The organism is Psychroserpens damuponensis (genome assembly GCF_000826655.1).
Lineage (GTDB): Bacteria > Bacteroidota > Bacteroidia > Flavobacteriales > Flavobacteriaceae > Psychroserpens > Psychroserpens damuponensis.
This window is the reverse complement of sequence record NZ_JXJO01000001.1, coordinates 115344-173014: the sequence shown is the minus strand read 5'-3', so window position 1 is coordinate 173014 and position 57671 is coordinate 115344. Positions and strand designations below refer to the sequence as shown.

Sequence of the window (57671 nt, the reverse complement as noted above, 5' to 3'; positions counted from 1 at the left end):
TATTCAGATATTGCAATTGGAACCTCTAAACTCTTTGGGTTTAATTTAAAACAGAATTTTGCAACGCCATACTTTTCTCGTGATATCGCTGAGTTTTGGAGGCGTTGGCACATTTCACTTTCTACTTGGTTTCGAGATTATGTATACATTCCTTTAGGTGGCTCCAGAGGTTCGAAAGGCAATCAAATTAGAAATGTATTTGTTATCTTCATAGTGAGTGGGTTTTGGCATGGTGCTAATTGGACTTTCGTCGTTTGGGGAGCTTTAAATGCTATTTATTTTCTTCCCTTATTATTACGAAATAAAAATAGAAGTCATACCAATGTAGTAGCAGAAAATCGTAAGTTACCAAGTGTGAAAGAAGTGTTCCAAATGATTACTACATTTGGTTTAATCATTTTTGCTTGGGTGTTTTTTAGATCAGAAAATGTAGAAAAAGCATGGTTGTATCTCAAAAGGATTTTTGAATTTTCAATCCATTGGAATGAACAACTGAAATTTAAACGTTTTGTGTTTGAAATAATACCTTTAATAGGAGTACTTGTTCTTATCGAATGGTTTTCAAGACAAGAAGAACACCCTTTAAAAAATGTAAAATATCCTACATTTTTCACGTTTTTCATTATCATGTTAATTGTTGTTTTTGGTAGTTTTTCAAATATTCATGAGTTTATTTATTTCCAGTTTTAATTATGAAAGCATTTTTTAAAAACATAGTTATTACTTTAGTTACATTTTATATCCTTTTGTTTGTTTTGGATGTAATTTATACTACCATATATAATCATCCTATAAAAGCTAGATCTAAAGTGACTTGGTTGAGAAGTTTAGAACCAAATCAAGAACTTGATTACGCGTTGTTTGGCTCTTCTCGTGTGTTTTTTCATTTAAACCCAGTACAAATTAAAAAGGAAACAGGTTTAAATGGTATTAATTTATCCTATCCTGCAGCTGATAATTTTGAAATAAAATTGATGGTTAAGGAGTTTTTTAAGAAACACAGAGCGAAAAAAATATTCGTTCAGGTGGATGATAGATATAATGTTGAAAACTTCAATAAATTGGCTATAAACCCTTGGATACCATTTATAAAAGAAGACTCTATCTATAATGATATAAAAGCTGTAGACTCTGCAGCTGTTTACAAACGATACCTTCCGTTTTATAGATATATGTTGTCTGATTCAAGATTAGGATTTCGAGAAATTGTATTAAGTTTTTTTAAACCTAATATGTTTGAGGCCACTAATGGCTTTGCTCCTATGGTTGGTCAAATAAATGAAAACAGTAAACCAATGGCTTTACATATAATTGATAAAAAAAATCAGCATTTAGAAACTATTATTGATATATGTAAAAAAGAAAAGGTTGAATTATTTTTTTTTACAGCACCTTATTTCAATACCCAACTTAATACTGAGGTGCTTAAGAAACAATTGCCTAATTATCACGATTTTTATAGTAGTATAAGTGATATAAACTGTTTCAGTGATCATTTGCATTTAAATGAAAAAGGCGCAAAACAGTTTACGACTTTATTTAGTGACACTTACTTTAAGAATTAAAAGTATTGTAAATTTGAAAATGAAACTCTACTATCCACCTCACCATAATAATCCATCTTACAGAGGTCAAGTATTTCCATTATTGAAACCGTTTATAAAAAAGGAAGGTTTTACAGATACTGAACGGATAAAAATATATGGCGTAAGTGACGAAGATTTTATTATAGTCAATTCGATGGATGCATGTGAGGTCGTTATTTTGCCTATGTCTTGGTATTATTATAAGCTTACTAATAAAATGGGTTTAGCTTTTAAGTGTATTGAAGAAGCTAATGTGTTAGGTAAAATGGTGTGGTCTATTAATAATGGCGATTTTGGAGTGAAATTACCTAGTTTTAAAAATCTTATCGTTTTTAGACAAGGTGGTTATGTGAGTAATGACCAAGTTGGTCATATTGGCTATCCATCATTTATTAATGATTATTTAATTGAAAATAAGTTAATTGATACGTATTTGAATACCAACTTCAATAAACAACCTATTGTAGGGTTTTGTGGGCAAGCTCAACTTTCTAATTGGAGTGCAACAAAAGAAATGGCAAAACAAATAGTTAGAAATTTAAGAAGTCTTATAGGATTAAGTTTTCTAGAACCACAGAAAATCATTTCAGCTAGTTATTTAAGAGCCTCTATATTGAAACAATTAGAAATAAACCCAGCTATTGATAGTCATTTTATCAAGCGTAAAAAGTATCGTGCAGGTGTTACTCAAAACAAAGAGGAGCATAGTACTACAGCCGATTTTTATAATAACATCTTAGAGTCTCAATATGTGTTATGCATTCGTGGAGCAGGTAATTTTTCAGTACGTTTTTATGAAACATTAATGATGGGGCGTATTCCTTTGTATATAGATACTGATGGCTATTTACCATTGATAGATAATGTTAAATGGAAAGAACATGTGGTTTGGGTAGATTATAAAGACCGACATAGAGCTGCTGAAATCTTATTAGATTTTCACCAAAAATTAGATCAAGATAGTTTAGGAGCTTTATTGAAAAAAAACCGTAAGTTGTGGGAGGAGAAATTAACGTTATCGGGCTTTTTTAATGTGCATAAGGAAATAACTGAAAAATGACGTTAGTTTAAAAAATAAAAAAGTATAATCTTTATACATTCAAATACTGTTGAATTATTCGAGCAAATATTATAAATGCCTTTTGAATTTCTAAAATATTTACAACCTACACATTATTTTCGCTTATTGTTGAAATCGAGGAAGAGTGTTTTTCCTGATGCAGCAGGTCTACCTGAAAGTGTGCTGGAGCAACTTGTTAAGGATACAGATTACGAATCTGAAGTTGCATGCAATTATGATTTATCATGGCAAGCTATAAAAGCCGGGTATGTAGGAGATGCAAATACTTATACGCATTTTGAATCGGTATCAATACGCGATAACTATCATTTTATTAGAAAACAATTTCATCCAGTTTGGGTGTTTTATGTTTTGTTCATACGCTTGTTCACTTTCTATAATCCAATTACTGAAATTCGAGCTTGGATTGGAACATCCCAAATAGGTAGAGAAAGAGGAAAAATAAAGCCTTTATTATATCCAGCTTGGCAAGCTTATGAGTCTAATTTAGTAGCAGAAGAACCATTAGTGAGTGTGGTAATTCCGACCTTAAACAGGTATGATTTTTTAAAGGATGTTTTAAAAGACTTCGAAAAACAAGAGTACTCAAATTTTGAAATTATTGTTGTAGATCAATCAGAACCCTTTCAACCTTCTTTTTATAATAATTTTGATTTAAACATCAATGTCATTCATCAAGAAGTAAAAGCTTTGTGGTTGGCTAGAAATACAGCTATTAAAGCGTCAAAAGGAAAGTTCATAGCTTTGTCTGAAGACGATGTTCGTATTAAACCCGATTGGATTTCAACTCATTTAAAGTGTTTAGACTTTTTTAAGGCCCAAGTGTCAGCAGGAGTTTTTTATCCTGAAGGACAGCAAATGCCAAAAGAACGTTCTTTCTTTTCTCTAGCCTCTCAGTTTGCTACAGGAAATGCCATGCTTTATAAAAATGTGTTTAACTCAGTAGGATTATTTGATAGGCAGTTTGAAAAGCAGCGCATGGGAGATGGTGAATTTGGCTTACGGATTTATTTGGAAGGAATACCTAGTATTTCTAATCCTTTTGCTTCTTGTATTGATGTGAAAGCAGGTAGTGGTGGTCTTAGGGAAATGGGAAGTTGGGATGCCTTTCGGACTAAAAAATGGTTTTCACCAAGACCTATACCTTCTGTTTTGTATTTCTATAGAAGTTATTTCGGAAAAAAGGCTACTATTTCCGCCTTATTTAGAACAATACCTTTGTCTATAATGCCTTATCAGTTTAAAAAGAATAAACCGTTGATGATAGTAGGTGTTTTTGTGTCTTTATTACTTTTACCTTTAGTGATTTTTCAAGTTTTTAAGAGTTGGAAATTAGCTAGTAATAAGTTAAAAGAAGGAGCAATTATTGAAGAATTAATCTCATAAATTTATAAAGGAAACTTTTTTAATTCGAATTTTGATTATAATATTTAAATGAATAATAAGAACATTCTAATAGTAACATCTGAATTCCCTCCGCAGCCTGGAGGAATAGGTAATCACGCTTATTATTTAGGATTATATTTATCTAAAAATAATTATAAAGTCACTGTGATTGCTGATCAACGAGATTTTGCAAATGAATCAGAAATAAGTTTTGATGCGTCCTTAACGTTTGAAGTAAAAAGAATCTCATTGAAAAGAGTAAGGCCAATCATGTATTTAAATCGTATTGTAGAAACAATAAAAAGTATTAAGAAGGCTGATTATGTAATAACTACAGGGAAATTTTCACTTTGGAATGTAGCTTTTTGTTCGCTTTTTTATAAACGAAATAAGATGGCTGTAATACATGGAACAGAAGTGAACTTTAAATCTGCTGGCTTAAAAAAAACTATTAATATGTCATTAAAACGGTTTGATAGTATTGTTGCGGTATCTAATTATACTAAACAATTGGTGAGTCATTTAAATAAGGAAATTACCGTAATTCCTAATGGAATAGAATTGAGTCACTGGCAAATGGATAGCTTAACAAAAGCAACATTAAAAGGTAATCCTGTACTAACAACCGTTGGAAGAGTGAGTACCAGAAAAGGGCAATTAGAAGTTATAAAGTTATTACCTGCACTTATAAAAGAGTATCCAGAATTGCATTATCATTGTGTTGGGATTCCAACAGAAGCAGATATGTTTTTAAAACAGGCTAAAAACCTAAAAGTTGATACTCATGTAACTTTTCATGGTGCACTAAGTTCTAAAAAATTAAAAGAAATGCTTTTAGCAACAGATGTATTTGTAATGTTGAGTACTGAAAGTAGTACTGGAGATATTGAGGGTTTTGGGATTGCTATTTTAGAAGCTAATGCTCTAGGGATACCAAGTATCGGATCTAAAAATTGTGGTATTGAAGATGCTATTTTAAATGATAAATCAGGATTTTTAGTATCTAGAGAAAGTATATCAGAATTTGAACATGCATTGAAATCTATTTTGGAAGTCCCTAATTTATATAAAGAGGAAGCTGTTTCATGGGCTAGCTTACATTCATGGGATAAAATCGTTAAATGCTATATAGACGTTATTGAAGCTTAAGATATGAAACTAGCTATTATTTCACATACAGAACATTATAAAACAGCAGATGGTTCTCTTGTAGGTTGGGGACCAACCATAACAGAGCTAAACCATTTATTAGATATATTTGATACCATTTACCATGTAGCTATGTATCACGAAACTGTAGCGCCTGCTAGTGCCTTACCTTATATTTCTGATCGTATTGTTTTTGTGCCTTTGCCTGCTTTAGGAGGAACAACACTTGGAGCCAAACTTCAGCTCATTTGGAAGTCTCCAAAAGTTTTACATATTGTAAATGCAACTTTAAAGAAAGTCGATTGGTTTCAGTTTAGAGGCCCAACAGGCATTGGAGTATATGTGATTCCTTTTTTGGTTTTTTGCGTTAAAACACCTGGTTGGTTTAAATATGCAGGTAACTGGAATCAAGAAAATCCACCCTTAGGTTATCGGTTACAACGTTGGATGTTAAAAAAACAGTCACGAAAAGTAACAATTAATGGAAGTTGGGAAAAGCAACCTAAACATTGTTTGACTTTTGAAAATCCTTGTTTAACAGATCAAGAATTAATCGAAGGGGAAACATTGGGGAAACTAAAGTCTATTAAAAATAAATTAACATGTTGTTTTGTTGGACGCTTAGAGAAGCCTAAAGGAGTGGAGCGAATTATTCAAGCCATTGCAGGCTTATCTGCTGAAGAAAAAGCCTTTATCAAAGAGGTGCACTTGGTAGGAGATGGTCCAGATTTGCCTTATTTTAAATCTCTTACTGAAAATTTAGAAGTAGATATTGTTTTTCATAGAAGCTTGTCTCGAGAACAAGTTTTTAAAATATATAAAGCAAGTCAGGTGTTTTTAATGCCTACAACTGCATCTGAAGGTTTCCCAAAGGTAATTGCTGAAGCGATGAATTTTGGTTGTATTCCTATTGTATCTAATATTTCATCTATCGGGCAATATATTGAACATATGAAAACCGGTATTTGCTTGGAAGAGGTAACTGCAAAAAAATTAAAATCAGCAATTATAGAGTTAAAGAAAGTAGATCCGAATCATTTTTATACAATGTTGATTAATCAGCGTTTAGAAGTTGAAAAATTCAGTTTTAATAACTATAACAATCGTATTAAAACTGAAATTACATTATAAAGCATAACCTTTGAAAAAAATATTATATCACAAGTTGGTTGGAATCGGTTAATGTCGATTTGTTAATTTGAAATCAATTGTAAAAAATATATGAGTGATTTTTTTTTATATCTTATAGCTATTAAAAAAAAAATGATAATTTTAAAGCCAATTAATTCATTGTATTTCACTTAATGTTTCTAAAAAAAATACGCTGGACTTTAAAGCGTCATCCTTTTTTGTATCTGACTCGGTTTCGGTTGTTGTCAAAGAATTCTGATGAACACGCAATCTCTTCGATTTCTTATAATGATTGGAATTTAAAGGAAGAGGTTCCTAAGTGCTTTTATGACATAAATGCTGAAATTTTTCAAAAAGGAAAACTAAATTCAGATTTAGATACAGCAAAGAAACTCTCATCATGGCTATGTAAACATACTAAGGTTGGTCCTGGATTGAGTGAGCCTTCAGCTAAAGCCTTAGATACTATGTTATACGGTAATGGGGGAGTATGCAGTGACATGGCGCAGATTTATAATAATTTTTGCCTCATTAATGATTTACAAGTTCGTGAATGGGGCACTACTAGTGCGCCATATAGGAGAGATAATGGAGGGCACTCCTTTAACGAAGTGTATATAAGAGAATTGGATAAATGGGTATTAATTGACCCGTCTTGGGGAATGTTGTTTTATAATGAACTTAATCATCCTTTATCTGTAATTGAGCTTTATGAATTATCTCGAACAAAGCGAAAAGTAAACTTTCGCTCTTTTATAGAAGGTAAGGTTATTGAATTTGAACAAGTGACGAAAAATTATTTAAACAAAGATATTACTCCTTTTTTAATTTGTGAATATCGTAATAAAACTTATGATTGGTATTTAAAAGTAGCTGGACCTTATGTCCCTATATTTATTATTCATTTCTTTGTATATCTTTCTGGTAGAAGTTATAGCTATAAATTCCCTATAGACGATTATAAAAAAATATTTTCATAAGTATCCTTTTGGATTATTTCTATGAACTAGCAATTTTCGAGTAACTTAAAATTTAATAAAAACCATTGAAAACCAATATTACCTACATAACTGCCATAGGTCTACATGCAGCGATCGGGATGTTGATTTATTTCAGTGAAACTTTAGCTAAACTTTATTTTTTTTGTGCCATATTTTATTTTCTCTACCAAATTGTAATGTCTGCAAATTCTCAAAAAACTTTTGAAGTATTAAAGGCTTGCGCCTATTTTGTAGGTTTAGAGGTTTTTATGAGAACTACTAAGGGGTCAGTTTCTTATGAAGCCTCTAAGTATTTAGTGATTCTTTTTATGATAATTGGTATGTTTTATAAAGGGATTTCGGGAAAAGGCTATCCTTACTTTGTATACCTGATGTTTTTAATTCCTTCAATATTCGTAGCGTCAACGACATTGAGTTTTGATGCTAATTTTAGAACAAATATAGCTTTTGTATTAAGTGGACCTGCTTGTCTAGGTTTTGCTGCACTTTTTTGTTATGATAGGAAGGTAACTAAAAATCAATTAGATACTATATTATTATTTATTCTCTTTCCATTGATAACACATGTGACATATAATATTTTCTATACGCCAGATATAAAGGAGATTATAACAAATACAGCCTCAAATACAGAGGCCTCTGGTGGATTTGGAGCTAATCAAGTTGCTACTGTTTTTGGTTTAGGGATGTTTATTTTAGCTGTTCGTTTTTTTATGAAATCTCCTAATTTAGGCTTGAAAATTTTTAATATTTTACTTTTTGGAATCATGACCTTTAGAACTCTAGTGACATTAAGTCGAGGTGGAGTTTTTGCCGCTGTTATTGGGTTATTAGCATTTTTAGTTATTTACTATGGTTATGTAAACAGACGGAAAAGAAACGAACTGATTAAATTATTATTCTTATTTTTTATAGGTATTTTTTCTATTTGGCTTTACACTTCAACTCAAACAGGAGGTATGTTAGATAAACGTTATTCTAATGAAGATTCGTTAGGTCGAGAGAAAGGAGATATATCAACAGGTCGGAGTGATTTGTTTATTAATGAAATTGGAGGTTTTATGTCTAGTCCTATTTTGGGTATAGGCTCTAGTCGAGCTAAAGATCAACGTATTGAAAAAACTGGCCAAGGCGTTATTTCTCATAACGAAGTGAGTCGTACGTTGGCAGAACATGGTATGTTTGGGGTGATCATATTATTAATTTTAATTTTTAAACCATTATATTTTCGCTCCCAAAATAAGAATAATATATTCTTCTATGCTTTTTTGTGTCTTTGGTTTGCGACTATTAATCATTCGGGTATGCGTATCGCTATGCCAGCTTTTATATATGCTTTAGCCTTATTAAACGTCAGAAATGAAAAAAATCCTATACATAGGAAACAACTTAAGTAATAATAAGTCTAACGTATCAGGAATCCAAACGTTAGGACCATTATTAGAAAATGAAGGTTACTTCATTTATTACGCGTCTTCTAAAACCAATAAAGCGCTGAGATTATTTGATATGATTAGCTCAATTATTAAATATTCTGAAAAAATTGATTCTGTTTTAATAGATACTTATAGTACTCAAAACTTTTACTACGCTTGGATAATTAGTATAATTTCAAGGCGCTATAAAATACCATATGTTCCAATCTTACATGGAGGAAATCTGCCTGCCAGATTAGAAAAACATCCAAAAATGAGTAACATGGTTTTTAAAAATTCTAAATTTAATGTATCACCATCTATTTACCTCAAAGACGCATTCAACCAAAATGGTTATAATAATGTCAAGTATATTCCTAACACACTTAATATAGAAAACTATAAATGCATTGAAAAGGATTTTGTATGTCCAAGATTGTTATGGGTAAGGTCTTTTTCTAAAATTTATAATCCACAACTAGCAATTAAGGTTTTAGAACGATTAAAAGTAACGTATCCTAATGCTGAATTATGTATGGTTGGACCAGATAGTGATGGGACTTTTATTGATGTTAAAAAATTAGCCAACAAATTAAACTTAAATGTGAAATTTACAGGGAAATTAAAAAAAACAGAATGGATTGAGTTATCAAAAGCGTATAATGTGTTTATAAATACCACTAATTTTGATAATACACCTGTTAGTGTCATTGAAGCAATGGCTTTAGGGTTACCAGTTGTGTCTACAAATGTTGGAGGTATGCCCTTTCTAATACAGAATAATGTTCATGGTGTTTTGGTTGAACCAGATAACGTTGATCTTATGGTAGAGGCTGTTATTGAATTGTTTAAAAGTGAGGCTAAGCGACATCAAATTATAACTAATGCTAGAACTAAAGTTGAGCAATTTGATTGGCAAAAAGTTAAAATACTATGGGCTGATGTCATATGACGAAATAATTATTGTAATGTTATTGAACTTAGTATATTTACCAGACCTTAAATTAATTAATGAGCCGTAAAAAAGACATCCATTTTGAGATTTCAGAGCGTAAAGTATTACTCCGCATCATGGATATATGTGTTGTTGTACTTGGTTTGTATTTTTTAGAAACTTGTATTAATTATGATTATTTAACTGTAATAAGAGATAATATTGGGTATCTCATCGTTTTGGCCATTTACATCACTGTGTTTGGTACAATTTTCGAAATCTATGATCTTCAAAAATCAAGTAAATTAGATGTTACCTTTAGAAACATAGTTTTAACAGTATCTACGACTGTCTTATTTTATCTTCTAACACCAGTTTTAACACCTTTTCTTCCTGAGCGACGATTGCAAATATTGTATTTTTATTTGTGCATCATTGCCATGATTTTTATTTGGAGATGGATTTATATTACATTTATTTCAACACCTAGATTCTATAAAAAAGTATTATTAGTAGGAGAAATTTCCAATATTGAAAATATCATAAAACCTTTGAATCAGTCCGATCCTAATTATAAAATTGTTGGATTTATAAACTCAGAAACTGAGGCAGATTCACCAATAAAATTTAAAGGTTTAAAAGAGTTTGATTCTCAAAACTTATTGCAAGTTATTAGAGATGAAAAAATATCTGAAATACTTGTAGCCAGCTATAACTCTGAGACCATTACGTCAGAGATTTATCACGACCTCATTTCTTTGCTCGATAAAGGGTTTATAATACGAGAATATACACAGGTTTTTGAAGAGATTACTTACCGTGTGCCTATTCAGTTTGTTGGTAAAGATTTTTATAAATATTTCCCATTTAGTCGCAGTAATCAAAATACATTATACCTCTTTTTTCATCGTGCTTTTGATATTATATTTTCAATTCTAGGACTCGTTTTTGGTAGTATCATTCTTCCTTTTATTATCATCGGAAATTTTATAGCTAACAAAGGTCCTCTGTTTTATTTTCAAGAGCGTGTGGGTCAAAATGGTAAGCTATTTCAAATTGTTAAGCTGCGCAGTATGGTCGTAAACGCTGAAGCAGGTGGTGCAAAATGGGCTCAGAAAAATGATGTAAGAATTACCAAATTTGGAACGTTCCTGAGACGATCACGACTCGATGAAATTCCTCAGTTTCTCAATGTGCTTCGAGGTGATATGAGTATTATTGGTCCTCGTCCAGAACGTCCGTTTTTTGTAAACGAACTCTCAAGAATTATCCCTTTTTATGAAACAAGGCATATTGTAAAACCTGGACTTACAGGTTGGGCACAAGTAAATACACGCTATGGCTCATCTGTTGATGATAGTTTAACAAAACTTCAATATGATTTATATTATATCAAACATCGAAGCGTTTTTCTAGATATTAATATTGTCGTTAAAACCTTAAGTACTATTTTATATTATAGAGGACAATAAGTGATTGTTTTTATTGGCTAAGTAATTTATTTAAAAGACCAATTTGTAGATGTTTTACATTTCCGTAGAGCAATGTAGAGTCCTTTTTCAATACGTTAGAGTTGTTCTTTTTTTCTTCGGAAGAAACCTATCAATCCCACAAAAATTAGAATAAAAATGCTAATTCTAGCAATATAATCTCCAGCCATCACATAGAAGGTAATTTTATCATTAGTGATTAATTGCCCTGATAATGCACCTTTTTCTCCATAAGCAAGCGTACTAGTGATATCTCCTTTGGCATTAATTATTGCAGAAACGCCAGTATTTGCACTACGTACAATGTCACGTCGAGTTTCTACAGCTCTAAGTTTAGCATAACTTAAATGTTGTTTATGGCCTTGGGTTACATTCCACCACGCATCGTTAGTGATAATGGCCAAAAAGTTGGCGTCGTTTCTTACATATCCAGTAACAAACTCACCATAAACAGATTCATAACATATGATTGGAGCCGCTTTGTGATTAGGATTTATACCTGTAAAAACACTTCTGTAATCTTGTGTGGTTTTCATGGCTATGGTACCTCCAAGATCAATCATAGCATCTCCAATAAGCGGTTTTAAAACATCCTGATATGGGAAATTTTCAACACCAACAACCAATTTTGATTTGTTGTATTGTTGTACAGTATCTGTACTATTAATTAAAAGTGCAGCGTTATAATCGTCATACCACGTATTTGGTGAGAACTTGTAAACGTTAGTTTCTTTTCTAATTCTACGCGCATCTTTAAACATGTCGTAAAATGAAATGCCAGTTAGGAGATTGACGTTTGGATGTTCTAGAACGTAACGATCAAATTTATTTTTTACTAACGAATTATCAAATTGTTTGAGTCGTGTGCCTTCTGCTAAAAAGGTTTCGGGAGCAATGACAAAGTCTGTAGAATCTGTGATTTTAGAATTTGATAGTTCAAAAAACAGATCTGCAAATTTTAAATTTGTGATATTATATTTTTCTGAATAAGGATCAATATTAGGCTGTAAAGCAATTACATTTACGGTGTTTCCTTCATGAGAATAGCTATTGTAAATTGCCAGAGATATCAGTATTGGTGCAATTATGAGTCCAGCACATTTCAGCAGTAAAGATTTTAAAACCGGTTTTGATTTTTCGGTTTGATAGGTTATAGCGCCTTTAAAAATGAGGGTATTTAAAATCCATACCCAAAGTGTACCTCCAAAAGTTCCAGTATATTCATACCATTGTACCCAACTTATATAGTTTGAAAAACCATTGCCAAGATTAAGCCAAGGCCAAGAAAATTCCCATCCTAAATGTAATTTTTCAAAACTGATCCAGAGTACAACCAAAAATAATAAGGATCTGTTTTGTGATTGTCGGTTGGCATATTTGTGATATAGTAATATGATGAGTGCCATCAATGCCGAGTTTACAAAAACGGCGAAGCCAGCTCCAAAGGGGTCTGCAAATCGTAACCAACTTGTTGTAATGGCATTCCAGATGAGAAATGTGAGATAGGAGAGACCAAAAATTTTAAGACTTTTTAGTTTTGCATTAGACAATCGTAATTGGCGTTCGACTAGTAATAATGGGACAAACGCAAAAAACAGTAAAATAGGAAAACCATAGGTTGGCCAACCTAATGCTAAAATAATGCCTGATAACATTGAAAGTAAAAGTCTATTCACTATCTAAAGATACTTAAATCGAGTTTTAAAGAAAAAACATTGGAGTATAAAGCGGCACTTTGATCTCCAATATCTGTAAAAGCATAATCTATTTGAATGCCTCTATATTTAAAGCCTAAGCCTAAACTAGGTTGAAAGGTTAAGTTTTCTGAATTGTCTAATTGTAATTCATTTTGAAAATTTCCTGCACCAGCTCTTAAAAATACAAGGTCTGTATATCCAAATTCAAATCCTAAAGCCGGATTGAAACTTGCAAAAGAAGATGAAATGATGTCATTATTTTGTTCAAATCTTACATTTAAATCAAAAGAAGCTAATAGTGAGTAGTCATAATGAAACACAAATTTTTTAGACATCCCAATTTGTAATTTAGGGATGGTAAGCTCTGTGCTCTCAGGTACGGTTTGGTTTTGACCTTCAATAGCGTTTTGAATATCTGCTAATTTATCATCATCAAAAGACCATGCATTAAAAGTGGTGGTAATGTCTCTTGCCATGATACCAAACTTCCAATCATTTTTACTTTCAAATTGAATTCCAGCATCAAGGCCAAATCCCCAAGAATTAGCAAAATCGCCAATAATACGTCTTACCACTTTGGCATTTATACCATAACTTAAACCGTCTAAAGGTAGTTTTCTAGCATATGAAAACGTCATTGCATAATCTGCCGTTGAGAATAAACTCACTCTGTCGTAATTAATATTTCCTTGATCGTCAATTAATTGTGTGGTATCTAAAATATCATCAACACCAAATCTAATAAGTGATAAAGCTATGGCGCTTCTATCATCTAAAGGTTTTGCAAAAGCGATATAGTTGTAATTTGCAATATTAGCAAAATAACTAGAGTGTAATAATGCTAATTGACTGTCTTCAAGATTAACAAGACCAGCAGGATTCCAATACCCAGAATTTACATCTGCAGTATGAGACGCTACACTATTACTCATTCCAAGTGCAGCTGCATCCACACCAATATTCAAAAATTCATTAGAATATTTAGTTTGTGAGGCGCAAAAAAATGGAATCAAGGTGATAACAATGCGTAAGTACTTTTTCAAAAGCAAAAATTTTTTACAAATATGCACAATATTTTTCATCTATTAAACTGTAAAAAAGTGTAGATATTGTACGTCTTTTGCATTAGTCGAAAATAGTTTGCTATTTTTACGCAAATCTTAATGTATGTCTATAAATAAGTACATTCCTAACTTTGTCACCTTACTCAATTTGTTTTGCGGTAGTATTGCAGTCATCTTTGCAGTTCACAATAATTTTGTTGCAACAGCAATTTTTGTGTTTTTAGGTGTGTTTTTTGATTTTTTTGACGGACTTCTAGCTAGAAAACTAAATGTTCAAAGTCCGTTGGGAGTTCAGTTGGATTCTCTAGCAGATATGGTAACTAGTGGTTTAGTGCCTGGGATTGTCATGTTTAAATTAATGTCTATCAGTTTTCATGCTCCGGAAATGCAAACACTCGATGATTGGTCTTCAAATATAAGTTGGTCTAGCATTAATATTTCATTAGTTGCGCTTATCGGTTTATTTATTACACTAGCGTCAGCATATCGTCTAGCTAAATTCAATATCGATGAAGAGCAACAAACCTATTTTAAAGGCTTACCAACTCCAGCAAATACGTTGTTAGTGATTTCATTACCTCTAATTATTGAATTTCAGAATAGCAGCTTTGCTACCAACCTTATATTAAACCCATGGTTTTTAATAGCCTTTACTGCATTGAGTTGCTATTTGTTAAACTCAAAAATTAAACTATTTGCATTAAAATTTAAAGATTATAGCTTTGCTAATAATAAGATTAGATATGTGTTAATCATCTCAACTATACTATTACTAGTGGTTTTTCAATTTATTGCAATCCCATTAATTATAATGTTGTACATTTTGCTTTCTGTATTTCAAAATATGACAACAAAAACAATTTAAAAACTTTATAATCTCAATTAATGGCATCAGGATTTTTTGCATTATTAGATGATATTGGAGCGCTCATGGATGATGTTGCTGCAATGAGTAAAATTACCACAAAAAAAACCGCAGGAATTTTAGGAGACGATTTGGCTGTAAATGCTGAGAAAGCTTCGGGTTTTGTGTCCTCTCGCGAAATTCCGGTGCTTTGGGCAATCACAAAAGGCTCAATGCTTAATAAGTTAATTATTTTACCCGTTGCCTTTTTGCTGAGCGCCTTTTTACCTTGGGCTGTCACCGTTATTTTAATTATAGGAGGAGTTTACTTGGCATATGAAGGTGTAGAGAAAATTTATGAATATTTTGTGCCACATAAAGCGCATGCTATGATTAGTCCTGATATAGAGCTTTCTGAAGAAGAGCTTCTAGAATTAGAAAAATCTAAGATTAAATCTGCTATTGTAACCGATTTTATACTTTCCGTAGAAATTGTAATTATTGCTTTGGGTACAGTAGTAGGGCAGGATTTACTTTTTCAAATTTTGGTGGTTTCTATCGTTGCTATTATTGCAACCATTGGAGTTTATGGTATTGTGGCTCTTATTGTAAGAATGGATGATCTTGGTTTGCGTATGATTAAATTAAGTAAGAATAAAAAGAATGTTACCTTCTATATTGGTAATTTCTTGGTTCAAGCTTTGCCAAAAATTATTAAGAGTTTATCGGTTATAGGAACTATTGCATTGCTTTTAGTAGCTGGAGGCATTTTTGCTCATAACCTAGAATTTTTGCATCATTTTTTAGAGCAAATTCCGTCTATGCTTAGAGACTTTGTTTTAGGACTTATTGTGGGAGCAATAGCCGTTATAATTGTCAAATTTTTAAAATGGATATATGGCTTGCTTTTTAGTAAAAACAAGAATAATTAGCCCAATATACACTAAATGTAAGACCTGCTAACTTAGTATTGATGACATCAAATTTATGAAAGATTTAAAATATCCAATTAGTTTCAAGTTTCATGTGACGACATTATCAAATGATTTCACAGCAACAGATGCTAGTGGCAAAACAGTAGCATACGTTAGGCAAAAAATGTTTAAGCTTAAGGAAGCCATTAGTATTTATGATAGTACTAATAAAACAAATCTAACGCATACAATAAAAGCAGATCAATGGATAGATTTTTCTGCAGCCTATAGTTTTAAAGATGCTCAAGGTAAAGAATTGGGCAAAATTGCTAGAAAAGGTTGGGCTTCTATTTGGAAAGCACATTATGAACTCATAGATCAACGTCAAAAGTTGCAATACCATATTAGAGAAGACAATGCTTGGGTAAAGGTGATGGACAATATGTTAGGGAATATTCCTATTCTTGGAGGTTTTACAGGTTATCTATTCAACCCAAGTTATACTGTAACTGATTTAAACGGTCAAGCCGTATGTCAATTAAAAAAGGAACCTTCTTTCTTCGGAAGAAAATTCAAACTCTCAAAACTCAAACCTATAGATAATGATGATGACGAACGTATCATTTTAGGCTTTATGATGATGGTGCTGTTGGAGAGACGAAGAGGTTAGTCTTTACGATTTTAGGTTTATTGTTGGTGGAAAACACCAACAATGGCAAAAAATTATATTAAAACATGAAAAGTATAATCATTTTACTCATATTAACCTTTTTGTCTTCTTGTCAAAAAGAAGAACAAATTAAAATGAATTTTGATTGTGAATACAAAAGAGCTTGTTTTGAGTTTGAAAAAAAGTTAAATTTAGTTCATGATTTTAATTATCTTCTCAAGGCTTTAGTTAATAATGAATTAGAGATAGCTCAGCGTTGGCAATAATTTGAAGAGACTACTTTACATACCAATTTTATTAACTTTTATTCTAATTATTGCTTGTGGTCAAAATTCAGCCGAAAAAAAACTGAACGGAAAGTGGTACGAAACTGAAAACGATAAAATTTCTTGGGAATTTTATCCGGACAGTCTTGTTTTTATAGACGAGGATAATGCAAACGTGTTATGGAAAGCGACAAATTCAAAAATTGAATTTACTTATCAGACTTTTATTTGGGATTCTCTAGGAAAACAAGTTGATACTGAAGATGATATTTTAATTGATTACACACTATCTGAAAATCAAGATACATTATTAGGTACGTTAACGAATAGTTATGGAAAACATAAATTTGGTTTAATAAGAATTAAAGAATAATGGCTAAAATTTCGTTACTGACTTTGGATAAATTATTTGACTTTATCGAAGAAAATAGATTTCGCTAATGTCGGTATTTTTTACCAACACTTTAAATTATAAATTATTAAAACAATTTATAATTTAACTTACTCTATTTCTTTTTGAGCAGCCTCAAAATTCAATTTCTTTTTACGTAACTCAAAATTTTGACCTAGATAGACTTTTCGTACCATTTCATCACTTGCCAATTCTTCTGGTTCTCCAGCTTTTAAAATACTACCTTCAAACATAAGGTAAGTTCTATCTGTAATGGCTAAAGTCTCTTGCACATTGTGATCGGTAATGAGAATACCAATATTTTTTTTGGTGAGTTGAGCAATAATTCTTTGAATATCTTCAACAGCCACTGGATCTACACCTGCAAAAGGCTCATCTAATAAAATAAAATCTGGATCTGTAGCTAATGCACGAGCAATTTCGGTACGACGACGTTCTCCACCAGATAATAAATCACCTCTACTTTTTCTAATATGTTCTAAGCTAAATTCCTCAATTAATGATTCCATTTTAGCTTGCTGCTCCTTTTTACTGAGCTTAGTCATTTGAAGTACACTCAAAATATTATCTTCAATACTTAATTTTCTAAATACCGAAGCTTCTTGAGCCAAGTACCCAATACCATTTTGAGCACGTTTGTACATTGGGTAGTTGGTGATGTTATTACCTTCTAGAAAAATATTTCCACCATTAGGTTTAATGAGCCCAACAATCATATAAAATGAAGTCGTTTTTCCAGCACCATTTGGTCCTAAAAGTCCAACAATTTCTCCTTGCTTCACTTCTAAAGAGACATCTTTTACTACTTTTCGTCCGTTATAGGACTTCATTAAATTTTCGGCTCTGAGTGTTTTCATCCTAGCTTTTCATTAGTTTCAGTTTCAAAAATAACCGTTTAAAATTAGTAATCATATTACTTAAGGCAATATTAACGTTAGATTTAAGCTCAAATTGCTTTGTAATTCCGAAGTTAGAAAACGCTATCGTATTCACTTCTCTAAAATGAAGTTTCTCAGAATTACTAATGTTTTTTTTGTGTATGACTTGCATCCACAGTGGTTGATCTGCAATAGTTTTATGTGGATTGGTATGCCAATCTAAATGCTTACGATTTAATACTGTGACACAATTATGCGCGCCTTCTATGAGACTTATAAAAGGATTAAATGCTGTTTCAATCTCTCTAATAGCAGGTGTATTGTGTGTTTTTAAATTCAATTGATACCCATTTATGACATCAATTATGAATGAGGCTTTTGGAGTAAAATTATTTTGAATGGTTTCTATATAATTTTGGTGTAAACTATCATCATTATCTAATCTAGAAGTGATGATATGAGTGGTGTGAGCTTTATAATACGACTTAATTGTTTCTAGAATAACATCATGAAAAGTTGTGCTATTCTCAATATAAATTGGAACAAAGTTCACAAATGATTCTTCTAGATTTTTAATTTTTTGTTTAAAAATTTCGGGTGTTTCAGCATCAAAACAAACCAACCATTTAAAGTTAAGGTTGGTTTGTTGTTTGATAGATGGCAAGCAATAGGTTTCAAATAAATTAAACCGATGTTGTAACCAGTTTATTGAAGTTACATCTTCACCTTGTTTTGTTACGACCCATTCTTTGAGTTTTATATTAAAACGAGTAATAATAAAATGCTCAAACTTTTGCATACTATTTTTATTTGCCTTCTAAAGCATCCCAATATTCATAAGCTTTACGTAAATGAGGAATCACAATTGTACCACCAACTAACGTCGCAATACTCAACGCTTCAACAACTTCTTCTTTATTTAAACCTGCCTTATGGCTAGATTCTAGGTGGTATTTTACACAATCATCACAACGTAGTACAGTAGAAGCTACTAATCCTAGAAGTTCTTTAGTTTTTTTATCTAAAGCACCTTCAGTAAACGCATTTGTATCTAAATTAAAGATGCGTTTGATAATTTTATTATTGTCTGCTAGAATAGCATCATTCATTTTAGAACGATAAGCATTAAATTCATTAACTATATTAGACATGGGCTTTCTTTTCTTTTTTGGTTTGATTTCTAACAACAACTTTAGAAATATAAATACTTATTTGATATAAAATTAATATAGGAATAGCTACAATTACTTGACTCGCTAAATCTGGAGGTGTGATTATTGCAGATAAAATCAATACAATGACTAAGGCAAATTTTCGGTATTTTTTCATGAGTTTTGGTGTAACCAAACCAATTTTGGTTAGAAAATAAATAATAATTGGTAACTCAAATACAAAACCAGAAGCCAATGAAGAGGATCTAATTAATGCGATGTATGAACTAATTTGAAATTGGTTCTCAACATCTGGACTAATACTATAATTAGCTAAGAAGTTTATGGATAATGGTGTTACTATATAATAACCAAAAAGAACACCTAGAAAAAACAGGAATGATGTGACTATGATAAATCCTCTAGAGTGTTTTCGCTCACTAGTATGTAAACCAGGACTAATAAAACTCCAAAATTGGTATATAATGTATGGAAAGGCTATAATGAAACCTGCATAAATAGAGGTCCAAATATCTGCTGAAAACTGAGCAGACATCTCTAAACTTTGAATTTTAAAGGGGAATTCTGCAGCACAAAACGTTGTGTCATTAATACCTACTAATTCTGATATTTTACACAACCATTTATAGGTTGGGAAATCCATTTGTTTTGGTGCAAACACAACGTATTTAAAAATCCATTTACTAAAAATAAAAGCAACGGTTGCGCACACCAGTATAGATCCAGTAATTCTTATGAGATGCCACCTTAAATCTTCAAGATGATCTAGAAAAGACATCTCATCGGTATTTGTTTTTGTCATTATATAATACCTTCTTTTATTAAATCATGAATATGAATAACACCTGCATATTCACCGTTTTTTTCAACTAGTAACTGTGAGATTCCATGTTTTTCCATGAGTTCCATAGCGTCAATTGCCATAGCATCCTCATCAATTCGTTTAGGATTATCACTCATAATGTCTTTTGCCGTTAAATGAATAAACTCATCATTCTTGGTCAGCATTCGTCTTAAATCGCCATCAGTAATGATACCTGCAATTTTATTATTATCAACAACAGCTGAAACACCTAGCATTTTTTCTGAAATTTCAACAATCACATCTTTGGCAGTGGTATCAAGTTCTACACTAGGCTTTAAATTAATAGATGATAAATCACTAACGCGTAAATACAAACGTTTACCTAAAGCGCCTCCAGGATGGTATTTTGCAAAATCTTTAGTCGAAAATCCACGAATTTCTAACAAACAAACTGCTAATGCGTCTCCCATGACCAATTGAGCGGTTGTACTCGTTGTTGGAGCTAAGTTATTAGGACAGGCTTCTTGTGCCACATAAGCATTTAGTATATAATCGGCTTGTTGTGCTAAAAATGATTTATCGTTACCAGTAATCGCAATTATCTTGTTTTTAGCGTTTTTAATAAAAGGGACTAATACTTTAATTTCTGGTGTATTTCCGCTTTTAGATATACAAATCACTACATCGTCTTCTAAAATCAAACCTAAATCACCATGAATGGCATCTGCTGCATGCAAAAATACCGATGGTGTGCCTGTAGAGTTTAACGTAGCGACAATTTTATTAGCGATAATAGCACTTTTTCCTATGCCAGTAATAATTACACGTCCTTTAGAGTTGTATATTAACGTGACTGCTTTTGCAAAATCGTCAGTTAATAAATGACTTAAATTAGCTATAGCATCACGCTCTAAATCAATAGTCTTTCTTGCTGTTTTAAGGATAGATTGTATACTGTTCAAAATTAATTTTTTTTCAGTTTGATGGGTTTAAAGAAATTGTTATCTTTAGGTTTATGCAAATGTATCAAAAATACTAATAGGGATTAATGAGTACAACAAAAATTGATATACATTCTGCACTCAAACAACACTTTGGTTTTTCTAAGTTTAAAGGACTTCAAGAAAGCGTAATTAAAAGTGTTGTGGCACGTGAGGATGTATTTGTTATTATGCCAACAGGTGGTGGGAAATCATTGTGTTATCAACTACCAGCATTAATAACTGAAGGAACTGCAATCATAGTGTCACCACTAATTGCACTTATGAAAAATCAGGTAGATGCTATAAGAGGTATTTCAGATCATGAAGGCGTTGCCCATGTTTTGAACTCTTCTCTCAATAAAACTGAAGTCAAACAAGTTAAAGAAGATATCATAAATGGTGTCACTAAATTGTTATATGTAGCTCCAGAATCACTTACCAAAGAAGAGCACGTTGAGTTTTTACGATCTGTTACAATTTCATTTATGGCTGTAGATGAAGCACATTGTATCAGTGAATGGGGACATGACTTTAGACCAGAGTATAGAAATCTCAGACATATTATTAAACGTATAGGAGATAATATTCCTATAATAGGATTAACTGCTACGGCAACACCTAAGGTTCAAGAAGATATTTTAAAGAGTTTAGACATTCAAGGAGCTACAACATTTAAGGCGTCTTTTAATAGACCTAATTTGTATTACGAAATACGTCCTAAAACTAAAAACGTAGATGCAGATATAATTCGTTTTGTAAAAAAGAATGAAGGTAAATCTGGTATTGTATATTGTTTAAGTCGCAAACGTGTAGAAGAATTAGCTCAAGTATTACAAGTTAATGGTGTAAAAGCTGTGCCATATCATGCAGGTTTAGATCCTAAAACAAGAGTGAAACATCAAGATATGTTTTTGATGGAAGATTGTGATGTTGTTGTTGCAACTATTGCTTTTGGGATGGGAATTGATAAACCAGATGTGAGATTTGTAATTCATCATGATATTCCAAAAAGTATTGAAAGTTATTATCAAGAAACAGGACGTGCTGGTCGTGATGGTGGAGAAGGTCATTGCTTAGCCTACTATGCTTATAAAGACATTGAAAAATTAGAGAAATTCATGTCTGGTAAACCTGTAGCCGAACAAGAAATAGGTCACGCACTACTACAAGAAGTGGTCGCTTTTGCAGAAACATCAGTATCTAGGCGTAAATTTATTTTACATTATTTTGGTGAAGAATTTGACAATGCAACTGGTGAAGGCGGAGATATGGATGATAATGTTCGTTTTCCGAAGAAACAAAACGAAGCTAAAAGTGATGTTATCATTGTATTAGATACCATTAAAAAAACCAATGAAAAGTATAAATCAAAAGATTTAGTGCAAGTTTTATTTGGTGAAACTAACGCACTAATTTCTTCTCATAAAACAGATGCACAACCGTTCTTCGGAATAGGAAAACATCAAAGCAAACGCTATTGGATGGCATTAATTCGTCAAATATTAGTAGCAGGTTACCTTAAAAAAGATATTGAAACATATGGTGTTTTAAGAATTCCTGAAGCTGGACATGAGTTTTTAAAATCTCCTCAATCTTTCATGATGGCAGAAGATCATGTCTTTGATGAAGGCTCAGATGATGGTATTGTCACTGCTGCAAAAGGAGCAGGAGGTGTTGCAGATGAGGTGTTGATGAAAATGCTAAAGGATTTGAGAAAACGAAATGCAAAGTCTTTAGGTGTACCACCATTTGTGATTTTTCAAGATCCTTCACTAGAAGATATGGCTTTAAAATATCCAATTTCGTTAGAAGAACTCGGTAATGTTCATGGTGTTGGAGAAGGTAAAGCCAAAAAATACGGTAAAGATTTTGTCGCATTAATTTCGCAATATGTTGAAGATAATGATATCGAAAGACCAGACGATTTTGTCGTTAAAAGTACAGGCTCAAACTCGGCAATAAAATTATATATTATTCAAAATGTAGATAGAAAATTACCACTCACAGATATTTCTTCGAGTAAAGGTATGACTATGGCCGATTTTATCAAAGAGATGGAAGCCATTGTGTTTTCTGGAACTAAATTAAATATTAATTATTGGATTGATGATATTCTAGATGAAGAACAGCAAGAAGAAATTCATGACTATTTTATGGAGTCTGAAACCGATAAAATAGACGATGCTATCGAAGAGTTTGATGGAGATTACGATGATGAAGAACTACGCTTGTATCGTATTAAGTTTATAAGTGAAGTTGCTAATTAAAGTATTATAGTGTAAAGTGAAAATATGCACTTTAGCATACTTCACTTTACACTTACTAAATTTTGTTAAACACAATTTTATGTTTCTTAATAGTAAGCACTAATTGTTTTACTGTAGAACGCTTAATACTTTCTACGGCTTTTTTCTCAATTTCAAAATCAATTCGAGTCACATAACCTTTTATAACATCATTAATTTGATCTGATTCTATTTCTTCCATGTCAGATTTTAAATCATATGTATAATTGTTTCCTTCAATCATCAAAGTAGCTCCAGTTTTGGTTTTTAGTTTTAAGGGACCAATGATATAGGTTTGAAAATAATAATAACCACCTAGTTCATTATAACCTGCATAAATTACATGTTGATCAGATACACCTAAAGGCTCATCCTTACTATGATTTAAAATAGATTCAATATAATTATCATCTACTTTTTTTTCCTTTTTACCAAAGCTTCCAAAAATTCCCATAGGTCAATTTTATTTTTTTCAAAATTAAGAAAATTCACTCTAAAAAACTTATATCGCATAGCTCATAACTTTTAACTTAGTTTCTTATCTTTGCATTTCATTAAAAATCATGACAATGCAAGACGGTTTATACGCAAAATTTAATACAACAAAAGGCGAAATCTTAATCGCTTTAGAATTTCAGAAAACACCAGGAACAGTAGGTAATTTCGTAGCTTTAGCTGAAGGAAATCTAGAAAACGAAGTGAAGCCTCAAGGAACTCCTTACTATGACGGGTTAAAATTTCACAGAGTTATACCAGATTTTATGATCCAAGGAGGTTGCCCTCAAGGTACAGGAACAGGGAATCCTGGATATAAATTTGATGATGAGTTTCATCCAGATTTAAAACACGATAAGCCAGGAATTTTGTCTATGGCAAATGCTGGACCAGGAACTAATGGTAGTCAATTTTTTATCACTCATATTGCTACAGATTGGTTAGATAATAAGCATACAGTCTTCGGAAATGTGATAGAAGGACAAGATGTTGTTGACGCTATCGCTCAAGATGATGCTATTAATACTATAGAAATTATTAGAGTAGGAACAGAAGCAGAAAACTTTAATGCTGTAGAAGCATTTAGAACATTTGAAGGTTCTAGAGAACAAAGAATTGCTGCAGAACGAGAAGCTGCAAAAGCAGAATTAGATAAATTAGCTGCTGGTTTTGATGAAACCGAAAGTGGATTACGTTACCAAATTATCCAAAAAGGAACAGGTAAATCTGCCGAAAAAGGAAATATGGTATCTGTGCATTACAAAGGTCAATTAGCCGATGGAACTGTATTTGACTCATCATACAAAAGAAATGCACCTTTAGATTTTCAAGTTGGTGTTGGTCAAGTAATTGCAGGTTGGGATGAAGGCATTTGTTTATTAAACGTAGGTGATAAAGCACGTTTAGTTATACCTAGTGATTTAGGTTACGGTTCTGCTGGAGCAGGAGGTGTAATTCCACCAGATGCTACATTAGTATTTGATGTAGAGTTAATGGATGTAAAATAAGCAGGATGCTATAATTAACGAGGTAACGAAGTTAATTTTGTGACTATCGCTTAAACTAAAAAAATAAAAAAAGCACCAATTTAATTGGTGCTTTTTTAGGTTTTAAACTCAAGAGGTTAATTAGTTTTATATGTTATATTAACAATCAACTCAGCCGTTTTTTTATTACAAACCACCTTATAAGTTGAGTTTTTGGTATCATTCTCTTTAATATATAAATCATCAATTTGTGTAAAGTCATTTCTTGAAACATAATTATCAAGATCTACTTTATCAGTGTTAATTATAAATTTTGACACCTTTTTATTGTCTTTACATTGACAATAGGTCGTAGTAACTTCAGGAATATTAACACCAGTTCTTAATTCGATATTATCAATGTTAAATCGTTCGCACGATTGTTTGTTATAAATCATTTTTCCGAAGAGATTTAAACCTAAATACATAAGTGAAATAAATGCGAAAAAAGACAGTGTGATTATTAGAAATTTTTTCATTCTATTGATTTTAAATACAACGATCAATGATGGTCGTTTATTATAGTTTAATAAAAAAAACACCCATTTTACTGGGTGTTTATTGCATTTTGTTAAACGTTTATTTTTTGCGATTTGCTACAAAAGTACCATTGGGTTGAAACATTTTTATGGCATGAATTGTCCCATCTTCAGACTCTAAAAATTCAACTTTAAATCCTTCTAAAGTTTTAAACGAGAATTTATGTTTTGAAGTTGCAATTTGCTCATATTCTGGTTGCCCTTTTACAAATAAAAAGAGCACATCATTTTTGATATATGCTTTTATTTCGGTTCCAGAAATATCATAGGTTCCAGTATACATTTCTAATGTTTTTGCATCGACATCAATCGTATTTGGAGTACGCTTAAAACTAATAGCATCTACAGTAGGTTCTATTTTTATTTTTCCTTCGGAAATGTCACCGGTTTCATTAGTTAGGAATGTCATTTTTATTGATTTGCCATATTGCGTGGTATCAACTTTCCCTTCAGAAACATCAATCATTTCAAAGACGTCATAATGGTAATGATTAAGGTATATTTTGTTACCATTTAGTTTAGAAAATAACGAGTCATTTTCGGCATAAATATCAAATTTACCGTAACCTTCATTATAATATGAGCCTGTGTAATCTACATTAATATGTGATGGTTTTGTGTTTTTTACAAAAGATGTTTCAGAGTTTTCTTGAGCATCCTCTTGGGCTTTTTTGCCTTTCGCTTTGTTTTCAATATAGCGTCCAAGCCAATCTGTTTGCGCTTCGTCAATCATTCGATCTGCAATTGTATTTCTCACTAATGAAGGAATAGGTGAGCCGTTTTGATTGGCTAAAACAACAATCCCTATGTTATCTGTAGGGAAAAAAGCGACATTTGCCGAAAACCCATCAATATTACCACCATGATCAACTCTGTAATGTCCTTTATAAGATTGTAAAAACCAACCATAACCATAGTTTCCAAAATGAATATTTGGAAATTTATCATCTGGTGTATTGCTTGATACAACCATTTGAGAGCTAATAGCTTCATTTAAATAATTTGAAGGAATGATGTCTTTCTCTTTATATTTTCCATCATTAAGCCAGGCAATTAGCCATTTGCCCATATCATTAACACTACTGTTAATACTGCCAGCAGGCGACATACCTGCAATATCGTAATAATCCATTTTTTTAATGAGATTATTTTTAACTTCATAACCAAAAGAAGCATTGCTAGCCGTTTTCATTTCGGCAATAGTTGCATTAGTCCTAGACATTTCTAGAGGTTCAAAGAAATGTTCTTTAAGGTTGTTCTCCCAACTTTTACCAGTAATACGTTCTGTAATAACACCTTGGGCTAAAAATCCAAAATTATTATAATACCATTGTTGTCTAATACCTGTAAATGGTTCTTGATGTTTTAAACGCATTAACAAACTATCCTTATCATGTGAAGGAAAATAGTACCAAGAACCGTCATGTCGTGGTATTCCTGTGCTATGTCTCATTAAATCTTTAATAATGATATTGTTATTTAAATTATCATTATAGAACTCTAATTCTGGTATATGCTGTCTTGGGTTATCATCAAAAGTTAATTTTTCTTCGTCTCTTAATAAACCTAAAAGTGATGAGGTAAACGCTTTGGTTGAAGACCCAATAGCAAAAAGCGTATTGGCATCTACAGGGATTTTATTTTCATAATCTCTAAATCCAAACCCTTTTGAGTAAATGATTTTGTCTCCTTCTACAACGGCAACAGCAAATCCTGCAGCTTTAGTTTCTTCTAGAATTTTATTTAATTCTTTGTCAATATTTTTAAGCCGTTTGTCTTGCGCACTAATAGAAAAGGTAATTAGAAAACCCAAAGTGAGTAAAGCTAGTTTTTTCATTGTTTTGATTTTTTGATTAGAATAGATATTTGGTTAGTAGTGGTTTAGTAGCTTATGTTACTCAAAACGTTAAATATTTTACAATTCGTCACAAATAAATTACAGTTCGGTTGTTCTCTTTTTTAAAATACAGACTTCTGTTAGATATTTGACGTATCAATCAGGCTGAAACAATTTCAGTTTAAAACAAAACAATATGAACACCATAGTTAAATTTTTTATTTGCTTTTTATTTAGTCAATTTCTAAATGCTCAAGCAACATCAGGTCAGGATATTACGGTTAGAATTAATAATCTTGAGAGTAATAAAGGAAACGTGTATGTGGCAGTTTATGACTCCCAAAGTTCATTTTTAAATACAGGATTACAGTCTGTAAAAACAAAAATTACTAATAATAGTTGTGAAGTAACCTTTAAAAATATTCCAGAAGGGGTTTATGCAATTTCAATGTTTCACGACGAAAATGAGAATAATAAAATGGATAGTAATTTTTTAGGCATACCAAAAGAAGACTATGGATGCTCAAATAATGCTACAGGGTTTATGGGACCACCAAAATGGGAAGATGCAAAATTTGAAGTAAAAGATAAATCAATAACACAAACTATAACACTATAATATTATGAAGAAATTAATACTAATCACATTAATCATGGTTTCAGGTTTTACATCTGCTCAAACCAATTATGAAAAAGGAATGAAAAAAGCATTCGCATTATGGCAAGACAATAAAACCGACGACGCCGAAAATATGTTTGAACGCATATCTAATGCAGAAACCAATGAATGGCTTCCTCATTATTACATAGCTCAAATTAATAGCTTAAAAAGTTGGAATGAGAAAGATGAGAGTGTTTTAAAAGCGCAATTAGATAAAGCTCAAGAGCATTTAGATACTGCTATGGCAATTAGTGAGAATAATCCCGAAATTATTGTCATGCAAGCCCACGTACTAACTAATTGGGTTGCTTATGATGGAGCAGTTTACGGTATGAAATACGCAGGAAAAATAACAGAGCTTTATAATAAAGCTTATAGCCTAGCACCAGAAAATCCAAGAGTAGCATTTAATAAAGCAGATTGGGCCATGGGAAGCGCAAGATATTTTGGCAAGGATACCAAGCCGTATTGCGATGAGATTGAAAAATCAATTGAACTTTTTGCTACCTTTAAACCAGAAAGCGAGTTGCACCCAAATTGGGGAATAGAGCGTGCACAACAAGTGGCTAAATCGTGTAAAGAGTAATACAATATGTCAAAATCAATTAAAAATATCATTTTAACCTTAATTATAGGTACCGCAGTTTGGCTTGTAGGTAATCTAATCTCGGGAGGATTTGACTATAGCACAGTTAATGACTTTTTAATTGATTTTGGGTTTTATCAATTATATGCTTTTGTACTTGGATATTCTAACATGGCTTTCTTTGATTACATGGAGCGTTTAAGCTGGAAAAAAGGAGATACCATTAAACGCATTCTTATAGGGATTTTAGGTTCTACCATTATCACTTTAATTGGTTTGTTCTTTTTGAGATTAGTGACATCGTTGCTTTTACACAAAAATACTTTTGAAAATTTTATAGAAAACGAAACCTGGAATGCAAACTACTCATTTGGATTATGGATCACATTAACAATAGTTTCTATTTTTCACATTGTATTTTTCTATAATCGATATCAAAAAAATAAAATAAAAGAACAAAAGGTAATTGCAGGTACAGCAAGTGCGAAATTTGACGCTTTAAAAAATCAGTTAGATCCACACTTTTTATTCAATAGTTTAAATGTATTGACAAGTTTAATTGAAGAAAACCCTAAAAATGCTCAAAAGTTTACAACGTCCTTATCTAAAGTGTACCGCTATGTTTTAGAACAAAAAAATAAGGATCTCATTACAGTAGACGAAGAGTTAAGATTTGCAAAAACATACATGTCTCTCTTAAAAATGCGTTTTGAAGATAGTATCATTTTTGAAATTCCAGAGCAAGCATCAAACCCAGAGAGTAAAGTTGTACCGTTATCCTTACAATTATTACTAGAGAATGCAGTAAAGCATAATATGGTAACAAGTAGCAAACCTTTACATATTAAAATTTATGAACGTAATGGTATGCTCGTTGTAGAAAATAACCTTCAACCTAAACAAATTGTAAAAAAGAGTAGTGGAGTTGGATTAGAAAATATCAAGCAACGCTATCAGTTATTATCAAATAAAACAGTATCAATCAATCAACAAGCAACTAGTTTTGCAGTCGCAATACCAATGCTTACAAAACAAGTATCAATCATGAAAACAGCACAACCAAAATCACAATATGACGATAGATATGTTAGAGCACGTAAACGTGTAGAAGCTATGAAAGAATTTTATTATAGTTTAATTTCTTACTGTCTAGTTATTCCTTTCTTATTTTTTATCTGGTATCGCTACACACCTTTTACTATCCAATGGTTTTGGTTTCCAATGCTAGGTTGGGGAATGGGATTAGCATTTCAGGCTTACAAAGTATATGTTAATGATGGAGTATTAGGTAACGGATGGGAAAAACGAAAAATTGAAAAATTTATGCGTGAAGAGGAAGAACAACGTTGGAATTAAAAAAAATAAAATATCATGGAAAATAATATTGAACCCTACGGAAATAGAAATTCTCAAAAAGCTTGGGAAAAAGAAGAAGCTTATTTAAGAGCTCAAAAAAAGGTAAAGGCAATTATGGGATTTTATTGGCACTTAGCATCTTATGTGATTGTTAATATATTTTTAATCATTTTAATAACGAGTAATGGTGTTAAATTTTTTAGTTTCGGTACCTTCTCTACAGCCTTTTTCTGGGGAATTGGAATCTTCTTTCATTTTTTAGGCGTTTTTGGATCTGATTTTTTCTTAGGAAAGCAATGGGAACAAAAGAAAATCAAGGAAATAATGGATAAAGACACGAAATACTGGGAATAATGGAAACAAGAGAATTAGCACATAAAGAACGTTACCAACTCGCAGCACGACGAGTTAAGCAAATCAAAGGTTTTTATACGCATGCATTAATTTATATCTTGGTTAACTTAGTTTTAGTGTATGTGAATTTTCAAAATTTAGACGAAGGAGAAAGCTATTTTCAATGGCGTAATTTTATAACACTTGCTTTTTGGGGAATAGGGTTATTAGCACATTGTGCATCGGTGTTTTTACCTAATATGATTTTTGGTAAACATTGGGAAGAGAAAAAAATAAAAGAGTTTATGGATAAAGATTCTAATGAAACAACACGTTACGAATAATCATTAACCCACTATAAATACAGTAAATACATGAGTATTATTATCATTGAAGACGAAAAACCTTCAGCAAGACGATTGCAACGTATGTTAACCGCTTTAAATATGGAAGCCGAAACCATGTTACATTCTGTAGAAGAATCTATAGAGTGGTTTCAAAATAATGAACATCCAAATTTGATTTTTTTAGACATTCAATTGAGTGATGGGTTGTCATTTGAAATTTTTGAAACTGTTGATATCAAATCTGCTGTGATTTTTACAACAGCTTACGATGAATACGCTTTACAAGCCTTTAAATTAAATAGCATTGACTATTTATTAAAACCTATTGATGAAGATGATCTAGAAATCGCAGTCAAAAAATATAACGAGCGTGCCCCTAAACAACAATCGGTTACGTTAGATTTTGATGACATAAAGAAATTATTAGTAAACCCAATAGAACGTGAGTATAAAAAGCGATTTTCAGTAAAAGTAGGACAGCATTTGAAACTCATAAATATTGATGATATAGAATGTTTTTATAGCGAAAATAAAGGGACTTATGCGTTTACACAAGAAGGCAGGAACTATTTACTTGACACAACTTTAGAACAATTAGAAGAAGAGTTAGAACCTCATAAGTTTTATAGAATAAGCCGTAAGTTTTATGTCAACATTAATGCAATTAATGACATGGTAAGTTATACAAATTCTAGACTTCAAATTAAATTAAATACTTTTAAGGAGCAAGATGTGATTGTCGCAAGAGAGCGTGTAAAAGATTTTAAGGATTGGCTATCATAGGTATTAAAAAATATCGAGAACATCACCAAGAGAATCTCCTAAGCCTTCAAGCAAATCACCACCAACAGTAAATAACCCCTCAATACCAGCTTCAATGAATAGATCAGACACAAATAATTCAGCTAGAGAATAGTCTCTATAAGTTTCCGCTTTTTTTTGTGATTCTTGTTTCCATTCGTTGTACTGAAACTCATGTATAGGTTCAATAGGAGCAGGTGTATCTTTTTCCGAAGAAACAGGAAAAAGCAACGTGTCATATGTCTTGCGTCTTTCAGGATTTGATAAAATGTGAAACCCTTCAACAAGTGATACAAAATGAATTTTGGCGTTTTCAGTAGGGTTGTTATCTGGATGATATATTGCGATTTCTTTTCTAAATGCTTTCTTTATAGCATCTAAATTTGCTGAGGTTTCAATTTTAAAAATATTGTAGTAATTGGTGACATTCATAGCACTAGGTTTTCAATCTATAAGTAAGTTCATGTTTACATTTGTTACTAAAGTAGCATGCAAATTACTTTTCTATTCTATTATCATCAAAAGCAGATGGCAGTAAATTGGGTATTAATTTAGCAAATATTGGTAATAAAATAGCACCTCCAGGAAGCATAAAAATTGCTAAACTCGGTATGGTTTTTAGCGTATCTAATAATTGAGCTTGCATTCGTTTTTGCTCTTCTTTACTAAGATCAGAGTGTGTTGATTTGGAAATTAATAGCATCAAATCTTTACTTTGCTGCATTTCCTTAACCAATCGTTTACTATTACGTCTAATTAATTTGTTTACTAATTGAGACGAGTTTTCGTAAAAATTTGATAGTGGATTACTTTGCTGAAATAGTAAAACTTTCTTTTTGTGGTCAATATGAAATTGAGCTACAGATAAAATAGAATCCTGTATTTCTGAAGGCTTCATTTCGATACGTTTAGTAAGTTGTTTTAAAAACTGATACTCAGAACGCTCTAAAATTTCATCATCCCAAACAGACAAACACATTAAATCTAAAAGATATTTTTTTTCCTGAAGATTGATATCATAATCTATATCATAGATCAGGTCTTCGGTATCTATATCATCATCGTCCATATATGACGCTGAAGATTCTATAATATTAATAATCTCCTTATCATAATCTGTAATTTTACTTTTAGAATTTAAAGACTTGTATAATGTACCTACAATGATACTTTCTAAATGTGCTGCATAAGATTTTGGATCTTTATCATCCTTTAAAAAAGCATCAAACGCAAGAACATCTACAAATAGTAAAGAGTTGGTAATAGATTTATTAAAATTTCTAGTTAATAGATTGTCGTCTATTTGAATTCTATCATGAATTAAACGTTCTAGCATTGAGGTTTCGCTTTTACCAATTACTAACTTATCCCAAAGTGATAAATCTGCAACTTCTAAGGCTTTATAATAGTCTAATAAGTCTTTGATAAAAGCTGAGGCTGTAAACGTTTTATTTTTAAAGTAATACATATGATATAAGCCAGTAATGAGGTTTACTTTGGCTAATTCATCTTCGGAGTATCTGTGAATTTGCTCAATCTTTTCTGTAGCAGCAACATTGACACCATAAATAAACCCAAAGTCTTTTAAGCGATCATATAGAGATGCGTAGTTTTCAAAAGGAATTCCGTTTTTAGAAATTTGAGAACAGAATTTTTCAATCCAACCACTAGTCGATGGGTTCATGTGTTTAAATTTAAAGACCTCACAAAGTTAATTTTTTATTTGTTTTATGCTTAAATTTTTTTCTACACGATAGTTAATTTATACCTAACATTTAAAAGGCTTCTAATCAGTGATTTTTTAGAGGTAAATGTCTTTGGCATAGCACTGTTTTTCAGCGCTAGTATTCCTAAAATTTAATATTTGATTACGTAGTTTTAATAATTATTTATTTTGGGATACGCTTCAAACAACGCGATTATTAGTGACTAAAATGAGTCGTTTTTAAAATTTTATTTAGGTGTACTAAAAAAATATAAAACCGTATCTGTGATTTTTACGTAAGTGTTTCCAGAGACTAATAATTAAACAACAAAAATCTCAACGTATTATGAAAAAATCAAAAATTTTAATTGGAGCTGCGGTATTAACTATTGCTGGCTTTTTTGCAATCGCAGCAGATCATATTGATGCTCCTGCAGTTGCTGGTGGTACAAGTGATATCACAGACATTTATGCCTTTCAAGGTGAAGACAACAACAATATCGTATTTGTTGCAAACGTACAAGGATTAATTAGTCCTGCAGATACAGATGCTGCTGCCTTTGACGAAAATGTATTGATAGAGTTTAACATTGATAACGATTTAGATGCAGTAGCAGATTTAGTTATTCAAGCAACACCAAGAGATGGTAAAATGTATTTCTTTGGACCAATTGCACCTTCGCAATCAGGTTTAAATAGTACAATTTTATCAAGTTCTGCAACTATGAATGATGTAGATATTACGGCTTATGGTGCTAACGCTATTGTAGAAACTAATAATGGGATGAGCTTTTTTGCTGGACCTAGAGATGATCCTTTCTTTATGGATTTTTTCCGTTATGGAGATATTATTGCTGGTGACGAAACCATGTTTTCAGATCCTGGTACAGATACTTTTGCAGGAACAAATGTGATGTCTATAGTGGTAGAATTACCAAAAGCTATGGTTGGATCTGGAGATTCAGTAAATATTTGGGTAGAATCAAAAAGAAAACAATAAGGTGAATCTTCATATTTCCGAAGAAAACAAAATTTTAAATTTAAAATACAAAACACATGAAATTCAATAATATAAAATTAGCAGCAATAGCTTTGCTTGTATCATTTTCAGCTTACAACTGTAGTGATGATGACGATACACCAACTGGTCCAACAGGTCCAAACTTTACTGGAACTTACGCTCAAGAAGATCAAATGGGTAGGCCTGCGATAAACACGGTATTTGTAGATATGGAAGATAAAGATGCGTTTAATACGACGATACCTTCTAATCAAAATGCAGCATTTCAATCTAAATTTGAAGCTAAATTATTAGCCTTAAATCCTGGTTATACAACCAATGCATTAACTTGGGATGCGCCAACATTTACTGGAGCTTTAGCAACCGATGTATTGACCGTTTCTCTTACAGGAACAACCACGTTTTTTGATGGTACAAATGTATTAACAGGTCGTGCTTTAGCAGATGATGTTATTTCAACAGAGTTGTTATTAATCTTTGGTGGCCCAATGGGAACAGATAATCCAGGGTTGTCTGATGATAATGTAGATAGTAATGATAAAGCGTTTTTAACGTCTTTTCCTTACTTAGCAACACCTCACTAATACAATTTTTAATTCTGAAATGGGCTGTAAATAAGCCTGTTTCAGGATTTTAAAAAAAACTCTTGACAATCACTCAAAAACTCGCTAACATGAACTCGAAATACACTATAATAATTACAGTATTAGCTGCAGTTCTATTTACAAACTGCGCTAACAACAACACTCAAAAAATCACAGATACAAACGATTATAATTCGTATTTGGCAATGACAGAAAATGAAACTCTGGATCGTGCTAAACAAAATGAAATCTTTTGGTCTGAAAAGTTAGAAAAAACGCCAAATCAATATGGTTATCATAGTAAATTGGCATCTACATACACAGCTTATTTTACTACAACTGGAGAGGTTGAATATCTTAAAAAAGCCGAAGATGAATTACTAATAGTTAATAAAAGATCGCTTTATAAAAACCCATCTTATTTAAAGAGTTTAGCTTACAACTATATATCACAACATAGATTTAAAGAGGCTCTAGAATTATTAGAAAAAGCAGAGGCTTTAAAAGAGAACTTAAGTGAAACTCAAAAAATGCTTTTTGATGTGCACCTAGAATTAGGTAATTACAAAAAAGCTCAGGCTTATCTTAATAGCTTCGAGAATTTTAGTGATTTTGATTATCTCATTCGTTTATCTAAAATGAGCGATCACAACGGTGATTTAGAGTCGGCAATTAAATATATGGAGAAGGCTATGGCAATTGCCGAATCTTCAAATTTAAACAACCTTAAACAATGGTCATACACCAATATTGCAGATTTTTATGGTCATGCAGGAGAGATTAAAAAATCGTACAATCACTTTCTAAAAGCTTTAGAACTAGATCCTAATGATGCATATGCAAAAAAAGGTATAGCATGGATTGTATATTCACACGAGAAAAACCCTGACGAAGCGTTACGTATTTTAAATTCGGTAACCAAAACGTATAAAGCTCCAGATTATTATTTGTTAAAATCTGAAATAGCAGATTATAAAGGTGATGAAACCATGCGCAAAGCGCAATTAGAATTATACAAAACTGCCATGCAAAACAAAGCATATGGAGACATGTATAATAAATACAACGTACTGCTGTATACAGATGAAAATGTACAACTTGAAGATGCAATTGCAATCGCAAAAACTGAAGTTGAGAATAGACCAACACCTCAATCTTACGACTTATTAGCATGGACTTATTTTAAAAACGGAAACTTAGAGGCAGCATTAGATGTTGTGGAGCAACATGTTATTGGTAAAACCTATGAGCCAGCAACATTATATCATGTCGCTCAAATTTATAAAGCGGCAGGGAAAACTAAAGAAGTTAAACCACTTAAAGAGGAGTTGCTTGCAAGTATTTATGAGTTAGGACCAACAATGAAAGATAAAATTAATCAACTTTAAAAAGCCCTAACATCATGAATTTTAATAAACTAATTATACTGCTTTTTGTAGCAGTATTGTCAACTAATGCCTATGCTCAAAAAGTAAAAGGTCAAGTTGTAAATAGTATTGATCAACCTTTAGAGGCAGCATACATTTATAATATAAACTCTCAAAGTCACTCTCACTCGTCGGAAAACGGAGTGTTCATCTTAGAGAATAATACAATAGGAGATACTATAAAAATAGGTCTATTGGGTTACAAAAATAAAATATTGGTATTACAACCAGACAATTTTGAAACTAACTTACTAATAATATTAGAAGAAAAAGCCTTTCAATTGGAAGAAATGACAATAACTGAAGAACTCAATGCTTTGAGCACGATTTCTAGATTGGATATTAATACTAATCCAGTAAATTCATCTCAAGAAGTTTTGCGTAAAGTGCCAGGTTTAATCACTGGCCAACATGCAGGAGGAGGTAAAGCAGAGCAACTATTTTTAAGAGGTTTTGATATAGATCATGGAACAGATGTTTCAATTTCTGTAGATGGTATGCCAGTAAATATGGTGTCGCATGCTCATGGCCAAGGGTATAGCGATTTACACTTTTTAATACCAGAAACGGTTAATAAAATTGACTTCGGAAAAGGGCCTTATTACGCACAACAAGGCGATTTTAATACAGCAGGTTATGTTGATTTCTCTACAAGAGATTATTTGAAAGATAGTCAAATATCAATGTCGGTTGGAGATTTTAATTCACTAAGAACCTTAGGAATGTTTAATCTATTAGAATCTACAAAAAACCAAAATGCGTATATCGCTACAGAATATATTGCAACAGATGGACCATTTGAATCTCCACAAAATTTTAACCGTCTAAATATCTTTGGAAAATATGTGATGTTCTCACCAGAAAATGATAAGTTAACAGTAACTGCGTCTCATTTTACGAGTCGTTGGGATGCTTCTGGTCAAATTCCGCAAAGAGAAGTTGATAATGGAAATATCACTCGTTTTGGAGCTATTGATGATACTGAAGGTGGAACTACAGAGCGTACCAATCTTAATGTAGCGTTTAGTAAGCACATTTCAGATAGAACATCGTTAAAATCAAACGCATTTTACTCGCATTATGCTTTTGAATTATACTCTAACTTTACATTTTTTCTAGAAGATCCAGTAAATGGAGATCAAATAAAACAAAAAGAAAATCGTCAAATTTTTGGAGCTAATACTGCTTTAACGCACACCACTTTTTTAGGAGATACAGAGTTTACTTTGACTGCAGGTTTAGGTTTTCGTCATGATATTATTGATGATGTGGAGCTGTCAAGAACTTTAAATAGACGAACTACTTTAGAAAATATCTCATTAGGAGATATTAATCAAACTAATATAGATGCGTTTGTAAATGCAGAGTTTGAATTTGGTAAATTGAAAATTGCACCAGCTTTACGATTAGATTATTTCAAGTTTTTGTACAATGATAAGTTACAAACTGAATATACATTACAGTCTGAAACAAAGACTATTGTTAGTCCGAAGTTAAATTTCTTTTACAATGCTCAAGATAATTTACAATTATTTCTAAAATCGGGAATTGGCTTTCATTCTAACGACACCAGAGTTGTGGTGAATAATTTAGGAGAAGATATTTTACCAAGAGCTTACGGTTTAGATTTGGGACAAATTTGGAAACCAACTAAAAAATTGGTTGTAAACACAGCGCTATGGTATTTATTCTTAGAACAAGAATTTGTGTATGTAGGTGATGCAGGTATAGTTGAACCTAGTGGTAAAACAGAACGTTTTGGAATAGATTTAGGGTTGCGTTATCAATTAAATGATTGGTTGTATTTAGATACTGATGCTACATATACAAAAGCAAGAAGTCTTGACGCTGCAGATGGAGAAGATTACATCCCTTTAGCACCAGATTTTACCATGGCAGGAGGATTAGCAGTTAACGATTTATATGGGTTTTCTGGCGGAATTAGATATAGATATATAGACGATAGACCAGCAAATGAAGATAATAGCTTAGTTGCAGACGGCTATTTTGTAACCGATTTTAATGCTAACTACACGTTTAGTAACATAACGTTTGGTGTAATAGTAGAAAATATGTTTGATGTAGAGTGGAATGAAACTCAATTTGCTACAGAATCTCGTTTACAAAATGAAGCGCAGTCTGTTGAAGAAATACATTTTACACCAGGAACTCCCTTTTTTATTAAAGGTAGTATAAGTTATAGGTTTTAAAGAGACTCATCAATTATCAAAGGGGTTATTTGATAAGGACTAACAATTACAATTGATTGATTGGTTTTTAAAGTTTACCATGTGGAGACATGGTATGTTTAGAGTTTTTTTGTTAGTTGAAAGCATCTACTTAAAGTTTTTAAGTAGGTGCTTTCCTGTTTACTAGTGTTCTATTTTAATAGCTTCTATCTCTGCCTTTAAATCTTTTAAGTCATTAATTTGAGAAGCATTTATTTCTTGAGATGATATGTCACCTTTATGAAGTTTTTTTAACAATATATATTCATTCAAATCAGTAGTTGAAATGCCACTTTTGTGTAAATCAATATAATGCGCTACCACTCTGTTGGAGAATCCTGGAGATGATTGTGGAGAACTATTTAGAAAAATCACAATGCCATTGTTAAGCTGAGGGTTTCTTATTTTTATGTTATTAAAATAATTAGTATATGTGGTGTCTATTTTAAGTTTTTCTTTTAATTTATCTATTGTATTGGTGAAAATTAATACAGATTCAAAATCATTATTTTTTATCGCATCTGCCGTTAATTCAGAAAGGACATGACCAGTACTGTTAATCTCAGTTGGAGTTATATCTTGAGCATGTATAGAAGTGATAGTAGTTATAAGTAAATTGATGAGTAAAAACGTGTATTTCATGAAAAGTTAGTTTATTCTACCAGGAGGATTTTCTGGAGCATTAATTTTTATCGTTGATGTATTTGAGTCTCTAAAATTTGGAAAATCGTCTTTACTTTGTATCGTGCTAATTATGAGAAATGTACCTAGAAGCATGGCAATAATTCCTGGCGATGCTGTAACGAGACTAGCTGTAATTCCTGCACCTTCTAAGTTTAACGTGGTTTGTTTTTTTATAGAATAAAAAGCAACACCAATACCAAGAAACATAAGTGCAAATCCAGAGAAAAGTCCCACAGAACGTTTAATCATACTTAAATGCATTTGATACGCATATACTTTGTATTCGAGATTTAGATCTGCATCGTTTAGAAACACCTCTTCCTTGAACCAATTAATGTTACTCGTTAAAAAGTAGGCTATGGCAATTAAAACAACACTACTAGCAATAGTTAAATACCATGGTACCCTTTGTTCCCATTTGGTTTGTATCGCGATGGGTTTTACTTCTATTGTTTGTTCGCCTGCCATTTTAGTTTAATTAAATTTTATTAGTATCTAAAACTAAGATAAAACCGAAATACGTGTATGCGTATTTTTACGTGTTTTTTAATAAAAAAGCGCCAAACTTGAGTCTGGCGCTTTTCAGTATAAAAAAAATTAAAATGTTTAAGGTTGTGAGACGACACCTAAAGTGTGTAGTTGCTCCATAGTTGGTGTTTCACTTCCGCCTGCTGGCTCTAAAGTAATACCAAAGGCTTGACTTTCATTAGCGTTAGCTATATTAAAAATTTTGTTGTCATCATCATTAAAATTGTCAATAGTACCTAAACTTGTAGGTGTTAACGGGTTTAAAGTTAATGACCATACTTGCCAAACTTTACCTTCTGGAGCATCTGGTAAACCTTGGGCATCTAGATAAATACTATTGTCAGATTTATTCCAATACACTTTAGCATAACTATTAGCAAAATCGCCTTGTCCACCTAGAGGTACAGAGATAATTTCTCTATCTCTAAGTACATTCAACAGGTTTTCTTTAACTGCTAAGTCTGTTTTAGCTTCCTCAATTTGAACCTCTAAATAAGCTTTTTCTATTTCAGCATCAGAGACTTGAACTTCTAATTGCTGGTTTTGGTTCATAGTCCATAATAAGCCTGCTCCAACTATAAGAGCTGCAGCCCAACCTGTATACGTTAACCAGTTATATTTCGCTTTTTCAATTGAAACCACTTTAACATCTTGTCCTCCTAGTTGTAATTTATCTTTAATAAGTTGTAATAAGTGTTTATTTTCACCTGGAGACATTGCAGATGATAATTTTATAATTGCAGATTCAATCTCTAATACTTCTTGTAAAACTTCTGGATGCTTAAGCATGTGTTCTTGAACCTCCTTGTTTTCTTGGTCTGATAATTGACCAGCAACAAAAAGCTCGAGTACTCCTGAATCTATATATGCTTGTATATCCATCTTATTCTATTACCATTGCTCTCAAATCTTTGATGCAATTTCTATTTCTTGTTTTTATTGTTCCTAACGGAATATCTAATTCTTCTGAAGTTTCTTTTTGAGTAAACCCTTTAAAATATAAATATTCTATTATTTTTTTACATTTTTCACCTAATGCCTTAACATATTTGCCAATTCCTATGGCATCCATTTTATCGTTAAGATTTTCACTAGTTTCTAAAATATCTACGAAAAATTCAGCATTTAGGTTTTTGTTCGAGTTTTTATAGGCTTTAGATCGTGTTTTGTCTATAGCTGCATTTCGTGCAATATTTAAAATCCACGTAAAAAATCGTCCTTTACTAGAATTATAAGTATCTGCTTTATGCCAAGCTTTTATAAATACATCTTGCATCACTTCTTCAGCAATAGTATGATCTCTTACAATATTATAAATAACACCATGCATGCTGTCACTATACATATTGTAAAGTTTTTCGAAAGCCTTTTCATCTTTCTTTTGAAAGTTGGCAACTAATATATCTAATTCCATTGGTTTGATTTTTGGATAATTAAACCCTAATATAGGTTGTTTTAAACCTATACGATGCTGTTATTAAAGAAATACTGCGCTTTATTGAATAATTCCACCGCAACTTATACGGCTACCAGCAGCGCCAGAAGGTTGAGATTTAAAATCATCTACACCTTGATGTACGATAATAGCTTTCCCTAAAATATCTTTAGTTTCATCACCACAACCAATACACCATTCGTCTGTAGTTTTAGAAATTGTTGCTTGTCCATTAGCATTTGCCGTTAAATTACCAATATCTCCCTTATGATATCCTGCAGTATCTCCCCATTTTCCATGTGGTTCAGCAGTTGGGTTCCAGTGACCTCCTGTAGATTTACCATCATCTGATGAGCAATCAGCCTTTTCATGAATGTGAATAGCATGTTCACCTTCAGTCAAGCCATTTAATACAGCAATCATACTAACGACACCTTTTTCCTGTTTAAAAACAACATTACCTTTAACACCACTATTGCTTTTAGGATCTAAAGTCATTGTTATTTTTTTAGAGTCATTAAAATAAGCAGGTCTTTCCTTGTTAATAGTTGTATTATCTGTTGTTTTTTCCTCAATTTTAGTATCGGTTGCAGTAGTTTCTACCTCATTAGGAACTTCCTTTTTGTCAGATTTACAAGCTGTACTCAAGCCTAAGGCTAATATCGAAATGTATAATATTGATTTTTTCATTGTATTGATTTTAAGTGTTATTTCTGTTGAAAGATACTCATTATTTAAATCGTAAGAAAATTAATCAATTATTTATTTGTTAATCAATTATCTCTTAAATAGATAACAATGAGCAGTGTTTTTAACTAATGAGAAAAATAAAACCAAAGGTCTTTCAGGATATGATAAAAGTCATATTATATAATAATTATTACCAGTACTTTTGAACTAAATTGTTTAGGTATGTGCAATTCTTTAGTCAGTAAGTATAATGTGGCAGGTCCACGTTATACAAGTTATCCTACTGTTCCATATTGGGATAATGCGTCGTTTTCATTGAAAAAATGGAAAGAATCTTTAATACAATCATTTAATGAAAGTAATGAGAGTGAAGGTCTAAGCCTTTATATTCATTTACCATTTTGTGAGAGTTTATGTACGTTTTGTGGTTGCAATAAGCGCATCACAAAACGACATGATGTTGAAAAACCATACATAAATGCAGTATTAAAAGAGTGGAGTTTGTATTGCGAGCTGCTACCAGGAAGACCCAAAATTAAAGAGCTACACATTGGAGGTGGTACGCCTACTTTTTTTTCTTCGGAACATTTAGAACTACTCATTAAAGGCATTTTAAAAACAGCTAATCTAGCAGATGATTATGAGTTTAGTTTTGAAGGCCATCCTAACAACACTACACGAGAGCATTTGCAAACTCTTTTTAATTTAGGGTTTTCTCGCGTGAGTTTTGGCGTTCAAGATTATAATGAAAGTGTTCAAAAAGCAATTCATCGTATTCAACCGTTTGAAAACGTAAAGCAAGCCACGTTAATGGCTAGAGAGATTGGTTATACGTCTGTAGGTCATGATATTATTTTCGGATTACCATTTCAAACCGAAGATCATGTAGCTAAAACGATAGAGTTAACTAAAGCGTTAATGCCAGATCGCATTGCTTTTTATAGTTATGCTCATGTGCCATGGCTTAAAGGTAATGGACAACGCGGTTACGATGAAAACAATTTACCATCGGGAGAATCAAAACGAGTACAATACGAATTAGGTAAAAAGTTACTAAGCCAAGCAGGATATCATGAAGTAGGCATGGATCATTTTGCTTTAAAATCAGATACGTTATATAAAGCCATGTTATCAAAATCCTTACATCGTAATTTTATGGGTTATACGGCTTCAAAAACTCAAGCTATGATTGGTTTAGGTGTGTCATCAATTAGTGATAGTTGGTATGGTTTTTCTCAAAATGTAAAGGGTATTGAAGACTATTATCATTTAGTAGATCAACAAATAATTCCAGTTTATAGAGGTCACATATTAAATACCGAAGACCTAATCATACGACAGCATATTTTAAATTTAATGTGTCAATTTGAAACTAGTTGGGCAAATGATTCACTTTATATAGATGACCTTGAGGATGTTGTTATTAAGCTTAAAGAGATGGAGTTAGATGGTTTAATAACCTTTGAAAATGACGGCATAAAGATAACTACAAAAGGTCAACCTTTTGTGCGCAATGTTAGTATGGCATTTGATGTTCTACTTCAAAGAAAACAACCCGAAACAAGATTATTTTCAATGACAATTTAAGTCAATGTTATATATTTGAATACGAAACTAAAATACATAAAAATAGTTATTATGAATAAAATAATTGTACCAATAGATTTTTCAGAATACTCAGAATTTGCGCTTGAAACAGCTGCAATATTAGCTAAGCGAAATAATGCAGAACTTCTAGTTTTACATATGCTAGAACTCGATAAAGGCAGTTTAATTAATTCTAGTGATGATCAAAACCAACAAATGGTGTTCTTCTTAAAAATGGCAGAGCAAAAGTTTGATGCGTATTTGGATAAAGACTATCTTAAAGATATTAGTGTCACACCAATTGTTAAGCATTTTAAAGTGTTTAGTGAAGTTGCTGAAGTCGCACAAGATCATGGCGCAGATATGATTGTTATGGGATCACATGGTGCTAGCGGATTATCAGAAATTTTTGTAGGCTCTAACACAGAGAAAGTTGTAAGATACTCAGAGATTCCAGTGCTTGTAGTAAAACAAAAGCCATCTAAATTGGAGTTTGAGACCGTAACCTTTGCTTCAGATTTTTCTAAAGAAATGATTGAGCCATACATAAAAGCTCGTAATTTATTTAGTAACTTAAAATTAATTCATGTAAATGTGCCTGGTGAAGGTTTTAAAAGCTCTACGGAAATTGAAAATACTGTAGCCGATTTCCTTAAAACAGCAGATGGTAACCTAGATAAGATTAATGATGTGCATTACACAGCAGACTATACTGTTGAAAAAGGGATATTAAACGCTTCTAATCTTTTAGGAGCAGATTTAATAGCTGTGCCAACACATGGTCGTAAAGGTTTAGCTCATTTCTTCTCAGGTAGCGTATCTGAAGATATAGCTAATCATGCCACATTGCCTGTTATGACATTTAAAATATAATTTTAGTACCTAATTAAAAATTTGCTAAAATCAAAAAAGCTTGAGTAAATTACTCAAGCTTTTTTGTGTAATTTTAGTAAGTAAACTATTAATTTGTTTCTTCTATTTCTATCTCAGTAGTTTCAGTTGCTCCATCAATTGAAACATCTCCATTTTTAAGATGTGTATCTAAAAAATTTAAAATTCTACTATATGATTCTATTTGGTTTTCTTTTTTTACAAAGCCATGACCTTCATCTTCAAATAAAACGTATTCTACAGGTACACCATTTTTTCTAACACCAGCAACAATCTCATCGCTTTCTACTTGCAATACTCTTGGGTCTTGTGCACCTTGTAAAACTATTAAAGGTTTGGTTACTTTTTCAGTATGAAATAATGGAGAAATACGTTTCAGTCTAACAGAATCTGCCGTAAATGGATCACCCAATTCTAAGTAAAGCGACTCTCTCATCGATTCCCAATAAGGAGGTATACTTTTTAAAGTACGCATCCAATTGGTAACACCAAACAGGTTAACACCTACATCAAATTCTTCTGGTGTATACGTTAAAGCTGCCATAGTCATATAGCCACCATATGAACCTCCAATAATGCCTATTTTGTCACCATCAATTTCAGATTGTCTTGTTAACCAATTTTTACCCTCTACGCAGTCTTGCAAATCTTTCTCTCCATGGTTGAGGTCATCCATTTGATAAAACGTCTTTCCGTAGCCACTACTACCACGATTATTTACCGCTAAAACTGCGTAACCATGGTTAACCATGTATTGGATAAGCGAATTAAATCCTTGACGAGTTTGTCCTCCAGGTCCTCCATGAACCCAAACCATTGCCGGAACTTTGTTTTCTTCGGAAGCTTGATGAGGTAAATAGTATATTGCCGGAATTACTGTGCCATCAAACGATTTGTAACGTATCACTTTTGCAGTTACCAAATCATCAGGATTAATGTCATCATTTAACACATTAGTGAGTTTATGTTGTGTTTTTGTTTCAAAATTATAAGTGTATAAATCTGAAGGCGCATTTGATCCACCTACATACATTCGCATCCATTTTTCATCATCACTAAATCCAACACTCGTAATACTTTTATCACCAAAATCTGGTAAATCAATAGGTTTCATTGTTTTTGTATCTAACACATCAATAGCATTTTTGCCATCGTCATTAACGTAAACCACCATATATTTACCGTTTGATGTAAATCCTGCTCCAGATACATCCCATATTTTTTCTATAATCTTTTTCTTTTCCTGAGTTTCTAAATTATAAGACATTAGATATGAAAAATCTGCGCCATCATCTGTGGTATAATAAAAGGTAGAGTTATCTACCGAAAAATCTTGAGCAGAGTTTCCACTTTGATTGTCATTGATTTTCGTGGTTTCTTTTGTGGTCACATTGTAAATAGATAAATCACTATCATTTGTGTTTAAAGATTTACTAAGCGCAAAATAATTTTCATCGTTAGACATTCCAGAAAATGTTAACCCACTTTCATCTTTATAGATCATTTCCGAAGAAAAATCATCAATAGACATTTTGTACACATCAAAATAACGAGGATCTCGTTTATTAGAGCCAAAATATAAATGCTTATCATCTTTAGACCAGCCGTAAAAATTAGCTTTAGCGCCTTTCACAGGAGTAATATCTTTAATGGTTCCATCTAATTCTCTAACAAAAATATGGTCAATTTCATCACCATTACCATCTGCGCTTAATAGCATTCTATTATCATTTGGAAAGTAAGATTCGGCAAAAATTGATGTACTGTCAGAACTCGTAATAGCCGTCATTTCACCGCCTTTAGTTGGTATCGTGTAAACATTGTAAATGCCAGATCTATTACTAGATACCAATAAATTACTATTGTCTGTTGAAAAACTGCCGCCTCCAACAGCTTCATTATCCATAAACTGTTCAATGGTATACTGCTTGATTTCTCGTTTAGCTACAACTTCGTTTTTAGTGTCTTCTTTGCAAGACAACATCAAAGCCGCTAAGCATAATCCTAAAATTTTTGTTTGCATAATGATTGGTTTTTGTGTGTTGTTAATCTAATTTAAAAGTCTTTATGTCTTTAAACGGATTGGTTTTAACCTGTTCCATTTTAGATTGATAAGGTTTCCATTGGTCATTGAAAAACGTATTTACTTCAGTTAAAACTGTATTTAAAGCGTTTTTTGCATTCTCTATTAGTGTCGTCTCTGTGGTTGTAATTCCATTTTGTCTTGAGCTAACATATTGTCGAGCTTGCCCTAAACGTTGCATAATTGTGACTTCAGGATTTCTTGTAATGCCTTGACGTTTATCTTCTTTTCCTAAAAATTTATCAACGATACTATCCATGGTTTTTATAATTTCTTTTGAAGCTTTTATGTCGTCTTTATATTTTTTCTTGTCTAATTTGCTTAGTGTAGATTGATAATCTTTTGCAATTGTTTTGCTTTCAATAAGTTGTTTTACTGCGTCTGCAGCAGTTTGTTGCATACCTTCTAATTGTTTAGAAGCGTCGTAAACCTGATTAATATTTGTCATCGATGTATTTATCCTTGGATCTGATTTTACGGTGATCATCCCTTCAGATGTTTGGTCACCAAAGGTCATTTTGAGCCTGTAATTTCCTGGTTTAACAGTAACACCACCACGTTCGCTAGTTCGTTTTCTAATGCGTTTTGACGGGTAATCAACACCTGCTTCATCCATATACCACGTCCATTTATAAACACCTGTAGAGTCTGGAGCTTTTTGTTTTAATGTTCTAATTAAACGTTCACCATCATAAATTTTAAGATGTATAGAATCCCATTTAACTTTAGTTTCTTGGGTTTCTTTTTTATCTTCGGAAATATCCTTGTCAACGTCCTTTTTGTCTTTAGTTGAATTTTCCGAAGCATCAATTTTTACAAAATAACTAAGTCTTGCTCCATAACCACGATTCTCACCATGATATGTGGCGTCAGCACCAAAACGGCTTCCGGTAGGTTGTTGGTAAGCAGCTTGATAAGCCGTAGGAGGTTCAAATAATTCTAGTTTCTGATTTAATATTTGTTTGTTTTTAGCTAGAGCTCGCAACGGACTAATATCATCTAGAACCCAAGCTGCACGACCAAACGTACCAATAATTAAATCGTGTTCTCTAGGATGAATCACCATATCTTTTACCGAAACTGTAGGGAAACCGTTAGTCCATTTTGTCCATTTGTTTCCTGCGTTGAAAGACAAATAAAGTCCGTCATCTGTACCTAAAAACAATAAGTTTTTCTCAATAGGGTCTTCAATTATAGACAGGGTGTAGCTTTCTACATCATTAGCATCAACAATTCTCGTCCATGTTTTTCCGTAGTTAGTAGTTCGGTAAGCGTAAGGTGTGTAGTTAAATCGTCTATAATCATTAGCCACTAATAGAGCTTCTCCTTTATTTTTGTTGGAGGCTTTAATTTGAGTTATCCAGCTTCCAGCAGGTAAATCTTTAAGACCTTTTGTGATATCTGTCCACGAATTTCCTCCATTTAAGGTGTAATGTACTTTACCATCATCTGTTCCTACCCAAAGCATATCTTTTTCTAATGGAGAAGGTTCAATCACTAAAATAGTGGTGTGATTTTCGGCTCCAGTAGCATCCATAGTAAGGCCACCACTTTCAGATTGTTTCTGTTTTTCAGGATCGTTGGTTGTTAGATCGGGTGAAATCACCGTCCATGTGTCTCCTTTGTCTGTAGATTTATGTACAAATTGACTTCCGAAGTACAACGTATTATTATCAAAAGGATCTATATTAATTGCAGAGTTCCAATTAAACCGGAGTTCAACTTCAGGGTCTGGATGTGTTGGTTTTACAGAGAAATTATTTCCCGTTTGCCAATCGTATCTACTTACATACCCTTGTTGGCTCATGGTCCAACCGTAACGAGAATCATCTTTATCTGGCACGACATCAAAACCATCTCCAAAACTAATTTCTTGCCAATAACTATTGCGAATACCCTGAGTTCTCCAAACATAAGCAGGACCTCTCCAAGAACCATTATCTTGCATACCACCATACACATTGTATGGGATTTCATTATCTACATTGATATGATAAAATTGAGCCACAGGTAGATTGCCAATAAAACGCCAGGTTTTTCCACCATCTTTAGTGATGTTCATACCACCATCATTACCATCAATCATGAAATTACCATTTTTTGGATGGATCCACCATGCATGATGATCTGGATGTACACCATTGTCTACACCATAAGCTGGCATGAGTTGTTTGAAGTTTTTTCCACCATCTTCGGAAACGTTAATATAGGTGAATACTGAGTAAACCCGATTTTCATTTTGTGGATCTACATAAATTTCAGAGTAGTAAAAAGGTCTATTTCCTATACCACCAGAACCTCTACCACTAGATTTATCATTTACTTTGTGCCACTTAAATCCGCCATCTTCACTTTTATAAAGTGCATTTTTTTTAGCTTCAACTAGTGCATAAATGATATTTGGTTTGTTTGGAGCTATGGCAACACCAATACGACCGAGATCTCCTTTTGGAAAACCTTCTTTATCAGTGATTTTTTTCCATGTTTTTCCGCCATCATGAGTGATATGTAATCCCGAACCTTTACCACCAGAATTAAAAAACCAAGGGTCACGTTTGTGTTCCCACATGGCAGCTATTAGTTTATTAGGGTTTGTTGGATCCATAACCAAATCTGCAACTCCTGTTTTGTTGTTAGCAAATAGAATTTTGTTCCATGTTTTACCACCATCTGTAGTTTTAAAAACGCCACGTTCTGGATGTTCTCCCCAAGGTGAACCGATGGCACCAACATACACGACATCTGGATTTGTTGGATCAATAATCACACGATGTATATGTCTCGTATTTTCTAATCCCATTGAGGTCCAGCTTTTTCCTCCATCTAAAGATTTAAAAATACCATAACCACCATTTAAACTATTTCTAGGATTTCCTTCTCCTGTACCAACCCAAATTACACTAGGGTTTGATTGCTGTATAGCTACAGCTCCAATAGAAGCTGTGACTTCATTATCAAAAATTGGAGACCACGTTACACCTCCAGATTCACTTTTCCAAAGTCCACCAGAAGCAGTACCTACGTACATAATATCTGTATTGTTTAAAACAACATCAATAGCAGTAACACGACCAGACATTCCGCCAGGACCAATATTACGAGGTATCATGTTTTTTAAAACGTTAAGTGGGATGTCTTGGGCAACAAGAGTGATTGATGCTAAAAAAAGCATCAGGAAAAGTGATTTTTTCATTTGTTTTGGTTTGATTGCTTTAAAGATAGTAAAACAAATGATGCCAAGATGTCGTAAAAAGTTAAATAGGTTTTGAATTATTGTTAGCTCAATAACTATTTGAACCGGTAATAAGTAGAGAAATCTATGGAAGGGTACTCAAAGCTATTTCTATCATCGTATTAAAAGTAGACTCTCGATCCTCTGCAGATAAAGATGTTTTACTCACTAAAGAATCTGAAATTGTAAGAATAGTAAGTGCATTTACATTATGTTTCGCGGCAATAGTATACAAGCCAGCAGTTTCCATTTCTACGCAAAGAACTCCAAATTCTGCCCATTTTTTATAAGATTCAAAATTATCTTCGTAAAACTCATCAGACGATAAAACATTACCAGCTTTAATGGCTATATTATTTGTTTTAGCATATGAAGCTGCTTTCATAAATAAATTAAAATTGGCAGTAGGCGCATAATCTGAATTTATAAATCGAGAATTATTAATTCCAGAGTTAGATGAGGCTGACATCGCCAAAACAATATCTCTAATCTTCACGTCTTTTTGATAAGATCCAGCAGATCCTACTCTAATTAAATCTTTAACTCCATAGTCGTTAATAAGTTCATGACAATAAATTAAACATGATGGAATACCCATACCAGTACCTTGCACCGAAACACGTTTTCCTTTGTAAGTACCTGTATATCCCAACATACCTCTAACATTATTATATAGTTTCGGGTTTTCAAAAAATGTTTCGGCAATCCATTTTGCACGCATTGGATCTCCAGGTAATAAAACAGTTTCTGCAATGTCTCCTTTTTTTGCTTCTATGTGCGTGCTCATAATAATTTTGATGTAATTAAATTAGATTTATGGTATTGACTATAAAATGATAAAACAGTAAGTCCTGAAAGACATTTATCAGGACTTACTGTTTTAAAAATAATGTATTAAAACTGATCTATCAAGTAGTTTATTAAATCTGTAGTGGTTACAATACCAACTAACTTATTATTGTCAACCACAGGTAGTGCATGAAATTCTTTTTTAGCGAGAACTTCTGCTACTTCTTTTATAGTAGAATTAGAATTTACACTTATTAAATTTTTAGCCATAACTTGCTCAATAGTAAACATATTATAAACGACAGTATCTACATCTTGTTCGTCATCGTCAATGGCATCAGCAAAACTAATTCTTAATAAATCTGTATAGCTTAACATACCAATAATTTCATCACCACTTACCACTGGGATATGGCGAATTTTATTTTGTTTAAATAGGGATTCAGCAGTTTCTAAATTGTCAGTATGATTTAGAGTAATAACGTCTGTTGTCATTATTGCAGAAATTGGTGTTCTTTTTTTCATGTTCTTAGGTTTTAAATTCTATACTAAAGTTACCAAGAACGATGCTTCTAAACTATGACATTTATCACATAATAGAATTAATGACAATCAATGGTGCTAGTTGCTACATCTATAATGGGAGCAGGAGAGAGGTAAGGGATCCCTAAGCCCATACCACGAATAATGAATAAGAGTCCAATAATGACAACAAACACAGGAATGGCTTTTTGAATACGTTGTTTTATCGTAGAATTTAAAAATTTACCTAGATATATAGCAGTAGTCATTAAAGGAATAGTGCCTAAACCAAAAAGTATCATGTACAGACCACCATAAGCAGCATTTTGCATGGTTAAAGAGGCAAAAACAGCCATGTAAACCAATCCGCAAGGGAGAAAACCATTTAGAAAACCAATGGTTAAAAATGTATCGGCAGTTTTCTTTTTAAGCGCTTTTCCTAATTTTGATTTTACTACGGAAATGAGCCTGTACAACGGTTTTGAGAGGTTATATTTGTTAAAGGTTTTTACAGGAATTAGAACTACTACAATCATTAATATACCGATTACAATAGAGAGTTGTTGCTGTATACCGAAGAGATATAAACTTTTACCAACTAAACCGAAAACAAAACCTATGATGAAGTAGGCAAGTAGTCTTCCGAAGTGATAAGAAAAAATTTGTAGTATTTTTTTTAAAGAGTTAGATCTATCTACTGGCAGCATAAAAGCGATTGGTCCACACATACCTACACAGTGGAAACTTCCTAATAGACCAAATAAAAGTGCAGACCAGAGCATCTTTTTGTATTAATATGTAATCTCCTTTTTGTAGAGATATGATTTTCCGTTATATTGCCAATCAATTTTAATGTTCCAACGACCATCCAATAAACGTTTGTCAGGTATGAGCAAATTGTGATGAGACAATGAAATTGCAGTTTCAAGGTCCATTTGTTCATTAGATGGTCTATATAGGAACACTTTTCCAGTGATTTTTTTTGAGTCTAAAGATTTTGGAAATGAAAATTCTAATCCTTCTTCAGTTCGTTTCCAAGTAAGATCGGTTTCTAAAGTTTTAGAATTATTTTCTTTATCAATATCGTTTTGTAATTCTAATTCGGCTTCATAATAATCCTCTCTTACTAATGATGTCTCATATTTATCTGATAGGTTCATATTAATAACGAAGTACATTATAAAACTAATAAAAGCTATAAATGCAATAACGATTCCTGTTCCCCAATTAAATTTCATATCTTTTTTCTCACAAAAGTGAGAACCTCCTATTATTAATTAATATTTTGTTCTTCATGAGCAAACTGCTTGCAGAAGACGACATACTATTTGTTTTTAATTATAGCTCCTTGGCCCTAAAAAGTTAACGGTTGTGGTTTCTATCAATTCGTCTTTGCTATACACCTCAATCATTAATTTGTTTTTATCACCTGAGAGTTCACTTTTGTCAATTTCTATAAATAATGTTCCTTCTGCTGCACCTTGAGCTGGTACTTCAAAGTAATCACTTGTTGATACCATTTTTATGTCACCTTTAAATTGTCTTAATTTAAAACTGACATCACTTATGGTTTCTGTGGTTTTATTTATCAATTTGTAGGTAAACACATTGCTAATAATATTACCTTCTTTGTGCTCATATAATTGTCCAGGAAGCCTTAATACTCTAGCTTCTACATCTGTTCTCAATAAAAGTAAGCCTGAAAGAATACCAACCAATATAATTAAAACCGCTGTATAGCCTTTTAATCTAGGTGTAAACTTAAATTTCTTTTTATTTTCAATCTCATCTTCACTTGCGTATCTAATTAAACCTTTAGGTAAATTAATACTCTCCATAATGTGATCGCATTCATCAATACATGCTGTACAGTTAACGCATTCTAGTTGAGTTCCATTTCTAATATCTATACCTGTAGGACATACATTAACGCATTGTAAACAATCTATACAATCACCATGACCAAGAGCTTCTCTATCTTCATTTTTTCTGAATTTTTTTCGACCATTTTCTGCCTCACCACGTTTATGATCATAGGCCACAATTATTGATTTATTGTCTAATAATACACCTTGTAATCTACCATAAGGACAAGCAATTATGCATACCTGTTCTCTAAACCATGCAAATACAAAGTAAAATACTGCTGTAAAAATAATTAGTGGAATAAGTGTTCCTGTATGTTGAAAAGGGCCTTCGGTTATGTATTTTATTAGTTTATCACTTCCAATTAAATACGCTAAAAATATGTTAGCAATTAGAAATGAAATTACTAGAAATATAAACCATTTTAAAAGGCGTTTTCTAATTTTCTCAGCGTCCCATTTTTGTCTGTCTAATTTTCGTTGTTTGTTTCTGTCACCATCAATCCAATATTCTATGCGTCTAAAAACCATTTCCATGAATATGGTTTGCGGACAAATCCATCCGCAGAAAATACGTCCGAAACCAACCGTAAAAAGAGTAACGAAAACAACACCAATAAGCATTGATATAACGAAAAGGTAAAAATCTTGAGGCCAAAATGGAAATCCAAAAATATTAAAACGACGCTCTAATACATTAAACATTAAAAATTGATTACCTCCAATTTTAATGAAAGGAGCAATAAATAAAAATGCTAAAAGACCATAACTTACAATCTTTCGTTTTTCATAATAACGACCACTCGGTTTTTTAGGATATACCCAAGCACGTTTACCGTCTTCATTTATTGTCCCTATGGAGTCTCTAAATTTTTCGTTACTTGGTGTTTCCATTGTATTAATTCTCTTCTATCGTAATAACAGAATCTGTTTTAACTTCTATAGCTTTTGTTGGAATATCTTCTATTGGTGCATCTTCACTCACCCAAATATCACCATCTGGAGCTTTAGGTTCAGCAGGAGTGGTACCTTCAAACTTTAAGACATAACTTGCAACTTGAGCAATTTCGGCAGGTTTTAAACTCTGTTTCCATGCAATCATACCTTTACCATCACGACCACCTTCAGAAATAGTTTTAAATACATTTTTTATGCCTCCGCCTAAAATCCAATATTTATCGGTTAGATTTGGACCAATTCCACCACCACCATCAGCTTTATGACAAGCAACACAATTGGTTTCAAATATGCCTTTTCCAGCTTTAATGTCAGCAGCATCTGTTAACACTGTTACGGTATTAAAATCTACTAAATCTTTAGCGTGTTTTTTATACTCTTCTATATCAATTTTGGCTTGAGCAATATCTGCTTCAAGTTCATCAAATTGATTATCGCCATTAAACACATGATATTTTATTAAATATACGGCTCCAAAAATTATAGATGCATAGAATGCGTACAGCCACCAAGGTGGTAAATCATTATCTAATTCTTTTATCCCATCGTAGTTGTGGTCTAAAATAATAACGTGTTCTTGCTCTATTGGTTTTTGACCTAATGATTTTGTATATGTTCTATTTATCCATAGTACTAATTTAGATGGAGCATTACGTTTGGCATCATATCTAGCTTTTGCTTCTTCGTCTAAACTTTGATAAAGTATATTATCTAAGGCTCCAACGATACTTTCTATAGCGATAAGAATTAGTAAAACTAATAATAAAAATAAGGCTACAAGTGGTTGTTCAATAAATACAGGCTTATCTCCAGAATCTATAAAATATTCTGTTAAACCGAAGATAATGAAGAATACAGTTGGTATTCTTATCCAAGATGGTATATTTTTCATAGTTCTGATGGATTTTGGTTTTCTAATGGAATATTGCTCACGGTCGTAATGTAATCTTTTTTAGCAGTAATGACCCACCAAAATAAGAGGACAAAAAAAGTGAAAAATATAATTAATGAAATCAATGGATATATTTCTATACCAGTGATACTTTCCATATGGTTTTTTACAAATTTTAGCATGATTAGTTAGTTTTGAGTTGTTGTTACCTCTTCATCTTTTACCTTAATATCTGTTCCAAGACGTTGTAAATAAGCAATGACTGCGACTATTTCTCTATTTCTCATCTCAATGAAAGCATCACCACCTGCTTTTTTATCTGCTTCATATGTTGATGCAAAATCAGGATCTGTATATAGGTTTTTTTCAATTTGAGTTCCTTGTTCATTCATAGATTGTTGTGCATTCGCAATCTCTTCATCTGTATAAGGCACACCAAGTGAAACCATGACTTTCATTTTAGCTTCGGTTTGAGTTTTATCGAGCTCATTTCTTACTAACCATTGATATGATGGCATAATAGAACCAGAAGAAGTACTTTGTGGATCGTACATATGGTTTAAGTGCCAATTATCTGAATATTTACCACCTACACGATGTAAATCTGGTCCAGTACGTTTACTTCCCCAAAGGAATGGATGATCGTAAACATATTCTCCAGCTTTAGAATATTCTCCATAACGCTCTACTTCATTTCTAAAAGGTCTCACCATTTGTGAGTGACAACCAACACAACCTTCTCTAATATAAATATCTCTCCCTTCGAGTTCTAAAGGCGTGTAAGGTTTAACACTTGTAATTGTTGGAATATTAGATTTAACTAATAAGGTCGGTACGATTTGTACAACACCACCAATTAAAATAGCGATAGTTGCATAAATAGTTAATTTAACAGGTTTACGTTCTAACCAAGTGTGCCATCCTTCACCAGCAACACGTCTTTTTGATACACGTTGAAGTGCAGGAGCTTCTGCCAATTCATCTGTAACTTTACTACCTTTTTTAATAGTGATAATGACATTAATAATCATGATTATCATACCAGTGATAAATAACGTTCCACCAATGGCACGCATCCAATATAATGGCATGATTGCAGTTACTGTTTCTAAGAAATTACCGTATACTAAGGTACCATCTGGATTAAACTGTTTCCACATTGCCCATTGTGTAAATCCTGCGACATACATAGGTAAAGCATAAAAAATGATTCCTAAAGTGCCAATCCAAAAGTGAAGATTTGCTAAACCAATAGAATGCATTTTTGTTTTAAATAATTTTGGTACTAGGTAGTAAATCATTCCGAAGGTTAAAAAGCCATTCCATGCTAATGCACCAACGTGCACATGAGCAATAATCCAATCAGTAAAATGCGCCATTGCATTTACACTTTTAAGAGATAGCATAGGGCCTTCAAAAGTCGCCATACCGTAACCTGTAATGGCCACAACCATGAATTTTAAAACAGGATCTGTACGTACTTTATCCCAAGCACCACGTAATGTCAATAAACCGTTTATCATTCCTCCCCAAGACGGCATTAATAACATAATTGAAAAGGCAACACCGAGGTTTTGAGCCCATCCTGGTAGCGCTGTATAAAGTAGGTGGTGAGGTCCAGCCCAAATGTATATAAATATTAATGACCAAAAGTGAACAATTGAAAGTCTGTAAGAGTAGACTGGTCTATTTGCAGCTTTAGGCACAAAGTAGTACATTAAACCTAAAAATGGTGTTGTTAAGAAAAATGCAACCGCATTATGTCCATACCACCATTGTACTAAAGCATCTTGTACACCTGCGTATACCGAATAACTTTTCATACCAGTAATAGAAACAGGTAATGATAAACTATTAAAAATATGAAGTACGGCAACGGTCACAAAAGTTGCTAAATAAAACCAAATAGCCACATATAAATGACGTTGACGTCGTTTTAATAAGGTGCCAATTAAATTCCATCCAAAAACAACCCAAATTACAGCAATAGCAATGTCAATAGGCCACTCTAATTCGGCATATTCTTTTGATGATGTGTAACCCAGAGGTAATGTAATAGCAGCAGCCACAATAATTAACTGCCAGCCCCAAAAATTAATTTTACTTAGCGTATCGTTAAACATTCTTGCTTTTAACAAACGTTGTGTAGAATAATATACACCTGCAAAAATGGCATTACCAACAAAGGCAAAAATAACAGCGTTGGTATGTAAAGGTCTTAAACGACCAAAACTTAACCATGATACATTTTTAATCAATGGCATCTCTGGAAAAATAAACAAGAATGCAAGTAGTAAACCTACCGACATACCTATTACTCCCCAAAACATGGTTGCATAAAGAAAATTTTTAACGATTTTGTTATCGTAATGAAACTGTTGAACTTCCATAATTTATTTAGTTAGTCTTTTTAATTTTAATAGTTGGTTTTGGTTGCTCTTTAACAAGTTCATCGTCAAATAGCATTCTAACAGAAGGTGTATAATCATCATCAAACTGTCCGTTTTTTACTGCAGTTATAAACGCAATAAAGAACACAACAGCAACAATAATACTGATACTCAATAAAATATATATAACACTCATACCTATTAGAAGTTATGGTTCAAAATTACGTTTGAACTGCTAATTAAAACATGATTTTTATCATGTTTGACTTAAAATTTTATTTTTTCTTCGGAAATAGAATCACTATAAATTCTTATCCTTTTATTTTAATTTTCGACCTAAAAGATTTGTAGCAATCGTTGTAAATACCACGATGCTAATTGAACTCAATGGCATTAATATAGCTGCAATTACAGGTGCTAATTGTCCTGTTACAGCAAAGTAAAGTCCAATTACATTGTAAAAAAATGATAGTACAAAACTCCATTTTATAATCTTAATCGCGCTTTTAGATGCACCTATAAATTTGTTGAGTTGGTTAAATTTTGAAGCATCTAAAATAGCATCACAAGCAGGTGAGAATACGTTCACGTTTTCAGATAAGGCAATCCCTACATTACTTTGAGCTAATGCTCCAGCGTCATTGAGTCCATCACCAATCATTAAAACTTTTGCACCTTCTGTTTGATGGTATTTTATATATTCTAATTTGTCATCTGGTTTTTGATTAAAGATGAGTTTAGTTTTAGAAGGTAATATTTTTTTGAGGTTCTCTAGTTCACCTGCATTGTCACCCGACAGGATCACTAAATCGTACTGCGTTTTTAATACATTAAAGAGTTTAGATAGTCCTTTTCTATAGCTGTTATAAAACGTGTATTTACCTTTATATTCATTATTTGTACTAATATGAACTTGCGTATTTAGTATTGAATGCTCTTTTGCGCCAACAAAACTTGCTGAGCCAATTTTGATATAATTATCATTATGGTTGGCCTCAATACCTTGACCTAAGTGTTC

At 32.3% G+C, this 57671-nt stretch carries 58 protein-coding genes (2 of these 58 cut by a window edge); 29 read left to right on the top strand and 29 right to left on the bottom strand.

The window, feature by feature from the left end:
- The 10 genes from TD29_RS00760 to TD29_RS00715 form a co-directional block, all read left to right on the top strand.
- On the top strand, window positions 1–690 hold the end of the coding sequence (locus tag TD29_RS00760; protein WP_040278185.1) for an MBOAT family O-acyltransferase. The gene continues 747 nt to the left of window position 1, outside the view; 690 of the gene's 1437 nt are visible here — the last part of the coding sequence; the start codon falls outside the window, past its left edge; it ends in the stop codon at window positions 688–690.
- 2 nt (window positions 691–692) lie between these two features.
- Window positions 693–1565: a hypothetical protein gene (locus TD29_RS00755; RefSeq protein WP_040278184.1), complete on the top strand. Its 873-nt coding sequence runs from the start codon at window positions 693–695 to the stop codon at window positions 1563–1565.
- 19 nt (window positions 1566–1584) lie between these two features.
- On the top strand, window positions 1585–2646 hold the full coding sequence (locus tag TD29_RS17750) for a glycosyltransferase family 47 protein (protein ID WP_161792594.1): 1062 nt from the start codon (window positions 1585–1587) through the stop codon (window positions 2644–2646).
- A 129-nt stretch (window positions 2647–2775) separates the two neighbouring features.
- Entirely contained in the window at window positions 2776–4053 is a 1278-nt protein-coding gene (locus tag TD29_RS00745) for a glycosyltransferase family 2 protein (RefSeq protein WP_241485190.1), read from the top strand.
- 48 nt (window positions 4054–4101) lie between these two features.
- Window positions 4102–5202: a glycosyltransferase family 4 protein gene (locus TD29_RS00740; RefSeq protein WP_040278181.1), complete on the top strand. Its 1101-nt coding sequence runs from the start codon at window positions 4102–4104 to the stop codon at window positions 5200–5202.
- Window positions 5203–5205: 3 nt separating this feature from the next.
- Window positions 5206–6333, top strand: a complete 1128-nt coding sequence (locus TD29_RS00735) for a glycosyltransferase (RefSeq protein ID WP_052466917.1) — start codon at window positions 5206–5208, stop codon at window positions 6331–6333.
- 173 nt (window positions 6334–6506) lie between these two features.
- Entirely contained in the window at window positions 6507–7313 is an 807-nt protein-coding gene (locus TD29_RS00730; RefSeq protein ID WP_084203361.1) for a transglutaminase-like domain-containing protein, read from the top strand.
- A gap of 65 nt (window positions 7314–7378) precedes the next feature.
- On the top strand, window positions 7379–8731 hold the full coding sequence (locus TD29_RS00725; protein WP_040278180.1) for an O-antigen ligase family protein: 1353 nt from the start codon (window positions 7379–7381) through the stop codon (window positions 8729–8731).
- Window positions 8694–9701, top strand: a complete 1008-nt coding sequence (locus TD29_RS00720) for a glycosyltransferase family 4 protein (protein ID WP_040278178.1) — start codon at window positions 8694–8696, stop codon at window positions 9699–9701. Before TD29_RS00725 ends, TD29_RS00720 begins: the two co-directional genes overlap by 38 nt.
- Window positions 9702–9760: 59 nt before the next feature.
- Window positions 9761–11155 carry a sugar transferase gene (locus TD29_RS00715; RefSeq protein ID WP_040278177.1) on the top strand — a complete coding sequence of 465 codons (1395 nt, stop codon included), beginning with the start codon at window positions 9761–9763 and terminating at the stop codon, window positions 11153–11155.
- 95 nt (window positions 11156–11250) lie between these two features.
- Here TD29_RS00715 and lnt read toward each other — a convergent pair whose 3' ends face one another.
- Both lnt and TD29_RS00705 read right to left on the bottom strand, forming a co-directional pair.
- On the bottom strand, window positions 11251–12849 hold the full coding sequence (gene lnt / locus TD29_RS00710; RefSeq protein ID WP_152611436.1) for an apolipoprotein N-acyltransferase: 1599 nt from the start codon (window positions 12847–12849) through the stop codon (window positions 11251–11253).
- Window positions 12849–13913 carry a putative type IX sorting system protein PorV2 gene (locus tag TD29_RS00705; protein ID WP_040278258.1) on the bottom strand — a complete coding sequence of 355 codons (1065 nt, stop codon included), beginning with the start codon at window positions 13911–13913 and terminating at the stop codon, window positions 12849–12851. The genes lnt and TD29_RS00705 overlap by 1 nt, the downstream gene beginning before the upstream one ends.
- A gap of 124 nt (window positions 13914–14037) precedes the next feature.
- Between TD29_RS00705 and TD29_RS00700 the strand changes: the two genes are divergently transcribed.
- The 5 genes from TD29_RS00700 (at window position 14038) to TD29_RS00680 (ending at window position 17001) form a co-directional block, all read left to right on the top strand.
- Entirely contained in the window at window positions 14038–14799 is a 762-nt protein-coding gene (locus TD29_RS00700; protein ID WP_040278175.1) for a CDP-alcohol phosphatidyltransferase family protein, read from the top strand.
- A gap of 20 nt (window positions 14800–14819) precedes the next feature.
- Window positions 14820–15710: a DUF808 domain-containing protein gene (locus TD29_RS00695; RefSeq protein WP_040278174.1), complete on the top strand. Its 891-nt coding sequence runs from the start codon at window positions 14820–14822 to the stop codon at window positions 15708–15710.
- A gap of 55 nt (window positions 15711–15765) precedes the next feature.
- On the top strand, window positions 15766–16362 hold the full coding sequence (locus tag TD29_RS00690; protein WP_040278172.1) for an LURP-one-related/scramblase family protein: 597 nt from the start codon (window positions 15766–15768) through the stop codon (window positions 16360–16362).
- A 65-nt stretch (window positions 16363–16427) separates the two neighbouring features.
- Window positions 16428–16628, top strand: a complete 201-nt coding sequence (locus TD29_RS00685; protein WP_040278171.1) for a hypothetical protein — start codon at window positions 16428–16430, stop codon at window positions 16626–16628.
- Between the two features lies 1 nt (window position 16629).
- Window positions 16630–17001, top strand: coding sequence for a hypothetical protein (locus tag TD29_RS00680; protein WP_040278169.1), 372 nt, complete (start codon window positions 16630–16632; stop codon window positions 16999–17001).
- 128 nt (window positions 17002–17129) lie between these two features.
- Here TD29_RS00680 and lptB read toward each other — a convergent pair whose 3' ends face one another.
- Genes lptB through TD29_RS00655 form a run of 5 tightly spaced genes read right to left on the bottom strand, consistent with a single transcriptional unit; the run spans window position 17130 to window position 20857 of the window.
- Complete coding sequence (lptB, locus tag TD29_RS00675) at window positions 17130–17897, bottom strand: LPS export ABC transporter ATP-binding protein (protein ID WP_040278167.1); 768 nt, start codon at window positions 17895–17897, stop codon at window positions 17130–17132.
- Window position 17898: 1 nt separating this feature from the next.
- Window positions 17899–18717, bottom strand: coding sequence for a glycosyltransferase (locus TD29_RS00670; protein WP_052466915.1), 819 nt, complete (start codon window positions 18715–18717; stop codon window positions 17899–17901).
- A gap of 7 nt (window positions 18718–18724) precedes the next feature.
- A complete protein-coding gene (locus TD29_RS00665; protein ID WP_040278165.1) occupies window positions 18725–19069 on the bottom strand; it encodes a carboxymuconolactone decarboxylase family protein in 345 nt (114 codons plus the stop codon).
- Entirely contained in the window at window positions 19062–19892 is an 831-nt protein-coding gene (gene tatC, locus TD29_RS00660) for a twin-arginine translocase subunit TatC (RefSeq protein ID WP_040278164.1), read from the bottom strand. The genes TD29_RS00665 and tatC overlap by 8 nt, the downstream gene beginning before the upstream one ends.
- Window positions 19892–20857 (bottom strand): KpsF/GutQ family sugar-phosphate isomerase, encoded by a 966-nt coding sequence (locus TD29_RS00655; protein WP_040278163.1) that lies wholly within the window; start codon window positions 20855–20857, stop codon window positions 19892–19894. The genes tatC and TD29_RS00655 overlap by 1 nt, the downstream gene beginning before the upstream one ends.
- A gap of 86 nt (window positions 20858–20943) precedes the next feature.
- Here TD29_RS00655 and TD29_RS00650 point away from each other — a divergent pair, with 86 nt between their 5' ends.
- Window positions 20944–23145 carry an ATP-dependent DNA helicase RecQ gene (locus TD29_RS00650; protein WP_040278161.1) on the top strand — a complete coding sequence of 734 codons (2202 nt, stop codon included), beginning with the start codon at window positions 20944–20946 and terminating at the stop codon, window positions 23143–23145.
- A gap of 55 nt (window positions 23146–23200) precedes the next feature.
- Here TD29_RS00650 and TD29_RS00645 read toward each other — a convergent pair whose 3' ends face one another.
- Window positions 23201–23617: a hypothetical protein gene (locus TD29_RS00645; protein WP_040278159.1), complete on the bottom strand. Its 417-nt coding sequence runs from the start codon at window positions 23615–23617 to the stop codon at window positions 23201–23203.
- A gap of 115 nt (window positions 23618–23732) precedes the next feature.
- Here TD29_RS00645 and TD29_RS00640 point away from each other — a divergent pair, with 115 nt between their 5' ends.
- The gene (locus TD29_RS00640) at window positions 23733–24665 is read left to right on the top strand and encodes a peptidylprolyl isomerase (protein ID WP_040278254.1); all 933 of its coding nucleotides are present in this window, start codon (window positions 23733–23735) and stop codon (window positions 24663–24665) included.
- A gap of 116 nt (window positions 24666–24781) precedes the next feature.
- On the opposite strand, the gene TD29_RS00635 is transcribed toward TD29_RS00640, so the two are convergent.
- Both TD29_RS00635 and TD29_RS00630 read right to left on the bottom strand, forming a co-directional pair.
- Window positions 24782–25162: a hypothetical protein gene (locus tag TD29_RS00635; RefSeq protein ID WP_040278157.1), complete on the bottom strand. Its 381-nt coding sequence runs from the start codon at window positions 25160–25162 to the stop codon at window positions 24782–24784.
- 100 nt (window positions 25163–25262) lie between these two features.
- Entirely contained in the window at window positions 25263–27059 is a 1797-nt protein-coding gene (locus TD29_RS00630) for a serine hydrolase (RefSeq protein ID WP_040278156.1), read from the bottom strand.
- Between the two features lie 196 nt (window positions 27060–27255).
- Here TD29_RS00630 and TD29_RS00625 point away from each other — a divergent pair, with 196 nt between their 5' ends.
- From TD29_RS00625 to TD29_RS00600, 6 genes are read left to right on the top strand one after another with little or no spacing between them, the layout of a single operon-like run.
- Window positions 27256–27678, top strand: coding sequence for a DUF2141 domain-containing protein (locus tag TD29_RS00625; protein ID WP_040278154.1), 423 nt, complete (start codon window positions 27256–27258; stop codon window positions 27676–27678).
- Between the two features lie 4 nt (window positions 27679–27682).
- Window positions 27683–28306: a tetratricopeptide repeat protein gene (locus TD29_RS00620; RefSeq protein WP_040278153.1), complete on the top strand. Its 624-nt coding sequence runs from the start codon at window positions 27683–27685 to the stop codon at window positions 28304–28306.
- Window positions 28307–28312: 6 nt separating this feature from the next.
- On the top strand, window positions 28313–29662 hold the full coding sequence (locus TD29_RS00615) for a histidine kinase (RefSeq protein ID WP_040278152.1): 1350 nt from the start codon (window positions 28313–28315) through the stop codon (window positions 29660–29662).
- A gap of 15 nt (window positions 29663–29677) precedes the next feature.
- Window positions 29678–30016 (top strand): 2TM domain-containing protein, encoded by a 339-nt coding sequence (locus TD29_RS00610; protein ID WP_040278150.1) that lies wholly within the window; start codon window positions 29678–29680, stop codon window positions 30014–30016.
- Window positions 30016–30339, top strand: a complete 324-nt coding sequence (locus TD29_RS00605) for a 2TM domain-containing protein (protein ID WP_040278149.1) — start codon at window positions 30016–30018, stop codon at window positions 30337–30339. Before TD29_RS00610 ends, TD29_RS00605 begins: the two co-directional genes overlap by 1 nt.
- Before the next feature lie 30 nt (window positions 30340–30369).
- Window positions 30370–31125 carry a LytR/AlgR family response regulator transcription factor gene (locus TD29_RS00600; protein WP_040278148.1) on the top strand — a complete coding sequence of 252 codons (756 nt, stop codon included), beginning with the start codon at window positions 30370–30372 and terminating at the stop codon, window positions 31123–31125.
- Between the two features lie 3 nt (window positions 31126–31128).
- Here TD29_RS00600 and TD29_RS00595 read toward each other — a convergent pair whose 3' ends face one another.
- Together TD29_RS00595 and TD29_RS00590 are read right to left on the bottom strand one after the other, a co-directional pair.
- Window positions 31129–31575 carry a J domain-containing protein gene (locus tag TD29_RS00595; protein ID WP_040278145.1) on the bottom strand — a complete coding sequence of 149 codons (447 nt, stop codon included), beginning with the start codon at window positions 31573–31575 and terminating at the stop codon, window positions 31129–31131.
- A 64-nt stretch (window positions 31576–31639) separates the two neighbouring features.
- Entirely contained in the window at window positions 31640–32827 is a 1188-nt protein-coding gene (locus tag TD29_RS00590; RefSeq protein WP_040278144.1) for an LETM1-related biofilm-associated protein, read from the bottom strand.
- 367 nt (window positions 32828–33194) lie between these two features.
- On the opposite strand from TD29_RS00590, the gene TD29_RS00585 reads away from it, so the two are divergent.
- From TD29_RS00585 to TD29_RS00570, 4 genes are all read left to right on the top strand, one after another.
- Window positions 33195–33848 (top strand): DUF4331 family protein, encoded by a 654-nt coding sequence (locus TD29_RS00585; protein WP_040278142.1) that lies wholly within the window; start codon window positions 33195–33197, stop codon window positions 33846–33848.
- A gap of 56 nt (window positions 33849–33904) precedes the next feature.
- A complete protein-coding gene (locus tag TD29_RS00580; RefSeq protein ID WP_040278141.1) occupies window positions 33905–34453 on the top strand; it encodes a DUF4331 family protein in 549 nt (182 codons plus the stop codon).
- Between the two features lie 89 nt (window positions 34454–34542).
- Complete coding sequence (locus TD29_RS00575) at window positions 34543–35841, top strand: tetratricopeptide repeat protein (RefSeq protein WP_040278253.1); 1299 nt, start codon at window positions 34543–34545, stop codon at window positions 35839–35841.
- Window positions 35842–35855: 14 nt separating this feature from the next.
- On the top strand, window positions 35856–38090 hold the full coding sequence (locus tag TD29_RS00570; RefSeq protein ID WP_040278139.1) for a TonB-dependent receptor: 2235 nt from the start codon (window positions 35856–35858) through the stop codon (window positions 38088–38090).
- Between the two features lie 162 nt (window positions 38091–38252).
- Here the strand turns inward: TD29_RS00570 and TD29_RS00565 are convergent, their stop codons facing one another.
- From TD29_RS00565 to TD29_RS00545, 5 genes are all read right to left on the bottom strand, one after another.
- Window positions 38253–38750, bottom strand: a complete 498-nt coding sequence (locus tag TD29_RS00565; RefSeq protein WP_040278138.1) for a hypothetical protein — start codon at window positions 38748–38750, stop codon at window positions 38253–38255.
- Window positions 38751–38756: 6 nt separating this feature from the next.
- Window positions 38757–39260 (bottom strand): hypothetical protein, encoded by a 504-nt coding sequence (locus TD29_RS00560; protein WP_040278137.1) that lies wholly within the window; start codon window positions 39258–39260, stop codon window positions 38757–38759.
- Between the two features lie 138 nt (window positions 39261–39398).
- Complete coding sequence (locus TD29_RS00555; RefSeq protein ID WP_040278135.1) at window positions 39399–40202, bottom strand: anti-sigma factor; 804 nt, start codon at window positions 40200–40202, stop codon at window positions 39399–39401.
- A 1-nt stretch (window position 40203) separates the two neighbouring features.
- Window positions 40204–40734 (bottom strand): RNA polymerase sigma factor, encoded by a 531-nt coding sequence (locus TD29_RS00550; protein ID WP_040278134.1) that lies wholly within the window; start codon window positions 40732–40734, stop codon window positions 40204–40206.
- 81 nt (window positions 40735–40815) lie between these two features.
- Window positions 40816–41445 carry a superoxide dismutase family protein gene (locus TD29_RS00545; protein ID WP_040278132.1) on the bottom strand — a complete coding sequence of 210 codons (630 nt, stop codon included), beginning with the start codon at window positions 41443–41445 and terminating at the stop codon, window positions 40816–40818.
- A 222-nt stretch (window positions 41446–41667) separates the two neighbouring features.
- Here TD29_RS00545 and hemN point away from each other — a divergent pair, with 222 nt between their 5' ends.
- Window positions 41668–43032: an oxygen-independent coproporphyrinogen III oxidase gene (gene hemN, locus TD29_RS00540; protein WP_040278131.1), complete on the top strand. Its 1365-nt coding sequence runs from the start codon at window positions 41668–41670 to the stop codon at window positions 43030–43032.
- Window positions 43033–43083: 51 nt separating this feature from the next.
- Complete coding sequence (locus tag TD29_RS00535) at window positions 43084–43905, top strand: universal stress protein (protein WP_040278130.1); 822 nt, start codon at window positions 43084–43086, stop codon at window positions 43903–43905.
- A gap of 88 nt (window positions 43906–43993) precedes the next feature.
- Here the strand turns inward: TD29_RS00535 and TD29_RS00530 are convergent, their stop codons facing one another.
- From TD29_RS00530 to TD29_RS00475, 12 genes are all read right to left on the bottom strand, one after another.
- Window positions 43994–45946 carry a S9 family peptidase gene (locus TD29_RS00530; protein WP_040278127.1) on the bottom strand — a complete coding sequence of 651 codons (1953 nt, stop codon included), beginning with the start codon at window positions 45944–45946 and terminating at the stop codon, window positions 43994–43996.
- A gap of 22 nt (window positions 45947–45968) precedes the next feature.
- Entirely contained in the window at window positions 45969–49199 is a 3231-nt protein-coding gene (locus tag TD29_RS00525; protein ID WP_040278126.1) for a WD40/YVTN/BNR-like repeat-containing protein, read from the bottom strand.
- A 124-nt stretch (window positions 49200–49323) separates the two neighbouring features.
- The gene (gene deoD / locus TD29_RS00520; RefSeq protein ID WP_040278125.1) at window positions 49324–50025 is read right to left on the bottom strand and encodes a purine-nucleoside phosphorylase; all 702 of its coding nucleotides are present in this window, start codon (window positions 50023–50025) and stop codon (window positions 49324–49326) included.
- A gap of 107 nt (window positions 50026–50132) precedes the next feature.
- Window positions 50133–50552, bottom strand: a complete 420-nt coding sequence (locus TD29_RS00515) for a CBS domain-containing protein (protein ID WP_040278123.1) — start codon at window positions 50550–50552, stop codon at window positions 50133–50135.
- A 77-nt stretch (window positions 50553–50629) separates the two neighbouring features.
- Window positions 50630–51331: a sulfite exporter TauE/SafE family protein gene (locus tag TD29_RS00510; RefSeq protein ID WP_040278122.1), complete on the bottom strand. Its 702-nt coding sequence runs from the start codon at window positions 51329–51331 to the stop codon at window positions 50630–50632.
- A 9-nt stretch (window positions 51332–51340) separates the two neighbouring features.
- Window positions 51341–51787, bottom strand: coding sequence for a FixH family protein (locus TD29_RS00505; RefSeq protein ID WP_040278120.1), 447 nt, complete (start codon window positions 51785–51787; stop codon window positions 51341–51343).
- 96 nt (window positions 51788–51883) lie between these two features.
- Complete coding sequence (gene ccoG, locus TD29_RS00500) at window positions 51884–53308, bottom strand: cytochrome c oxidase accessory protein CcoG (RefSeq protein WP_040278119.1); 1425 nt, start codon at window positions 53306–53308, stop codon at window positions 51884–51886.
- Window positions 53309–53312: 4 nt separating this feature from the next.
- Window positions 53313–54263 carry a cbb3-type cytochrome c oxidase N-terminal domain-containing protein gene (locus TD29_RS00495; RefSeq protein WP_040278118.1) on the bottom strand — a complete coding sequence of 317 codons (951 nt, stop codon included), beginning with the start codon at window positions 54261–54263 and terminating at the stop codon, window positions 53313–53315.
- Window positions 54260–54445: a hypothetical protein gene (locus tag TD29_RS18755; RefSeq protein WP_040278116.1), complete on the bottom strand. Its 186-nt coding sequence runs from the start codon at window positions 54443–54445 to the stop codon at window positions 54260–54262. The genes TD29_RS00495 and TD29_RS18755 overlap by 4 nt, the downstream gene beginning before the upstream one ends.
- A gap of 6 nt (window positions 54446–54451) precedes the next feature.
- Window positions 54452–56653 (bottom strand): cytochrome-c oxidase, cbb3-type subunit I, encoded by a 2202-nt coding sequence (gene ccoN, locus TD29_RS00485; protein WP_040278115.1) that lies wholly within the window; start codon window positions 56651–56653, stop codon window positions 54452–54454.
- 7 nt (window positions 56654–56660) lie between these two features.
- Window positions 56661–56849, bottom strand: coding sequence for a cbb3-type cytochrome oxidase assembly protein CcoS (gene ccoS, locus TD29_RS00480; protein WP_040278114.1), 189 nt, complete (start codon window positions 56847–56849; stop codon window positions 56661–56663).
- A gap of 123 nt (window positions 56850–56972) precedes the next feature.
- A protein-coding gene (locus tag TD29_RS00475; RefSeq protein ID WP_040278113.1) for a heavy metal translocating P-type ATPase crosses the window boundary here: on the bottom strand, window positions 56973–57671 show its end. 1674 nt of this gene lie beyond the right edge of the window; the window shows 699 of its 2373 coding nt (coding positions 1675–2373); its start codon lies off the right edge, out of view; the stop codon is at window positions 56973–56975.

Excerpts from the sequence above, each read along its gene's own strand:
- TD29_RS00755 (WP_040278184.1), top strand. The coding sequence starts at position 693 with ATGAAAGCATTTTTTAAAAACATAGTTATTACTTTAGTTACATTTTAT.
- TD29_RS17750 (WP_161792594.1), top strand. The coding sequence starts at position 1,585 with ATGAAACTCTACTATCCACCTCACCATAATAATCCATCTTACAGAGGT.
- TD29_RS00740 (WP_040278181.1), top strand. The coding sequence starts at position 4,102 with ATGAATAATAAGAACATTCTAATAGTAACATCTGAATTCCCTCCGCAG.
- TD29_RS00735 (WP_052466917.1), top strand. The coding sequence starts at position 5,206 with ATGAAACTAGCTATTATTTCACATACAGAACATTATAAAACAGCAGAT.
- TD29_RS00730 (WP_084203361.1), top strand. The coding sequence starts at position 6,507 with ATGTTTCTAAAAAAAATACGCTGGACTTTAAAGCGTCATCCTTTTTTG.
- TD29_RS00720 (WP_040278178.1), top strand. The coding sequence starts at position 8,694 with ATGAAAAAAATCCTATACATAGGAAACAACTTAAGTAATAATAAGTCT.
- TD29_RS00715 (WP_040278177.1), top strand. The coding sequence starts at position 9,761 with ATGAGCCGTAAAAAAGACATCCATTTTGAGATTTCAGAGCGTAAAGTA.
- TD29_RS00700 (WP_040278175.1), top strand. The coding sequence starts at position 14,038 with ATGTCTATAAATAAGTACATTCCTAACTTTGTCACCTTACTCAATTTG.
- TD29_RS00695 (WP_040278174.1), top strand. The coding sequence starts at position 14,820 with ATGGCATCAGGATTTTTTGCATTATTAGATGATATTGGAGCGCTCATG.
- TD29_RS00690 (WP_040278172.1), top strand. The coding sequence starts at position 15,766 with ATGAAAGATTTAAAATATCCAATTAGTTTCAAGTTTCATGTGACGACA.
- TD29_RS00685 (WP_040278171.1), top strand. The coding sequence starts at position 16,428 with ATGAAAAGTATAATCATTTTACTCATATTAACCTTTTTGTCTTCTTGT.
- lptB (WP_040278167.1), bottom strand. The coding sequence starts at position 17,897 with ATGAAAACACTCAGAGCCGAAAATTTAATGAAGTCCTATAACGGACGA.
- TD29_RS00670 (WP_052466915.1), bottom strand. The coding sequence starts at position 18,717 with ATGCAAAAGTTTGAGCATTTTATTATTACTCGTTTTAATATAAAACTC.
- TD29_RS00665 (WP_040278165.1), bottom strand. The coding sequence starts at position 19,069 with ATGTCTAATATAGTTAATGAATTTAATGCTTATCGTTCTAAAATGAAT.
- tatC (WP_040278164.1), bottom strand. The coding sequence starts at position 19,892 with ATGACAAAAACAAATACCGATGAGATGTCTTTTCTAGATCATCTTGAA.
- TD29_RS00650 (WP_040278161.1), top strand. The coding sequence starts at position 20,944 with ATGAGTACAACAAAAATTGATATACATTCTGCACTCAAACAACACTTT.
- TD29_RS00645 (WP_040278159.1), bottom strand. The coding sequence starts at position 23,617 with ATGGGAATTTTTGGAAGCTTTGGTAAAAAGGAAAAAAAAGTAGATGAT.
- TD29_RS00640 (WP_040278254.1), top strand. The coding sequence starts at position 23,733 with ATGCAAGACGGTTTATACGCAAAATTTAATACAACAAAAGGCGAAATC.
- TD29_RS00635 (WP_040278157.1), bottom strand. The coding sequence starts at position 25,162 with ATGAAAAAATTTCTAATAATCACACTGTCTTTTTTCGCATTTATTTCA.
- TD29_RS00630 (WP_040278156.1), bottom strand. The coding sequence starts at position 27,059 with ATGAAAAAACTAGCTTTACTCACTTTGGGTTTTCTAATTACCTTTTCT.
- TD29_RS00625 (WP_040278154.1), top strand. The coding sequence starts at position 27,256 with ATGAACACCATAGTTAAATTTTTTATTTGCTTTTTATTTAGTCAATTT.
- TD29_RS00620 (WP_040278153.1), top strand. The coding sequence starts at position 27,683 with ATGAAGAAATTAATACTAATCACATTAATCATGGTTTCAGGTTTTACA.
- TD29_RS00615 (WP_040278152.1), top strand. The coding sequence starts at position 28,313 with ATGTCAAAATCAATTAAAAATATCATTTTAACCTTAATTATAGGTACC.
- TD29_RS00610 (WP_040278150.1), top strand. The coding sequence starts at position 29,678 with ATGGAAAATAATATTGAACCCTACGGAAATAGAAATTCTCAAAAAGCT.
- TD29_RS00605 (WP_040278149.1), top strand. The coding sequence starts at position 30,016 with ATGGAAACAAGAGAATTAGCACATAAAGAACGTTACCAACTCGCAGCA.
- TD29_RS00600 (WP_040278148.1), top strand. The coding sequence starts at position 30,370 with ATGAGTATTATTATCATTGAAGACGAAAAACCTTCAGCAAGACGATTG.
- TD29_RS00595 (WP_040278145.1), bottom strand. The coding sequence starts at position 31,575 with ATGAATGTCACCAATTACTACAATATTTTTAAAATTGAAACCTCAGCA.
- TD29_RS00590 (WP_040278144.1), bottom strand. The coding sequence starts at position 32,827 with ATGAACCCATCGACTAGTGGTTGGATTGAAAAATTCTGTTCTCAAATT.
- TD29_RS00585 (WP_040278142.1), top strand. The coding sequence starts at position 33,195 with ATGAAAAAATCAAAAATTTTAATTGGAGCTGCGGTATTAACTATTGCT.
- TD29_RS00580 (WP_040278141.1), top strand. The coding sequence starts at position 33,905 with ATGAAATTCAATAATATAAAATTAGCAGCAATAGCTTTGCTTGTATCA.
- TD29_RS00575 (WP_040278253.1), top strand. The coding sequence starts at position 34,543 with ATGAACTCGAAATACACTATAATAATTACAGTATTAGCTGCAGTTCTA.
- TD29_RS00570 (WP_040278139.1), top strand. The coding sequence starts at position 35,856 with ATGAATTTTAATAAACTAATTATACTGCTTTTTGTAGCAGTATTGTCA.
- TD29_RS00565 (WP_040278138.1), bottom strand. The coding sequence starts at position 38,750 with ATGAAATACACGTTTTTACTCATCAATTTACTTATAACTACTATCACT.
- TD29_RS00560 (WP_040278137.1), bottom strand. The coding sequence starts at position 39,260 with ATGGCAGGCGAACAAACAATAGAAGTAAAACCCATCGCGATACAAACC.
- TD29_RS00555 (WP_040278135.1), bottom strand. The coding sequence starts at position 40,202 with ATGGATATACAAGCATATATAGATTCAGGAGTACTCGAGCTTTTTGTT.
- TD29_RS00550 (WP_040278134.1), bottom strand. The coding sequence starts at position 40,734 with ATGGAATTAGATATATTAGTTGCCAACTTTCAAAAGAAAGATGAAAAG.
- TD29_RS00545 (WP_040278132.1), bottom strand. The coding sequence starts at position 41,445 with ATGAAAAAATCAATATTATACATTTCGATATTAGCCTTAGGCTTGAGT.
- hemN (WP_040278131.1), top strand. The coding sequence starts at position 41,668 with ATGTGCAATTCTTTAGTCAGTAAGTATAATGTGGCAGGTCCACGTTAT.
- TD29_RS00535 (WP_040278130.1), top strand. The coding sequence starts at position 43,084 with ATGAATAAAATAATTGTACCAATAGATTTTTCAGAATACTCAGAATTT.
- TD29_RS00530 (WP_040278127.1), bottom strand. The coding sequence starts at position 45,946 with ATGCAAACAAAAATTTTAGGATTATGCTTAGCGGCTTTGATGTTGTCT.
- TD29_RS00525 (WP_040278126.1), bottom strand. The coding sequence starts at position 49,199 with ATGAAAAAATCACTTTTCCTGATGCTTTTTTTAGCATCAATCACTCTT.
- deoD (WP_040278125.1), bottom strand. The coding sequence starts at position 50,025 with ATGAGCACGCACATAGAAGCAAAAAAAGGAGACATTGCAGAAACTGTT.
- TD29_RS00515 (WP_040278123.1), bottom strand. The coding sequence starts at position 50,552 with ATGAAAAAAAGAACACCAATTTCTGCAATAATGACAACAGACGTTATT.
- TD29_RS00510 (WP_040278122.1), bottom strand. The coding sequence starts at position 51,331 with ATGCTCTGGTCTGCACTTTTATTTGGTCTATTAGGAAGTTTCCACTGT.
- TD29_RS00505 (WP_040278120.1), bottom strand. The coding sequence starts at position 51,787 with ATGAAATTTAATTGGGGAACAGGAATCGTTATTGCATTTATAGCTTTT.
- ccoG (WP_040278119.1), bottom strand. The coding sequence starts at position 53,308 with ATGGAAACACCAAGTAACGAAAAATTTAGAGACTCCATAGGGACAATA.
- TD29_RS00495 (WP_040278118.1), bottom strand. The coding sequence starts at position 54,263 with ATGAAAAATATACCATCTTGGATAAGAATACCAACTGTATTCTTCATT.
- TD29_RS18755 (WP_040278116.1), bottom strand. The coding sequence starts at position 54,445 with ATGCTAAAATTTGTAAAAAACCATATGGAAAGTATCACTGGTATAGAA.
- ccoN (WP_040278115.1), bottom strand. The coding sequence starts at position 56,653 with ATGGAAGTTCAACAGTTTCATTACGATAACAAAATCGTTAAAAATTTT.
- ccoS (WP_040278114.1), bottom strand. The coding sequence starts at position 56,849 with ATGAGTGTTATATATATTTTATTGAGTATCAGTATTATTGTTGCTGTT.